This is a genomic window from Ralstonia sp. UNC404CL21Col, from assembly GCF_000620465.1.
In the GTDB taxonomy this organism is placed as follows: domain Bacteria; phylum Pseudomonadota; class Gammaproteobacteria; order Burkholderiales; family Burkholderiaceae; genus Ralstonia; species Ralstonia flatus.
In genome coordinates, this window is the sequence record NZ_KK211140.1 from 772,745 (window position 1) to 829,533 (window position 56,789).

52 protein-coding genes and 1 tRNA gene (2 of these 53 running past the window's edge) are annotated in these 56,789 nt (G+C 62.6%); 33 read left to right on the forward strand and 20 right to left on the reverse strand.

Going from position 1 to position 56,789, the window contains the following annotated elements:
• Positions 1-149: the 3' end of a transcription elongation factor GreA gene (gene greA, locus N511_RS0121540; RefSeq protein WP_027681156.1), read on the forward strand. It extends 328 nt beyond the left edge of the window; the window shows 149 of its 477 coding nt (coding positions 329-477); its start codon lies off the left edge, out of view; the stop codon is at positions 147-149.
• A 20-nt stretch (positions 150-169) separates the two neighbouring features.
• Positions 170-637, forward strand: a complete 468-nt coding sequence (locus N511_RS0121545; RefSeq protein WP_027681157.1) for a DUF4149 domain-containing protein — start codon at positions 170-172, stop codon at positions 635-637.
• A 58-nt stretch (positions 638-695) separates the two neighbouring features.
• Here the strand turns inward: N511_RS0121545 and N511_RS0121550 are convergent, their stop codons facing one another.
• Entirely contained in the window at positions 696-1,196 is a 501-nt protein-coding gene (locus N511_RS0121550) for a YhbY family RNA-binding protein (protein ID WP_027681158.1), read from the reverse strand.
• Between the two features lie 108 nt (positions 1,197-1,304).
• On the opposite strand from N511_RS0121550, the gene N511_RS0121555 reads away from it, so the two are divergent.
• From N511_RS0121555 to phoR, 11 genes are all read left to right on the forward strand, one after another.
• Positions 1,305-1,970 carry an RlmE family RNA methyltransferase gene (locus tag N511_RS0121555; protein WP_027681159.1) on the forward strand — a complete coding sequence of 222 codons (666 nt, stop codon included), beginning with the start codon at positions 1,305-1,307 and terminating at the stop codon, positions 1,968-1,970.
• 128 nt (positions 1,971-2,098) lie between these two features.
• Positions 2,099-3,985 carry an ATP-dependent zinc metalloprotease FtsH gene (ftsH, locus tag N511_RS0121560; RefSeq protein ID WP_027681160.1) on the forward strand — a complete coding sequence of 629 codons (1,887 nt, stop codon included), beginning with the start codon at positions 2,099-2,101 and terminating at the stop codon, positions 3,983-3,985.
• A 145-nt stretch (positions 3,986-4,130) separates the two neighbouring features.
• Positions 4,131-4,994: a dihydropteroate synthase gene (folP, locus tag N511_RS0121565; RefSeq protein WP_155954094.1), complete on the forward strand. Its 864-nt coding sequence runs from the start codon at positions 4,131-4,133 to the stop codon at positions 4,992-4,994.
• Between the two features lie 108 nt (positions 4,995-5,102).
• Complete coding sequence (glmM, locus tag N511_RS0121570; RefSeq protein ID WP_027681162.1) at positions 5,103-6,446, forward strand: phosphoglucosamine mutase; 1,344 nt, start codon at positions 5,103-5,105, stop codon at positions 6,444-6,446.
• A 191-nt stretch (positions 6,447-6,637) separates the two neighbouring features.
• Positions 6,638-7,672 (forward strand): phosphate ABC transporter substrate-binding protein PstS, encoded by a 1,035-nt coding sequence (gene pstS / locus N511_RS0121575; protein ID WP_027681163.1) that lies wholly within the window; start codon positions 6,638-6,640, stop codon positions 7,670-7,672.
• 116 nt (positions 7,673-7,788) lie between these two features.
• Positions 7,789-8,763 (forward strand): phosphate ABC transporter permease PstC, encoded by a 975-nt coding sequence (gene pstC, locus N511_RS0121580; protein ID WP_027681164.1) that lies wholly within the window; start codon positions 7,789-7,791, stop codon positions 8,761-8,763.
• A gap of 38 nt (positions 8,764-8,801) precedes the next feature.
• The gene (pstA, locus tag N511_RS0121585; protein WP_027681165.1) at positions 8,802-9,686 is read left to right on the forward strand and encodes a phosphate ABC transporter permease PstA; all 885 of its coding nucleotides are present in this window, start codon (positions 8,802-8,804) and stop codon (positions 9,684-9,686) included.
• Positions 9,683-10,474, forward strand: a complete 792-nt coding sequence (pstB, locus tag N511_RS0121590; protein WP_004634243.1) for a phosphate ABC transporter ATP-binding protein PstB — start codon at positions 9,683-9,685, stop codon at positions 10,472-10,474. The genes pstA and pstB overlap by 4 nt, the downstream gene beginning before the upstream one ends.
• 40 nt (positions 10,475-10,514) lie before the next feature.
• The gene (gene phoU, locus N511_RS0121595; RefSeq protein ID WP_027681166.1) at positions 10,515-11,222 is read left to right on the forward strand and encodes a phosphate signaling complex protein PhoU; all 708 of its coding nucleotides are present in this window, start codon (positions 10,515-10,517) and stop codon (positions 11,220-11,222) included.
• A 24-nt stretch (positions 11,223-11,246) separates the two neighbouring features.
• A complete protein-coding gene (gene phoB / locus N511_RS0121600) occupies positions 11,247-11,960 on the forward strand; it encodes a phosphate regulon transcriptional regulator PhoB (RefSeq protein ID WP_004634238.1) in 714 nt (237 codons plus the stop codon).
• Positions 11,961-12,046: 86 nt separating this feature from the next.
• A complete protein-coding gene (phoR, locus tag N511_RS0121605) occupies positions 12,047-13,375 on the forward strand; it encodes a phosphate regulon sensor histidine kinase PhoR (protein ID WP_027681167.1) in 1,329 nt (442 codons plus the stop codon).
• An 80-nt stretch (positions 13,376-13,455) separates the two neighbouring features.
• On the opposite strand, the gene ppk1 is transcribed toward phoR, so the two are convergent.
• On the reverse strand, positions 13,456-15,627 hold the full coding sequence (gene ppk1, locus N511_RS0121610) for a polyphosphate kinase 1 (protein WP_027681168.1): 2,172 nt from the start codon (positions 15,625-15,627) through the stop codon (positions 13,456-13,458).
• A 169-nt stretch (positions 15,628-15,796) separates the two neighbouring features.
• On the opposite strand from ppk1, the gene ppx reads away from it, so the two are divergent.
• On the forward strand, positions 15,797-17,335 hold the full coding sequence (ppx, locus tag N511_RS0121615; RefSeq protein WP_027681169.1) for an exopolyphosphatase: 1,539 nt from the start codon (positions 15,797-15,799) through the stop codon (positions 17,333-17,335).
• Positions 17,336-17,414: 79 nt separating this feature from the next.
• On the opposite strand, the gene N511_RS0121620 is transcribed toward ppx, so the two are convergent.
• From N511_RS0121620 to N511_RS0121645, 5 genes are all read right to left on the reverse strand, one after another.
• A complete protein-coding gene (locus N511_RS0121620; protein ID WP_027681170.1) occupies positions 17,415-18,248 on the reverse strand; it encodes a GNAT family N-acetyltransferase in 834 nt (277 codons plus the stop codon).
• A gap of 128 nt (positions 18,249-18,376) precedes the next feature.
• Positions 18,377-18,850, reverse strand: coding sequence for a phosphohistidine phosphatase SixA (sixA, locus tag N511_RS0121625; RefSeq protein WP_027681171.1), 474 nt, complete (start codon positions 18,848-18,850; stop codon positions 18,377-18,379).
• Between the two features lie 533 nt (positions 18,851-19,383).
• Positions 19,384-19,460 (reverse strand) — tRNA-Pro (locus N511_RS0121635).
• A gap of 35 nt (positions 19,461-19,495) precedes the next feature.
• The gene (locus tag N511_RS0121640) at positions 19,496-20,317 is read right to left on the reverse strand and encodes a sulfite exporter TauE/SafE family protein (RefSeq protein WP_027681173.1); all 822 of its coding nucleotides are present in this window, start codon (positions 20,315-20,317) and stop codon (positions 19,496-19,498) included.
• 2 nt (positions 20,318-20,319) lie between these two features.
• Positions 20,320-20,685: an ArsR/SmtB family transcription factor gene (locus N511_RS0121645; protein WP_037027192.1), complete on the reverse strand. Its 366-nt coding sequence runs from the start codon at positions 20,683-20,685 to the stop codon at positions 20,320-20,322.
• A gap of 100 nt (positions 20,686-20,785) precedes the next feature.
• On the opposite strand from N511_RS0121645, the gene N511_RS0121650 reads away from it, so the two are divergent.
• Entirely contained in the window at positions 20,786-21,646 is an 861-nt protein-coding gene (locus tag N511_RS0121650) for an MBL fold metallo-hydrolase (protein ID WP_027681175.1), read from the forward strand.
• A gap of 3 nt (positions 21,647-21,649) precedes the next feature.
• On the opposite strand, the gene N511_RS0121655 is transcribed toward N511_RS0121650, so the two are convergent.
• Positions 21,650-22,546, reverse strand: coding sequence for a LysR family transcriptional regulator ArgP (locus N511_RS0121655; RefSeq protein ID WP_027681176.1), 897 nt, complete (start codon positions 22,544-22,546; stop codon positions 21,650-21,652).
• Positions 22,547-22,620: 74 nt separating this feature from the next.
• Between N511_RS0121655 and N511_RS0121660 the strand changes: the two genes are divergently transcribed.
• Positions 22,621-23,262 carry a LysE/ArgO family amino acid transporter gene (locus N511_RS0121660; protein WP_027681177.1) on the forward strand — a complete coding sequence of 214 codons (642 nt, stop codon included), beginning with the start codon at positions 22,621-22,623 and terminating at the stop codon, positions 23,260-23,262.
• 27 nt (positions 23,263-23,289) lie between these two features.
• Here the strand turns inward: N511_RS0121660 and N511_RS0121665 are convergent, their stop codons facing one another.
• Positions 23,290-23,517 (reverse strand): hypothetical protein, encoded by a 228-nt coding sequence (locus N511_RS0121665; RefSeq protein WP_027681178.1) that lies wholly within the window; start codon positions 23,515-23,517, stop codon positions 23,290-23,292.
• Between the two features lie 300 nt (positions 23,518-23,817).
• On the opposite strand from N511_RS0121665, the gene N511_RS0121670 reads away from it, so the two are divergent.
• Positions 23,818-24,168: an avidin/streptavidin family protein gene (locus N511_RS0121670; RefSeq protein WP_027681179.1), complete on the forward strand. Its 351-nt coding sequence runs from the start codon at positions 23,818-23,820 to the stop codon at positions 24,166-24,168.
• A 9-nt stretch (positions 24,169-24,177) separates the two neighbouring features.
• Here N511_RS0121670 and N511_RS0121675 read toward each other — a convergent pair whose 3' ends face one another.
• A complete protein-coding gene (locus N511_RS0121675; RefSeq protein WP_027681180.1) occupies positions 24,178-24,636 on the reverse strand; it encodes a MerR family transcriptional regulator in 459 nt (152 codons plus the stop codon).
• A gap of 88 nt (positions 24,637-24,724) precedes the next feature.
• On the opposite strand from N511_RS0121675, the gene N511_RS0121680 reads away from it, so the two are divergent.
• Positions 24,725-25,960, forward strand: coding sequence for an NADH:flavin oxidoreductase/NADH oxidase family protein (locus N511_RS0121680; protein ID WP_027681181.1), 1,236 nt, complete (start codon positions 24,725-24,727; stop codon positions 25,958-25,960).
• Between the two features lie 90 nt (positions 25,961-26,050).
• Positions 26,051-26,884, forward strand: coding sequence for an aldo/keto reductase (locus tag N511_RS0121685; protein ID WP_027681182.1), 834 nt, complete (start codon positions 26,051-26,053; stop codon positions 26,882-26,884).
• Between the two features lie 21 nt (positions 26,885-26,905).
• On the opposite strand, the gene N511_RS0121690 is transcribed toward N511_RS0121685, so the two are convergent.
• The 3 genes from N511_RS0121690 to N511_RS0121700 form a co-directional block, all read right to left on the reverse strand.
• Positions 26,906-27,325: a hypothetical protein gene (locus N511_RS0121690; RefSeq protein WP_027681183.1), complete on the reverse strand. Its 420-nt coding sequence runs from the start codon at positions 27,323-27,325 to the stop codon at positions 26,906-26,908.
• Between the two features lie 450 nt (positions 27,326-27,775).
• Positions 27,776-30,475 carry an alpha-ketoglutarate dehydrogenase gene (gene mdeB / locus N511_RS0121695; RefSeq protein ID WP_027681184.1) on the reverse strand — a complete coding sequence of 900 codons (2,700 nt, stop codon included), beginning with the start codon at positions 30,473-30,475 and terminating at the stop codon, positions 27,776-27,778.
• Positions 30,476-30,566: 91 nt separating this feature from the next.
• A complete protein-coding gene (locus N511_RS0121700) occupies positions 30,567-31,583 on the reverse strand; it encodes a 1-aminocyclopropane-1-carboxylate deaminase (protein WP_027681185.1) in 1,017 nt (338 codons plus the stop codon).
• 145 nt (positions 31,584-31,728) lie between these two features.
• Here N511_RS0121700 and N511_RS0121705 point away from each other — a divergent pair, with 145 nt between their 5' ends.
• Complete coding sequence (locus tag N511_RS0121705; RefSeq protein ID WP_027681186.1) at positions 31,729-32,250, forward strand: Lrp/AsnC family transcriptional regulator; 522 nt, start codon at positions 31,729-31,731, stop codon at positions 32,248-32,250.
• 17 nt (positions 32,251-32,267) lie between these two features.
• Here N511_RS0121705 and N511_RS0121710 read toward each other — a convergent pair whose 3' ends face one another.
• The gene (locus N511_RS0121710; RefSeq protein WP_027681187.1) at positions 32,268-33,746 is read right to left on the reverse strand and encodes an aminotransferase class V-fold PLP-dependent enzyme; all 1,479 of its coding nucleotides are present in this window, start codon (positions 33,744-33,746) and stop codon (positions 32,268-32,270) included.
• Positions 33,747-33,891: 145 nt separating this feature from the next.
• On the opposite strand from N511_RS0121710, the gene N511_RS0121715 reads away from it, so the two are divergent.
• Positions 33,892-34,362 (forward strand): Lrp/AsnC family transcriptional regulator, encoded by a 471-nt coding sequence (locus N511_RS0121715; RefSeq protein ID WP_027681188.1) that lies wholly within the window; start codon positions 33,892-33,894, stop codon positions 34,360-34,362.
• 55 nt (positions 34,363-34,417) lie between these two features.
• Here the strand turns inward: N511_RS0121715 and N511_RS0121720 are convergent, their stop codons facing one another.
• The 6 genes from N511_RS0121720 to N511_RS24630 form a co-directional block, all read right to left on the reverse strand.
• Positions 34,418-35,476 (reverse strand): type VI secretion system protein TssA, encoded by a 1,059-nt coding sequence (locus N511_RS0121720; RefSeq protein ID WP_037027195.1) that lies wholly within the window; start codon positions 35,474-35,476, stop codon positions 34,418-34,420.
• A gap of 76 nt (positions 35,477-35,552) precedes the next feature.
• The gene (tssG, locus tag N511_RS0121725; RefSeq protein WP_027681190.1) at positions 35,553-36,596 is read right to left on the reverse strand and encodes a type VI secretion system baseplate subunit TssG; all 1,044 of its coding nucleotides are present in this window, start codon (positions 36,594-36,596) and stop codon (positions 35,553-35,555) included.
• A gap of 2 nt (positions 36,597-36,598) precedes the next feature.
• On the reverse strand, positions 36,599-38,479 hold the full coding sequence (tssF, locus tag N511_RS0121730) for a type VI secretion system baseplate subunit TssF (RefSeq protein WP_027681191.1): 1,881 nt from the start codon (positions 38,477-38,479) through the stop codon (positions 36,599-36,601).
• A 4-nt stretch (positions 38,480-38,483) separates the two neighbouring features.
• On the reverse strand, positions 38,484-39,005 hold the full coding sequence (gene tssE / locus N511_RS0121735) for a type VI secretion system baseplate subunit TssE (RefSeq protein ID WP_027681192.1): 522 nt from the start codon (positions 39,003-39,005) through the stop codon (positions 38,484-38,486).
• The gene (locus N511_RS0121740; protein WP_027681193.1) at positions 38,998-39,834 is read right to left on the reverse strand and encodes a type VI secretion system accessory protein TagJ; all 837 of its coding nucleotides are present in this window, start codon (positions 39,832-39,834) and stop codon (positions 38,998-39,000) included. The genes tssE and N511_RS0121740 overlap by 8 nt, the downstream gene beginning before the upstream one ends.
• Positions 39,824-40,405 (reverse strand): TagK domain-containing protein, encoded by a 582-nt coding sequence (locus tag N511_RS24630; protein WP_155954078.1) that lies wholly within the window; start codon positions 40,403-40,405, stop codon positions 39,824-39,826. Before N511_RS24630 ends, N511_RS0121740 begins: the two co-directional genes overlap by 11 nt.
• 446 nt (positions 40,406-40,851) lie before the next feature.
• Between N511_RS24630 and tssH the strand changes: the two genes are divergently transcribed.
• The 12 genes from tssH to tssK form a co-directional block, all read left to right on the forward strand.
• Positions 40,852-43,557: a type VI secretion system ATPase TssH gene (gene tssH, locus N511_RS0121750; protein ID WP_027681194.1), complete on the forward strand. Its 2,706-nt coding sequence runs from the start codon at positions 40,852-40,854 to the stop codon at positions 43,555-43,557.
• A 47-nt stretch (positions 43,558-43,604) separates the two neighbouring features.
• The gene (gene tssB / locus N511_RS0121755; protein ID WP_027681195.1) at positions 43,605-44,144 is read left to right on the forward strand and encodes a type VI secretion system contractile sheath small subunit; all 540 of its coding nucleotides are present in this window, start codon (positions 43,605-43,607) and stop codon (positions 44,142-44,144) included.
• Positions 44,145-44,193: 49 nt separating this feature from the next.
• The gene (gene tssC / locus N511_RS0121760) at positions 44,194-45,687 is read left to right on the forward strand and encodes a type VI secretion system contractile sheath large subunit (protein ID WP_027681196.1); all 1,494 of its coding nucleotides are present in this window, start codon (positions 44,194-44,196) and stop codon (positions 45,685-45,687) included.
• 113 nt (positions 45,688-45,800) lie between these two features.
• Positions 45,801-46,286 carry an Hcp family type VI secretion system effector gene (locus tag N511_RS0121765; protein WP_027681197.1) on the forward strand — a complete coding sequence of 162 codons (486 nt, stop codon included), beginning with the start codon at positions 45,801-45,803 and terminating at the stop codon, positions 46,284-46,286.
• A gap of 107 nt (positions 46,287-46,393) precedes the next feature.
• Positions 46,394-48,994, forward strand: coding sequence for a type VI secretion system Vgr family protein (locus N511_RS0121770; RefSeq protein ID WP_027681198.1), 2,601 nt, complete (start codon positions 46,394-46,396; stop codon positions 48,992-48,994).
• 11 nt (positions 48,995-49,005) lie between these two features.
• Positions 49,006-51,453 carry a T6SS effector phospholipase Tle3 domain-containing protein gene (locus N511_RS24430; RefSeq protein WP_051530975.1) on the forward strand — a complete coding sequence of 816 codons (2,448 nt, stop codon included), beginning with the start codon at positions 49,006-49,008 and terminating at the stop codon, positions 51,451-51,453.
• 88 nt (positions 51,454-51,541) lie between these two features.
• A complete protein-coding gene (locus tag N511_RS0121780; protein ID WP_231479658.1) occupies positions 51,542-53,011 on the forward strand; it encodes a hypothetical protein in 1,470 nt (489 codons plus the stop codon).
• 74 nt (positions 53,012-53,085) lie between these two features.
• Positions 53,086-54,600: a hypothetical protein gene (locus tag N511_RS0121785; protein ID WP_231479659.1), complete on the forward strand. Its 1,515-nt coding sequence runs from the start codon at positions 53,086-53,088 to the stop codon at positions 54,598-54,600.
• 179 nt (positions 54,601-54,779) lie between these two features.
• Complete coding sequence (locus N511_RS25305) at positions 54,780-54,929, forward strand: hypothetical protein (RefSeq protein WP_155954079.1); 150 nt, start codon at positions 54,780-54,782, stop codon at positions 54,927-54,929.
• Between the two features lie 49 nt (positions 54,930-54,978).
• Positions 54,979-55,233: a PAAR domain-containing protein gene (locus N511_RS0121795; protein ID WP_027681202.1), complete on the forward strand. Its 255-nt coding sequence runs from the start codon at positions 54,979-54,981 to the stop codon at positions 55,231-55,233.
• Complete coding sequence (gene tssJ, locus N511_RS0121800) at positions 55,230-55,730, forward strand: type VI secretion system lipoprotein TssJ (protein ID WP_037027197.1); 501 nt, start codon at positions 55,230-55,232, stop codon at positions 55,728-55,730. Before N511_RS0121795 ends, tssJ begins: the two co-directional genes overlap by 4 nt.
• 4 nt (positions 55,731-55,734) lie before the next feature.
• On the forward strand, positions 55,735-56,789 hold the 5' portion of the coding sequence (gene tssK / locus N511_RS0121805; protein ID WP_027681204.1) for a type VI secretion system baseplate subunit TssK. Its footprint extends 292 nt past the window's final position; the window shows 1,055 of its 1,347 coding nt (coding positions 1-1,055); the start codon lies at positions 55,735-55,737; its stop codon lies off the right edge, out of view.

Here is a 56,789-nt window from a genome sequence, read left to right on the forward strand (position 1 = left end):
ATGACGAAGCTGATCTGGAAACCGGCAAGATTTCGATCAGCTCGCCGATCGCACGTGCCTTGATCGGCAAGTTCGAAGGCGATGTCGCTACCGTGGTCGCCCCGGGCGGCGAGCGCGAGTACGAAGTCCTGGCCGTCAAGTACCTCTAACCAGATCGGGGGCAACCACCATGCCGCAGCGCTTCTTCCAGTTGCTTGCCACGGTATGGTGCGGTTCGCTCTGGACCATCGGCTACATCGTCGCGCCGACGCTGTTCGCGATGCTGGAAGATCGCCAGTTGGCCGGCTCGATTGCCGGCCGGCTGTTTCATGCGGAAGCGTGGATCGGCCTGGCGACAGGGTGTTTGCTGCTGCTGGCTGCCACGGCGCTGGTACGCCGCGGTGAGGTCGGCTACCGGCGGCTGCGCTGGCTTGTGCTGGCGATGCTGCTATGTGTGCTGGTGGGCTACTTCGGCCTGCAGCCGTTCATGGCTTCGCTGCGCGCACAGGCCGATGCGCTTGGCGTGGCGGTGGGGGATTCGCCTTACCGCGCACAGTTCGGCATGCTGCACGGCGTATCGAGCGTGTTCTATCTGGTGCAGAGCCTCTTGGGCTTGGCGCTGATCTGGAAGGCAGCCGGTGCTCGGCAAGCCGTCTGAGGCCCAGAAAAAGACCGGCTGAAAAGCCGGTCGTTTTCTGTGCAGCCCCCGAATTGGATCAGGACAGCGCTTTCTTTTTCTGGCTGGTTTGGCGCGGCTTTGCACGTTTGACGTTGCCGCCGGCCGTGACGCGTTCGTTGCCGAGGACGCTCAGTCGCACCGGCTTCGGGCGGCGCGCGCTATTCGGGTTCGGCTTGCGCACGGTAACCGAGCGTGGACCAGCGCCCACCGCGGTCTTGCGCGGCGGCTTGAGGTCTCGCGGCTGGTTTTCCTTCAGGTACGCCGGGCCTTCGCGCCAGATCACCAGCAGCTTGCCGATGTGCTGTACGGGGGCCGCCTGCAGGCGGGCGCAGATGGTGTCATAGAGTTCGATGCGCGCTTCGCGGTCATCGCCGAAGACGCGGATCTTGATCAGCCCGTGGGCCGCCAGCGAGCGGTCGATTTCGGCCAGAACGGCCTTCGTCAGACCCTCCGCACCGATGATGACGACCGGGTTCAACGCGTGCGCTTCGGAGCGCAGTTCCGATCGTTGGGCAGGGGTGAGGGTAAGGGCGGGCATAAATAAGGGCGAGATCGCGCAAAAAGACAAACGGCGCGTATTATCCGCCAAAACCAGTCCTGGCCGCCATGTTTGGCGCTACATCCGGGCGAAATTGCAACCAATTCGATGGCAAAGAACAAGTTCAACCAGTCGTGGCTGCACGACCACATCAACGATCCGTACGTCAAGCTGGCGCAGCGCGAAGGCTATCGCGCGCGTGCCGCTTACAAGTTGAAAGAGATCGACGAGCAGGACAAGCTCATCAAGCCGGGCCAGGTCATCGTCGATCTTGGTGCCGCGCCCGGCAGCTGGAGCCAGTACGTACGCAACAAGCTGGCCGCCTCGCCGCGCGCCAAGGACGGCCGGATTGACGGGGCGATCGTCGCCATCGATATCCTGCCGATGGAAGCCATCGCCGACGTCACCTTTATTCAGGGTGACTTCCGGGAGGACGACGTTTTCCGGCAACTGGAAGAAATCGTTCTGGAAGCCACCGGCGGGGGGAAAGTGGACCTTGTTTTGTCCGATATGGCCCCCAATCTCTCTGGCGTGGCGTCGGCAGACGCCGCACGCATGGAGCACATCGCCGAGCTGGCTGTGGAATTTGCCATGGCGCACCTGAAACCTGAGGGCGCGCTGCTAATCAAATGTTTCCACGGCAGCGGCTATAGTCAGATCGTCGAGATGTTCAAGCGTCATTTCAAGATCGTGGCGCCACGCAAGCCCAAAGCCTCGCGCGACAAATCGTCCGAGACATTCCTGTTGGGCCGTCAGCTCAAGCATCCGGGCTGACGGACGATACTCAGGAAAGGGCCCCGCTGGCGTGTGGTCCGTTGGTCTTGCGGGCAATCAACCCGCGGCGGTGTCCGTGCATTACAATGCCAAGCATCCCGTCAAGGCATTTCTAAAGGAGTCTCGCCTTGAATAACAACTGGTTTCAGAAGGCGGCCATCTGGCTGGTGATTGCCTTGGTGCTGTTCACCGTCTTCAAGCAGTTCGACAAGCCGCGCACCCAAGAAGGTGTGACGTACTCGCAATTCATGGACGACGCAAAGGCCGGCAAGGTCAAGCGCGTTGAAGTCCAGGGCCGTACGTTGTTGGTCACGCCCAACGAGGGCAACAAGTATTCGATCATCTCGCCGGGCGACATCTGGATGGTCGGCGACCTGATGAAGTACGGCGTGCAGGTGACCGGCAAGGCGGAAGAAGAGCAAGGTGTGCTCCTTACCGCGCTTTACTACCTCGGCCCCACGCTGCTGATCATCGTGTTCTGGTTCTACATGATGCGGCAGATGCAGGGCGGCGGGAAAGGCGGCGCCTTCTCGTTCGGCAAGTCCCGAGCGCGGTTGATTGATGAGAACAACAACAGCGTCACGTTTGCTGACGTGGCAGGCTGTGATGAATCGAAAGAAGAAGTCGTCGAACTGGTCGACTTCCTGAAAGATCCGCAGAAATTCCAGAAGCTTGGCGGGCGCATCCCGCGCGGCGTGTTGCTGGTGGGCCCCCCGGGTACCGGTAAGACGTTGCTGGCGCGCGCCATTGCTGGTGAAGCCAAGGTGCCGTTCTTCAGCATCTCCGGTTCGGACTTCGTTGAAATGTTCGTCGGCGTGGGTGCAGCCCGCGTGCGCGACATGTTCGAAAACGCCAAGAAGCAGGCGCCCTGCATCGTGTTCATCGATGAAATCGATGCGGTTGGCCGTCATCGTGGCGCCGGCATGGGCGGCGGCAACGACGAGCGCGAGCAAACCTTGAACCAGATGCTGGTCGAGATGGACGGCTTTGAGGCCAACTCGGGCGTCATTGTGATCGCGGCAACCAACCGTGCGGACGTGCTCGACAAGGCGCTGCTGCGTCCGGGCCGCTTCGACCGTCAGGTCTATGTTGGGTTGCCCGACATCCGTGGCCGCGAGCAGATTCTCAAGGTGCACATGCGCAAGGTGCCGATCGGCAACGACGTCGATGCGTCGGTGCTGGCGCGTGGCACGCCGGGCTTCTCGGGCGCCGACCTGGCCAACTTGGTCAACGAAGCTGCACTGTTTGCTGCACGCCGTAACAAGCGCGTGGTCGACATGCAGGACTTCGAAGACGCGAAGGACAAGATCTACATGGGTCCGGAGCGCAAGTCGGCCGTGATCCGCGAAGAGGAACGCCGCGCTACGGCGTACCACGAGTCCGGCCACGCGGTTGTCGCCAAGCTGCTGCCCAAGGCTGATCCGGTGCACAAGGTCACGATCATGCCGCGCGGCTGGGCGGGCGGTCTGACCTGGCAGCTGCCGGAGCACGACAAGCACTACGCCTACAAGGACACGATGCTCGAAGAGGTCGCGATCCTGTTCGGTGGCCGTGCCGCAGAAGAGGTGTTCCTGGGTGCAATGAGCACCGGTGCCTCCAACGACTTCGAGCGTGCGACCAAGATGGCTCGCGATATGGTGACGCGCTATGGCATGAGCGACGCGCTCGGCACCATGGTCTACGTCGATACGGAACAGGACGGCTTCTTCGGTCGCATGGCATCGAAGACGGTGTCCGAGGCGACTCAGCAGAAGGTGGATTCGGAAATTCGCCGTATCGTTGATGAGCAATACGCCCTGGCGAAGGGCCTGCTCGAAGCGAATCGCGACAAGGTCGAAGCCATGACTGCGGCGCTGCTTGAGTGGGAGACCATCGACGCCGACCAAGTGAACGACATCATGGACGGCAAGCCGCCGCGCCCCCCGCGCTACGGCTCGACCGGTGGCGGTAGCACGCCGCCGGGTGGCGGTACGCCGGCTGGCGTGAGCCCGGGCAACGTGCCTGCCACGGCGTGATGACGCTCCATTAAGTTTGTCGCCTCGAGGCGACGCAGAAGAGCCGGTGCAAGCGCACCGGCTTTTTTGTTGGCGCTTTCTGGCGCGCCTGGCGTAGCATTCCGGTCCTGCGCAGCACTTCCGTCGATCTATCTTGTCTGCCTCCATTCCGACCACCACACACTTCCAGTGCGGACGTTTTCTTTACGCGCGTGACCGGCGCCCGCTGGTCATGGGCATTCTTAACGTTACGCCCGACTCCTTTTCCGATGGCGGGCAGCACGCCACGCGCGATGCAGCCTTGCGCCACGCGGAGCAATTGATTGCCGAAGGCGTCGACATGATCGACATCGGCGGCGAATCGAGCCGCCCGGGCGCCGAGCCGCTGAGCCTGCAAGCGGAATTGGACCGCGTGATGCCCGTCGTCGAGGCGCTGCGCGATTGCGGCAAACCGCTGTCGATTGATACCTACAAGCCCGAGGTGATGCGTGCCACGCTGCAGGCAGGCGCCGATCTGATCAACGATATCTGGGGCTTTCGCCGGCCGGGCGCGATCGAGGCTGTGGCCCAGGGCAATGCGGGCCTGTGTGTCATGCACATGCAGCGCGATCCCGAAACGATGCAGGAAGCGCCCAGCTATACGGATTTGATGGGCGAGGTGGAGGCTTTCCTCCGCACGCAAACGGAGGCCCTGCTGGCTGCCGGCGTGGCACCTGAGCGTATTTCGCTTGATCCGGGATTTGGCTTTGGCAAGACGCCGGATCACAATCTCACCATGCTCAATCGCCTGGCCGAGTTCGAGCGGATCGGTTTGCCGCTGCTGGCGGGCTTGTCGCGCAAATCGACGCTGGGCGCCGTGCTGGGCGGCAAACCGCCTGCCGAACGGATCACGGTCAGTGTGGCGGCCGCGCTTCTGGCGGTGGAGCGGGGGGCGTTCATCGTGCGCGTGCACGACGTGCGGCCGACCGTGGAGGCGATTCAACTCTGGTGGGCCATGCGCCATGAGCGCGTAAATCCGCCACTGGCCTGACAGCCGTCCCGGCCTCACGCGGCCGGGGGTCGAGCGAACAGAGGATTGCCCGGCGATGGCCGGCGCCTTACAAACAAAGAAAGAAACATTCTCCAGGAGAGACTCCCAATGTCCAGGAAGTATTTCGGCACCGACGGTATCCGCGGGCGTGTCGGTGAAAGCCCGATCACGCCGGATTTCGTGTTGCGTCTGGGTTATGCCGCCGGTCGCGTGCTGGCCCACGGCGGCGAGGCGCATGGTCACGGCCGTCCCACCGTGCTGATCGGCAAGGACACGCGCCTGTCGGGCTATATGCTTGAAGCCGCGCTGGAAGCGGGCTTTACCGCAGCCGGCGTGGACGTGCTGATGAGCGGGCCGCTGCCGACGCCCGGCGTGGCGTATCTGACGCGTGCATTGCGGTTGTCGGCTGGTGTGGTGATTTCTGCATCACACAACCCGTATTACGACAACGGCATCAAGTTCTTCTCGGCCACGGGCGACAAGCTTCCCGACGAAACCGAGCTGCAGATTGAGGCAGAGCTGGAAAAACCGATGGCGTACGCCGCCTCCGATGCGTTGGGCCGCGCCCGCCGTATCGAGGATGCCGCAGGCCGCTACATCGAGTTCTGCAAGAGCACGTTCCCGAGCGACCTGAACCTGTTCGGCATGAAGGTCGTGCTGGACAGCGCGCATGGCGCGGCCTACCACATCGCACCGCACGTGTTCCATGAGCTGGGCGCGGACGTGGTGTCGATCGGTAACCAGCCGAACGGTCGCAACATCAATGACGGCTATGGCGCGACGGCGCCGGGCAAGCTCGTCGAGGCCACGCGCGAGCATGGCGCCGACATCGGCCTGGCCTTCGACGGGGATGCTGACCGTCTTCAGGTGGTGGACCGCAATGGCCGCCTCTATAACGGCGACGAGCTGCTCTACGTGATGGTCCAGGCGCGCCGCGCGGCAGGTCAGGCGGTGCCGGGCGCCGTCGGTACGCTCATGACGAATCTTGCAGTGGAGCTGGCGCTCAAGGCGCAGGGCGTGGAGTTCGTCCGCGCCAAGGTGGGTGACCGCTACGTGCTGGAAGAGCTGAAGAAGAACGGTTGGCTGCTGGGGGGCGAAGGGTCGGGCCACTTGCTCTGCCTGGACAAGCACAGCACTGGGGACGGCATCATCTCTGCGCTGCAGGTGCTCGCGGCATTGCGTCGCAGCGGGCAGACGCTGGACGAGATGCTGGACGGCGTGCGTCTGTTCCCGCAAAAGCTCATCAACGTGCGGGTCGAAAAGGGTTTCGACTGGAAATCGCACGCAGGCTTGCAGGCCGCGCTGAAGACCAGCGAAGCCGAATTGGACGGCAAGGGGCGCGTGCTGATTCGCCCCTCCGGGACGGAGCCGGTCGTGCGCGTGATGGTGGAAGCGCAGGACGCCGAACTGGCCAACCGACATGCGGAGCGTCTTGCCGCCACGTTGCGGTAAGTTCCTGCCAGATCAAGCAAAGACGTCCAAAAGCGGCCTTCGGGCCGCTTTTTTTATGCGTGCGAGTCGACTTTCGTGCCTTGCAGGTCAGTTATGAGAAGTTTTCGTGTTGTCACAGAACTGTCATTTGGGCGGCCTAAAGTTCGGGTGTCAAAAATCTGTCATCGCTCAACCGCTCCTCTGGAGAACTCATGAAACTGGTCAAAACCGCACTCGCTGGCGTGGCTGCACTGGCTTTTGCTGGTGCCGCATTTGCTGTCGACATCACCGGCGCTGGCGCAACGTTCCCGGCACCCGTCTACAACAAGTGGGCGGCCGACTACAACAAGGCAACCAACACCAAGGTGAACTACCAAGGGATCGGTTCGTCGGGTGGCATCAAGCAGATCACGGCCAAGACCGTCGACTTCGGCGCATCGGACATGCCGCTGAAGGACGAAGAGCTGAATAAGGATGGTCTGATCCAGTTCCCCACCGTGATCGGCGGCGTGGTGCCTGTGATCAACCTGCCGGGCGTGAAGCCGGGCGAGCTGACGCTGAACGGTCAATTGCTGGGCGACATCTACCTGGGCAAGATCAAGAAGTGGAATGATCCGGCCATCGCCAAGCTGAACCCGAAGGCCAAGCTGCCGGACCAGGACATCCTGGTGGTGCGCCGTGCTGACGGTTCGGGCACGTCGTTCATCTTCACGAACTACCTGTCGAAGGTGAACGCCGAATGGAAGAGCAAGGTCGGCGAAGGCACGACCGTGAACTGGCCGACCGGCACGGGCGGCAAGGGCAACGAAGGCGTAGCCGCGTTCGTGCAGCGTCTGGGCGGTGCAGTTGGCTACGTTGAGTACGCCTACGCCAAGCAGAACAAGATGACGTACGTGAATCTGCAGAACAAGGCGGGTGCCACCGTGCAACCGACCGCTGAAGCCTTCAAGGCCGCAGCTGCCGGCGCCGAGTGGAGCAAGTCGTACTACCAGATCCTGACGGACGAGCCGGGCAAGGACGCGTGGCCGATCGCCGGCGCAACGTTCATCCTGCTGCACAAGACGCAAGCCAAGCCGGAGCAGGGCGCTGAAGTCATGAAGTTCTTCGACTGGGCCTACAAGGGCGGCGACGACGCTGCCAAGAGCCTGGACTACGTGCCGCTGCCGGACGCTGTGAAGAACCAGATCCGCGCAACCTGGAAGTCGAACGTGAAGGATGCATCGGGCAAGGTCGTCTACAACCAATGATCGTTGCCAGCTGCATAGCGATGCGTAAGTAGGTGCAGCACAAGGTGCGGAGGGGCAGTAAGAACGACCCTCCGCATCATTCCAAAAGCTTCTTTCACGGCTGACCGGTTTCCCTCATGGCCACGCTCTCTGATTCCTCCGGCGCTTCCCGTATGCGCGCACCCAGCCGCCTTGGCGATCTGGTGTTTGGCGGCCTGACCCGCCTTGCCGCAATCGTGACGCTGTTGCTCCTGGGCGGCATCATCATCTCGCTCATCATCAGCTCCTGGCCCACGATCCAGAAGTTCGGCCTGTCGTTCCTGTGGAATTCGGAGTGGGATCCGCCCTCCGACATTTATGGCGCGCTGGTGCCCGTCTACGGCACCCTGGTCACATCGCTGATCGCGCTCATCATTGCCGTGCCTGTGAGCTTCGGCATTGCCCTGTTTTTGACCGAGCTGTCGCCGGCCTGGCTGCGCCGACCGCTCGGTACCGCCATCGAGCTGCTCGCTGCAGTGCCGTCCATCGTCTACGGCATGTGGGGCCTGCTCGTGTTTGCGCCGATCTTCGGCGAGTACTTTCAAAAGCCGCTGGCTGCGACCGTCGGCAAGATTCCCGTCATCGGGGCGCTGTTCCAGGGCGCGCCGATCGGCATCGGTCTGCTGTGCGCGGGCGTGATCCTGGCGATCATGATCATTCCGTACATCTCGGCGGTGATGCGCGACGTGTTCGAGATCACGCCGACGCTGCTCAAGGAATCCGCCTACGGCGTGGGCTGCACGACGTGGGAAGTCATGTGGAACGTGGTGCTGCCGTACACCAAGGCTGGTGTGATCGGCGGTGTGATGCTGGGTCTCGGTCGTGCGCTTGGCGAGACCATGGCCGTGACGTTCGTGATCGGCAACACCAACCTGCTGTCCGATGCGTCGCTGTTCTCGCCGGGCAACAGCATCACGTCTGCGCTGGCCAATGAATTTGCGGAAGCGGGCCAAGGCCTGCACACCGCGGCGCTCATGGAGCTGGGCTTGATCCTGTTCGTCATCACGTTCATCGTGCTGGCGGCGTCCAAGTTGCTGCTTCTGCGCCTGCAGAAGAGCGAGGGTCAAAAGTGAACCAACGCGATCTGCCTGACGCTATGAGACCCAACACCATGCGTACGTCTTCCATCCCTGCCGTCCGCGCCGACTCTGAAAAGATCAAGGCACGCCTGCAGGCCCGCCGCCGCAACGTCAATGGGATTGCGCTGGCACTGTCGCTCGCCGCCATGGCTTTCGGCCTGGTGTGGCTGGCGTGGATCCTGTGGACCACGCTTTCGCTGGGCGTGGGTGGCCTGTCGATGTCGCTCTTCACGGAGATGACGCCGCCGCCCAACACGCCCGGAGGCGGTCTCGCCAACGCCATCGCAGGTTCGTTCCTGCTGGTCGGCATGGCCACGCTGATCGGCACGCCGCTGGGCATCCTGGCCGGCATCTATCTGGCCGAGTACGGCAAGACGTCGATGCTGGCGAGCGCCACCCGCTTCATCAACGACATCCTGCTGTCGGCGCCGTCGATCGTGATCGGCCTGTTTGTGTATGCCGTCGTGGTGGCACGCGTGCAGCACTTCTCGGGTATTGCCGGCGTGCTTGCACTTGCGCTGCTGCAGATTCCGATCGTGGTCCGCACGACGGAGAACATGCTGAACCTGGTGCCCAACGCCATGCGCGAAGCTGCCATGGCGCTTGGCACGCCCAAGTGGAAGATGATCCTCTCGATTACGCTCAAGGCATCGTATGCCGGCGTGATTACCGGTGTGCTGCTGGCCGTGGCCCGCATTGCCGGCGAGACTGCGCCGCTGCTCTTCACCGCGCTGAACAACCAGTTCTGGAGCCTGGATCTGAATCAGCCGGTGGCCACGCTGCCGACCGTCATCTTCAAGTTTGCGATGAGCCCGTTCCCCGAGTGGCAGCAATTGGCCTGGGCCGGGGTGTTCCTGATTACGCTGGGTGTGCTGGGGCTGAACGTCCTCGCGCGTGCCTTGTTCACCAAGAAATGACCATGACTGCTACGTCCCTCGAAGTGCGCACGCAAAGCCCGAAGATCGATGTTCGCGACCTGAACTTCTACTACGGCAAGTTCCACGCGCTGAAGAACATCTCGCTGCAGATTCCCGAGAAGCAGGTGACGGCGTTCATCGGTCCGTCGGGCTGCGGCAAGTCCACGCTGCTGCGTACGTTCAACAAGATGTACGCGCTGTATCCGGAGCAGCGTGCCGAAGGCCAGATCAACATGGACGGCGAGAACCTGCTGACCTCGCGCATGGACATCGCCCTGCTGCGTGCCAAGGTCGGCATGGTGTTCCAGAAGCCGACGCCGTTCCCGATGTCGATCTACGACAACATTGCCTTTGGCGTGAAGCTGTTCGAGCGCCTGTCGCGCTCCGAGATGGACGACCGCGTGGAATGGGCGCTGACCAAGGCCGCGCTGTGGAACGAAGTGAAGGACAAGCTCAACCAGTCCGGCTACGGCCTATCGGGCGGCCAGCAGCAGCGTCTGTGCATCGCGCGCGGCATTGCCATCCGCCCCGAAGTGCTGCTGCTGGACGAGCCGTGCTCAGCGCTGGACCCGATCTCCACGGGCAAGATCGAAGAGTTGATCGCCGAACTGAAGGATGACTACACGGTTGTCATCGTCACGCATAACATGCAGCAGGCGGCGCGTTGCTCCGACTACACGGCGTACATGTACCTGGGCGAGCTGATCGAGTTCGGCGATACCGAAAAGATCTTCATCAAGCCGCAGCGCAAAGAAACCGAAGACTACATCACCGGCCGCTTCGGCTGACCTGCCACAACGCTGAAGCTGAAGCGACAAGGAGAAACCGATGTCTGAAAAGCATCTGTCATCGCAGTTTGATACCGACCTGACCTCCATCAGCACCAAGGTGCTGCAGATGGGCGGCCTGGTGGAAGCGCAGATCGCACGCGCCATGCGCGCACTGGCCAACTTCGATACCGCCATGTGCGATCAGGTCCTGGCCGTGGAACTGGAAATCAATGCGCTGGAGATCGAGATCGACGGCGACTGCAACAACATCATCGCGCGCCGCCAGCCGACCGCACGCGACCTGCGTTTGGTGATGGCGATTTCCAAAACCATCACAAACCTCGAGCGCGCCGGCGACGAAGCCGAAAAGATCGCCAAGCGCACCAAGCGCATCATGCAGGACCCGTCGGCACATGCGCTGAACTACGCCGGTGTGGAGCGCTCGGGCGAGATGGCCGCAACCATCCTGCGCCATGCGCTGGACGCCTTTGCACGCCTGGACACCGCAGCCGCCGTGTCGATCCTGCAAGAAGACAAGGCCATCGATGAGGAATTCCGCGGCTTCATGCGCGAACTCATCACGTACATGATGGAGAACCCGCGCACGATTTCGGTGGCGTTGGATCTGCTGTTCATTGCCAAGGCCATCGAGCGTATCGGCGACCATGCCAAGAACATCGCCGAGTTTATTATCTACATCGTCAAGGGAACGGACGTCCGGCACGCTTCGCGTGAAGCGCTGGAACGCGAGATCCTGGGTGAGTAAAAAGGCAGGACTGGAGACGTGAGCATGCCGAGCAGCATTCTCGTCGTAGAAGACGAACCGGCGATCGCTGAGCTGATCGCCGTCAACCTGCAGCACGCGGGGCATTACCCGATCCGTGCGTACAACGCCGAGCAGGCGCTGTCGCTGATGAGCGACGTATTGCCCGATCTCGTCCTGCTCGATTGGATGCTGCCGGGCAAGTCGGGCGTGATGTTCGCCAAGGAGCTGCGCGCCAACGAGCGCACGCGCCAGATCCCGATCATCATGCTGACGGCCCGCAGCGAAGAGCAGGACAAGATCATGGGGCTGGACAGCGGCGCGGACGACTACGTCACCAAGCCGTTCTCGCCCAAGGAATTGCTGGCCCGTATCAAGGCGGTGCTGCGCCGTCGCGCACCGCAGCTGACCGACGACGTGGTGGCCATCAACGGCCTGAAGCTCGACCCGGCCACGCACCGCGTGACGGCCACGAACGTCGAGGCCGAAAACCCGATCAAGCTGGACCTTGGCCCGACGGAGTTCCGCCTGCTGCATTTCCTGATGACGCATCCGGAGCGCGTGCACAGCCGCTCGCAGCTGCTCGATCAGGTGTGGGGCGACCACGTGTTTGTGGAAGAGCGTACGGTGGACGTGCACATCAAACGCCTGCGTGCGGCGCTCGCTCCCGGCGGCTACAGCAACATGATCGAAACCGTGCGCGGCAGCGGCTATCGCCTGGCCCGCAATCCGGGGCAATAACGCACCTGTCAGACGAACGCGCGAGCGGGGCTTTTTTCAATCGCGCGTTCACACGCCCGTCGCGGTCCAGCGCTTAGAATGCCTTCATGAACGTCTTCTGGACCCGCTTTGCCGTCTTTGCCGCCCTCATGGGCATCGTCACGGCATGCCTGTACTTCTTCGTCAACCATGTCGTTGCGCTGGCCGTGCTCAGCGCAATGCTGCTGGCGATGCTCCTGTATTACATCTACCAGATCCAGCGCCTATGGCGTGTGCTGGACTCGCCGGCCTATGGCGAGATCCCGAGCGCGCTTGGCCTGTGGGGCGAGGTCTACTACCGCCTGCACCGGTTGATGAAGGGTTGGCGCACCCAGGTGCTGCAGGTCGAGCAGCAGCACAGCCGCTTCATTCAGGCCATTCAGGCATCGCCCAACGGCGTGCTGATGCTCGATGGCGAAGACCAGATCGAATGGTGCAACGCGGTAGCCGAAGAGCACTTCGGGCTCTCGGCCAAGCGTGATCTGCGCCAACGCATTACCCACCTGATCCGCCGACCGGAGTTCGTGCGCTACCTGGCGCGCGGCGAGTTCGAGGAGCCGCTCACCATGCACGACGTGGGCCCGCACAAGCAAAGCATCGTCTCCGCCCAGATCTTGCCGTATGGCGAGGATCGCAAGCTGCTGGTGTCGCAGGACATCACCAAGCTGGAGAACACCGAAGCGATGCGCCGCGATTTCGTGGCCAACGTCTCGCACGAGCTGAAGACGCCGCTGACCGTGCTGTCGGGCTTTCTGGAGACGGTGCGCGACATTCCGCTGCCGGAAGAAGACAAGAGACGCTACCTGGACATGATGCATACGCAAGCCATGCGCATGCAGCATCTGGTGGAAGACTTGTTGGCGCTTGCCACGCTGGAAGGCAATTCCGAGCCGCCGTCGGTGGCCCCGGTGCCGATGCAGCGCATGATGCTGCAGCTCCAGCACGATATCGAAGCGCTCTCTGCGGGCCGGCACACGGTCAGCATGACATGCGACCCCGCCGTGAGCGTGTGCGGCGCCGAGCTTGAGTTGCTTTCGGCGTTCAGCAACCTGGCGTCCAACGCGGTGCGCTACACGCCGGATGGCGGCAGTATCCGACTCGATTGGGGCGTGCGCGACGGGCATGCGGTGTACTCCGTCACCGATACGGGAATCGGGATCGCGCCCGAGCATATTCCGCGTCTGACCGAGCGTTTCTATCGCGTTGACCGCAGCCGTTCACGCGATACCGGCGGCACCGGGCTGGGCTTGGCCATTGTGAAGCACGTGCTGTCGCGCCACGGTGGAGAACTGCAGGTGACCAGCGAGCACGGCAAGGGCAGCACCTTCCGCGCCGTGTTCCCGCCCGAGCGCACGGTCGTGCGTAGCGCTACCGTGACCGACGAGCGCGTCGCCTGAGCGCGGCGCCTCTCTGTTTATTGAGCCAATGAAAAACGCACGCTGTTGAGCGTGCGTTTTCGTTTGAGGCAAGCCGAGCATCAGCCTGCGGAGATCTCCACCGGAGCGCGCACCGTCGGTTCAGCGGCCGTCGCCGCCGCCACCGCGGCCGCCGTTTCCGCAGCTGCAGCCGCCTGCGGCGAGAAGTGGTTCAGCAGTTCCAACTGGCTGACGCGCACATGCTTGCCGCGCGTCTGGCGCTGCACGTAGCGACCATCCTGTTGCATGATCCACGCCGATGCGTTGTCGCGCAGATGCACCTGCAGGCTCTCCTTGATGACGCGCGCCTTGAGCTTGCGATCGAGCACGGGGAAGGCCACCTCCACGCGGCGGAACAGGTTGCGGTCCATCCAGTCGGCGCTCGAGAGATAGACGACTTCCTCGCCGCCGGCATGGAAGTAGTAGACGCGGTGATGCTCCAGGAAGCGCCCGACGATGGAGCGCACGGTGATGTTCTCCGACAACCCAGGTACGCCCGGCTTGAGCGCGCACACACCGCGCACGATCAGGTCGACTTTCACGCCCGCGCGCGACGCCTTGTACAACTCGTCGATGATGGTCGGTTCCAGCAGCGCATTCATCTTGCCGATGATGCGCGCACGTTTGCCCGCACGCGCGGCGCGCGCCTCGGCGCGGATATGCTCGATCAGGTTGTCGTGCATCGTGAACGGCGAGTGCCACAGATGATGCAGCTTGACCTGCGCGCCCGTGCCCGTCAGCAGCTGGAACACGTGGTGCACGTCTTCGCAGATCTGGTCGTTGGCCGTCATGAGGCCGAAGTCGGTGTAGAGCCGGGCAGTCTTGGGGTGGTAGTTGCCGGTGCCCAGATGCGCATAGCGGCGCAGCTTGACCGTCTTGCCCTTGCCGGACACCTCCCGGCGCACCACCAGCAGCATCTTCGCGTGGCACTTGTGGCCGACGACGCCGTACACAACATGTGCGCCGGCCGATTCCAGCTGGTCGGCCCAGTTGATGTTCGTCTCTTCGTCAAAACGCGCCAGCAGTTCGACGACAACGGTCACCTCCTTGCCGTTGCGCGCCGCCTTGATGAGCGCTTCCATGACCGTCGATTCGTTGCCGGTGCGGTAGACAGTCTGCTTGATGGCAACCACGTCGGGGTCGCGCGCGGCTTGCTGCAGCAGCTCCAGCACGGGCGTGAAGCTTTCGTAGGGATGGTGCAGCAGGATGTCGCCCTGGCGGATGGCGTCGAACACGTTCGAGCTGTTGGCGACCTGCCTGACCGTTGCCGGCACGTGCGGCGGGTATTTCAGCACCGGCTTGTCGACCATGTCCGGCACCTGCAGCAACCGCACGAGGTTCACCGGGCCCTTGACGCGGTAGCAGTCCGCTTCCGTCAGGCCGAACTCCTGCAACAGACGCACGACCAGCGCCGGCGACGTGTCGTGCGCGATTTCGAGACGCACCGCATCGCCAAAGTGGCGCGTGGACAGTTCGCCCTGCAGTGCTTCGCGCAAGTCCGTGATTTCATCTTCCGACACGAACAGGTCGGAGTTGCGCGTCACGCGGAATTGGTAGCAGCCATGTACGTCGATCTGCGGGAACAGCTCATGCACAAAGCCCTGCATGAACGACGACAGCAGCACGAAACCATACTGATAACCCGACAGCTCCGGCGGCATCTGCACAAGCCGGGGCAGGGCGCGCGGCGCCTGCACGATCGCCAGTTCAGCCTCACGGCCGAAGGCATCCTTGCCAGACAGCTCGATGATGAAGTTCAGGCTCTTGTTGAGCACGCGCGGGAAGGGGTGCGCCGGGTCCAGCGCCATCGGCGTCAGGATCGGCACCAGTTCGCGCTGGAAGAAGCTGCGGCACCAGGCGCGCTGGGCTTCGTTCCAGTTGGTGGTCATGTGGAAGAAGACGCCTTCCTTCTCCAGCAGGGGCAGGATCTCATCCTGCAACATGGCATACTGTTGCGCGACCAGTTGCCGCACCCGCTCAGAGACCACGCCAAATGCCTGCTGCACCGACAGCCCGTCGGGCGTGACCGACGAAGGGTTGTCGCGCATCTGCTCCTTCAATCCGGCAATGCGGATCTCAAAGAACTCATCGAGATTGCTCGACACGATGCAGATGAATTTCAGCCGCTCCATCAGCGGCACACCCGGGTCAGCGGCCTGGGCGAGCACACGGGCATTGAATTCCAGGATGCCCAGTTCGCGATTGAGCAGATCGCCCGCGGGCAATGTCGACATGTTGTGTTCAGACGGATGACGATCCGGCCACTTTTTCATAGTTCAGTGTCAAATTTGTGACACATTGGATTTGTCACGTTCGGGACACAATAAAGACATATTTTGTTGCGCATTGTTTCGAACGACAATACTCCGCGCCCCTGATCCTGCTTCTCACCCGTTTTCATTCATGAGTCCCACCCCCCGCCTGCTGGCTGCTGTCGACATGGGCTCCAACAGCTTCCGGCTGATGATCGGCCGCGTCGACGAAACCCCTGGTGCCAACGGCGCCAGCAGCGCCCAGATCTTCCAGGTCGACGCGCTGCGCGAGCCGGTGCGTTTGGCCGCCGGGCTAACGCAAGATAAATACCTGGATCAGCCCGCACGCCGACGCGGCGTGGATGCCTTGCGCCGCTTTGGCGACCGCCTGCGTGATTTCCCGCCCGAGCATGTGCGCGCCGTGGCCACCAACACCTTGCGCGTGGCCAAGAATGCGCAGGAGTTCCTGATCGAGGCGGAAGCCGCGCTGGGGTTTCCCATCGAAGTGATTGCGGGCCGCGAAGAGGCACGGCTGATCTATCTCGGTGCATCGCATGACGCGCCGGCGTGCCAGGGCAACCGGCTCGTCGTCGACATCGGCGGCGGCTCTACGGAGTTCATCATCGGCAACGGCTACAAGCCCAAGCTGATGGAGTCGCTGTACATCGGCTGCGTGTCGCACAGCCGGCATTTCTTCCCGAACGGCAACGTTGATGAATATGCGATGAAGCAGGCCGAGTTGGCCGCGCGTCGCGAGATCCAGGTGCTCGTGCAGCAGTACCGCACGGCAGGCTGGAACCAGGCCGTCGGGTCATCGGGTACGGCACGTGCGCTGGCCGAGCTGATCGAGCTGAACGGCTTCAATGACAAGAGCAACGAACACGGCATCACCCGCGAAGGGCTGGAGCGCCTGAAGCGCGCCCTCGTCAAGTCGGAGAACACCAACCGCCTGAAGCTCAACGGCCTGAAGGCGGACCGGATTCCGGTGCTGCCGGGCGGGCTGTCGATCATGCTGGGCGTGTTTGCGGAACTCGATGTCGACCGCATGGACGTGACCGATGGCGCCTTGCGCCTGGGCGTGCTGTACGACCTGCTCGGCCGCACGCATCACGAAGACATGCGCACGGTGACGATCGAACAGTTCATGCGCCGTTACAACGTCGACCGCGCGCAGGCGAGCCGTGTCCGGGATGCGGCGACGGCCCTGCTGTCGCAGTTTCCCGATCCGCCCGACGAGCGCCGCGAAGACAATCTCGCGCTGCTGGGTTGGGCGGCCAACCTGCACGAGATCGGCATGAGCATCTCGCACAGCGGATACCACAAGCACTCGGCGTACATCGCCAGCCATGCCGATATGCCGGGCTTTTCCAAGACCGACCAGGCGCGCTTGGCGACGCTGCTGCTGGGCCATGCTGGCAAGCTCGGCAAGCTCTCGGGCGGAGGCAAGTTCCTGGATTGGCGGATGCTGTTCAGCCTGCGTCTCGCGTTTGTGCTGTGCCGCCGGCGCGGGGCAATCCAGTTGCCGGGCTTGCGCGTGCGTCATAGCGAAGGCGAACTCAACGAAGGCGGTTTCGAAGTCGAGCTGCCGAAGAGCTGGATCGAGCAGAACCCGCTCGTGGAATACAGCCTGATGAAGGAAGCCGATGAATGGCAGCGCATCGGCCGCCGCTACAAGGTGGTGTACGTGTAAAGCGTTGCGCCGCATCCAAAGCAAAACGGCCCGGAGTGACCCGGGCCGTTTTCTTTGCGGCGAGCTGTTCGGCTTGATATCAGCCGCGCAGGAAGTGGCGTGCGTAGCGCGGGTTGATGTCCGACAGACGCAGCAGCGTGAGGAAGTCGGCGACGTTGAAGTCGGGGTCCCACGCCGGTGCGCCGCAGATGCGTGCGCCCAGGCGCAGATAACCCTTCACGAGCGCAGGCGGCTCGACTTCGAGGTCCTGGTTCAGTTCATCGACCGGCAGTGCTACGCGCGGGAAGGCGTGGTACTCGATCGGTGCCAGCGAACCATCGTCGACAAAGCTGCGATACAGGCTTGCAGCAAAGTGACCGCCGTCGCCCATCGACACGCTTGCGCAGCCCAGCATCGATTCGAAGCCGTGGCGCTGCATGTATTCGCCCAGACCGGCCCACAGCGCCATGATGACGCTGCCCGATCGGTAATCGCGGTGCACGCACGAGCGGCCGAGTTCGACCATCTTCGGGCGGAGGTGGGCCAGGCGCACGAGGTCGAATTCCGACTCGGAGTACAGGCAACCGATCTGCTTGGCGGCGTCCGGGCGCAGCACGCGATAGGTGCCGACCACGCGCAGGGTCTTCTGGTCGCGCACGATCAGGTGGTCGCATACGGCGTCGAACATGTCGACGTCGAGTTCGGTGTGGGCCGAGGGCAGGCGGGCGCCCATTTCTTCGGCAAACACCTTGTAGCGCAGGCGCTGTGCTTCCGTTACTTCATCCTGATGGCGCGCCCACGAAACGGCCAGAACAGGCTTGTCACGCGCCGGAACAGCTTCGGGTGAGCGAGGAAGGCCCCTCCGAGCGTTGCCCAGATTCAGGCTCGGCAGTGCGTCGATCAACGGCTGGGTGGGCGTGGGCAGGTCTCGCATTCGTGCATCCCCAAGGGTGGATTTCGGGGCGATTCTAGAGACGCTGCATGACAGATCCGCGACAAAAGCGTGTCAATCGTGACCATTGCGTGAATTTTGCGTGGCGATCCTGTGACCAGGGTGATGTGTCACACGAGATCGGGATTCACCACCGCACGCAGCACGGTCTGCGCTTCATCTTCGCGCATGCGACGGCAGAGCCACCACACACCGGCTTTCTTCACGCTCCAGTCCATTTCCGTGCCCGCGATGAGCAGGCTGGCGAGGCGGCCGAGCCACGGCTGATGGCCGACCAGCAGCAGGTTCGTATTCGACGGCCAGTCCAATGCATCGAGGATCTCGCTGACATCGGCGCCGGGCGCGAGTGCGGTCAGCGTCTGGAAATGCTGCGTAAGGGCGCGGGCGGTCTGCTGCGTGCGCACGGCCGGGCTGGCGAGTACGAGCGTGTCGTCCGGCAGGCGAGGCCGCAGCCAATCCGCCATCTTCTCGGCCTGCTTGTGGCCGCGCTTGGTGAGTTCCCGCTGGAGATCGGTGTTGCGCTGAATGCGCAGCGATGCGGCCACGTCTTCGGCTTCAGCGTGGCGCCACAGGATAAGGTTCATGGAGGAAGTGAGCGGCATTGCACGATACGGATGCTGTCGTTATAGCATCGGCAGATGACACCCTGCGACGTTCGGTTTGCTGCACAAATTGGAATCGCGGCCGCAGGATTTGGACCTGCGGCGCCCAGCGCTGGCACGTCGCTATTGAAGGCGCCCCGAGTGGCTCGAGCATTCCATGCATTTGCAGGTTTGAGGTCGCCGTTGTCGTTGTCTATGTTGATTGACGGGGCAACGTTGACGGGTGAAATGATGCTGGCCACTATCCTAGATCGCATTCCGACGTGGGCCTTGATGGCAGGGTTGCTGGCTCTATTCGGATATGGCTATGTAAGCGACCAGTTGGCAAACGAGCCTAACTGTGAGGCCTATAACAAGGCTTATGGCTTAAAGGGAGACTGCGAGAGCGCTGTTTTCAGATGGTTCAAGCAGTAGGTGACCAGAACCTTCGCGGCATGTAAATGCCGGCGCGCAGAAGCAATAAACAAAAACGGCTTACGTAGTGAACGTAAGCCGTTTTGTTTGCTGCTCAATTCTGGTCGGGGCGGCAGGATTTGAACCCGCGGTCTTCCGGTCCCAAACCGGACGCGTTACCAGACTACGCTACGCCCCGAAGACCGCGATTGTACCGCTTTCGCAACACGCCGGTCAAATCAGTGTTCGGGCGATCATCCCAAGCGCCACGACGCCTGCGAACGCGGCAAAGCCTTGCTGCAGCGCCGGTCCTGCCAAATGCTGCGCAAAGCGTCGTCCCACCAGCATGCCGGTCAGGGCGCCGGCTGCAAACGGCAGTGCGATATGCCAATCGACATGTCCGCCGATGGCCGAAGCGACCACGCCGCCCGTGGACACCAGCGCAATCACTGCCAACGAGGTGGCGACGATGGTCTGCATCGGCAGATCGGTCGCGCGGCGCAGCGCGGGCACGATGACAAAGCCGCCCCCCACGCCCAGCAGCCCGGACAGAAAGCCTGCCCCCGCGCCGGCTGCAGCCAATGCGCGCGCGCACGGCAGCGTCCAGACGAGCCTGGCCGTGGTGGTATCAAGGTGGCAGGGCGGTCCTGTCCGCGTCGGCTGCGACTCGGTTGCCGGCGCTGCGCGCGCTTGGCGGAACATGCGCACCGCCACATAGGCGAGCACCAAGGCAAACAGCAGCGTGAGCGGCGTGTTCGGCACGCGATGTGCAACCCAGATGCCGAACGGCGAGATCGCCACGCCGCACAGCGCCATCAACCCGGCGGCCTTGTAGCGGACCTTGCCTTCCCGCAAGCCGAGCATCGCACCGAGCCCCGCGGACAGCCCCACCGCCAGCAGCGCGATGGGCGCAGCCTCCGGCACCGACAGATGCAACCCAAAAATCAGCAGCGGCACCGCGACAATGGCGCCGCCTGCGCCTGTCAACGCCAGGATGAGCCCGACCACAGAGCCCAGCCCCGCGCTGACGATCCAACCCGCTTCCACAGGCGACATGGTCAACGTCCCGCCATCTTCTTCAAGACCTTGCCGCAGTAAAGCTCGGACAGCGTCTGCATGATCTGGATGACCTCGAAGCTGGCGAGCCGGTAGTAGATGTATTTGCCTTCGCGCCGCGTGGTGACCAGCCCTTCGTCGCGCAATACGCCCAATTGCTGCGACAGGCTGGGCTGATGCAGGCCGACCAGCGCCTCAAGCTCGCCGACATTGCGCTCGCCCTGCGTGAGCTGGCAGAGCAGCAGCAGGCGGTCTTCGTGCGCCATGGCCTTGAGCACGGCACACGCTTGCGACGCAGAAGCGCGCAGCATGGAAATGGCGGCATCGGGCAGTGGCACGACGTCGGGATTGGAAGTGGAGTGACTCATCGCGGTGTGATGCAGGGGCTATTCGCGCGTTTCGCGCTATTGGCAGACAGAATGTCAGACGATATTCTATAAAAATATAGATTGTTAGCAAAAGCCCGCCATGCACGCCCAGATCGAATCCTTCTTCGACCCCGATACCTGCACCGTGACCTACGTGGTGCACGCGGGGCCCGGCACGCCGTGCGCCGTGATCGATTCCGTACTCGATTACGACCCGAAATCGGGCCGCACGACGACGCGGTCCGCGGACCGGGTTGCGGCATTCATCGAAGCGCAGGCCTTGCGTGTCGAATGGCTGCTGGAGACGCACGCGCATGCCGATCACCTCTCGGCCGCGCCGTATCTGCGTGGGCGTTTCGGCGGGCGCATCGCCATTGGCGAGCGTATTCGCGTCGTGCAGGGCGTGTTCAAGCCCATCTTCAATCTCGAGCCGGCATTCATGCTCGATGGCTCACAGTTCGATCATCTGTTCGCGCCGGACGAGGTGTTCCATATCGGCGATCTGCAAGCCAAGGCGCTTGCCGTGCCGGGCCACACGCCGGCGGACATGGCGTATCAGGTGGGCGATGCAGTGTTTGTGGGCGACACGCTGTTCATGCCCGACGTGGGCACCGCGCGCTGCGATTTTCCGGGCGGGAATGCGGCCACGCTGTATCAGTCGATCCGCCGCCTGTTGGATCTGCCGCCGGAGACGCGGCTCTACATGTGCCACGACTATCCGCCCGCCGGCCGCGAAGCCGTGTGCCACACCACCGTGGCCGAGCAGCGCCGCGCCAACATCCATGTACGTGATGGCGTGACCGAGGCCGAGTTCGTCGAGATGCGCACGAAGCGCGATGCCACGCTCGGCATGCCCACGCTGATGCTGCCCGCCATTCAGGTGAACATTCGCGCGGGCTTGTTGCCGCCGGCGGAGCCGAACGGCGTGCAGTACCTCAAGATTCCGCTGAACGCGCTGTAACGCTCAAGGTGCAAGTAGCGCGGCCCGCGCTGCCGTCAGCACTTGGCGGCTGAGTTCGTCGAGCAGCACGGAGGCGGCCCGCGCGTGCTGCCAATACAGCGGAACGTCCAACGGCGTATCCGGCACCAGCTCGACCAGCGAACCGTCTTCAAGATGCTGCGCAATCAGCGCATGCGGATGCAGCCCCCAGCCCATGCCCGCCACGGCCGCGGTCACAAACGCCTGTGACGACGGCAGCAGATGGCGCGGCAATTCCACGTGTCGATGGCACAGGCGCCGCGCCCAGGTGGCTTGCAATGCATCCTTGGTGTTGAACACGAGGCAGGGCGCTTTCGCCAGTTCACCTGCGCCGACACCGTCCGCGAAATATTGCTGCACGAAAGCGGGGCTGGCCGCCGCCAGATAACGCATGGCCCCGAGAGGACGGCTGTTGCAGCCCGCCGCCGGCCGAGCCGCGGCGGTAACAGCCGCCAGCACGGCACCGCTGCGCAGCCATTCGCTGGTGTGATCCTGGTCATCCACGGCCACCTCCATCAACACCGGGTGGGCCGCAGCGAATGTGGCGATGGCCGGCGTGAGCCACGTCGCCAGGCTGTCCGCATTCACGGCAATGGGCAGCGCAACGCGCGCGACGCCTTCCGGCGCCAGCGTTGGCAGCGCGCCTTGCAGTTCCTGTTCGAGCAGACGCACGCGATCGACGTGCTGGCAAAGCCGCCGGCCGGTTTCGGTCGGGCGGCACGGCTGGTCGCGCACGACCAGCGCGCAGCCGACGCGCTCTTCCAGCAACCGGATCCGCTGCGAAATGGCCGATGGCGTGACATGCAGTGCGCGGGCTGCCCGTTCGAAACTGCCTTCTCGGATGACGGCAGCCAACGCCGCCAGGGCGGAATAATCCAGCACGTAAATTAGAGAAACTGAATTGAATGAAGAAAAGATAGTTTGTCTTCATTCAATCGGGCCGGCAAGCTGCGCGCATGACGACCTCGATTGCAACTTCCTCTTCCGTCTTCCTGCAGGGCTTGGCCTTGAGCTTTGGCCTGATCGTGGCCATCGGCGCGCAGAACGCGTTCGTGCTGCGTCAGGGCCTGCGCCGTGAGCATGTGGGCAGCGTCGTGCTGTTCTGTGCGATGGCCGATGCGGTGCTGATCCTGGCGGGCGTGCTGGGCATGGCGCAGGCGTTGGGCGAACGACCCAGCCTCGCGCGATTTCTTGCGTTGGCGGGCGCCGCGTTCCTGTTGCTGTATGGCGTGCAGGCGCTGCGGCGCGCGCGGCATTCCAACCAGTTACGGGCGTCCGCAGGCGGAGACGGCCTCAGCCGGCGCGCGGCGCTGGCGCAGGCGGCGGCCTTTACGTTGCTCAATCCGCACGTCTATCTGGATACGGTGCTGCTCGTGGGCAGCATTGGCGCGCAGCAAGCCTCGGCATTGCGTGGCTGGTTTGTGGCGGGCGCAGGGTCGGCCAGCCTCTTCTGGTTTGTGTCGCTGGGGTTTGGCGCGCGCTGGCTCGCACCATGGTTTGCCCGGCCGAAGGCGTGGCAGGTGCTGGACGGGTTGATTGGCGTGACGATGCTGGTGCTGTCCGCCTTGCTGCTGCGCCACGCCCTGGGCGGTTTTTGATTCGGTTCCGTGCCCGTTCGGTGCCTGTTATGCCGCCGCCGCCAGCATGCCCTTGCGCGCGCGGAGCACGCCCAACGACTTCAACAACGCATGCCCCTGCAGCGTGACGCGCGGCTCGCTCACGCCGGGGCTTGGGCGTTCCAGCGTGATGAGCTGGAGCGCCAGCAGCGTTTCCATATCGAGCGTATCCAGGTCCCGTGGGTGCGAGTCGCCGCAGAGCAGAACCAGCGTCGCAATTTCGTGTGGGCTCAGCATCGTTGTCTCCAGCTTGTTTTGTAAGGGACGGTGCTTGTTTTGTCGCGCGGATGGCCTTTGTACAAAACCGTGCGTAAGCGTTACTGCATGGCCTGCATCGGAGGCGCGAACGGTCGCTCTGCGATGTGCTGTCAGGCGATCTGAAGTGCGTTTCCTTTGGCCCAGACGCCGGCGTTTGTCGCATCGGGCGCGGGGGAGGACGCAATTGCCATTCCCGACTCAGCACTGCGTTGTTGGCAGGGCGGTATGTGTCCTGCTGACCGACATACGTTCAGCACGAGAAGGACGCGAGGAGGCGAAATGGCAACCTGGACGGGCAGTTGGCGGAACCAGTACGGCTCCGTCGTGACATTGAAAGAAGAGGGCGAGCGGCTGTCCGGCACATTCCGCACGGCGCTGCACGACAGCGGCTTCTTTGGGCGGGATTACGACGTGGTCGGAACCTGCCACGGGGACTGCATCGCATTCGCCTTTGCTGGAGCCACCCCCAAGGGCGACATGGTGTGCGCGTTCACCGGCGTGCTGCGAGCGGGGAGGTTGGAGACGGTCTGGCACGTTGTGTCTGATCAGGCGACAGAGGGCGACGGCAAGCGCCCGTGGCCGCACGCGGTCATGACCAACGCCGACACGTTCGAGCGTGTCTCGGAATAGGCGGCGGCGTCAGCCGCGCTTTCTTGCGGCGCGCACCTGCGGTTCAGCGGCCGGTTGTTCCAGCGGCCGGAGGTTCATCTTGTCGAACACGCGGCGGGCGCGGTCGGCGCAGTCTTCGCCGTCGGGCTCGTGGTCCACTTCGCGGATGAGCGCAAGCAGGTCGCGCTTGTTTTGCGCCAGGCGCTGCTCGAGCACGCCGATTTCCGCGACCTTGCTGTGCAGCGCTTGCAGCAGGTCTTCGCGTGGCCACGCGCCTTGGTGTCCGGGCAAGAGCGCGCGAATCTCTTCCAGCGAGAATCCCGCGCTTTGCGCGCGCAGGATGATCTGCAGCCGCGTCACCGATTCCGGCGCGTACTCCCGATAGCCGTTGGATTGGCGCTCCGCCGGCTGCAACAGGCCGCTGGCTTCATAAAACCGGATGCGGGAGGCGGCCACGCCGCTCAGGCGGGCCAGTTCACCAATCTTCATGTGCGTGCTCCGCAGACTTGACATTCAAGTTGACTTTAAGCTTAGGGTTCAGGTGTCGTCAAATGTCAAATCCTTCGCGGATGCCACCATGAAACTCTTCACGCCCCTCGTTCTGCCCAACGGCGCGGTGATTCCAAACCGCCTGGCCAAAGCCGCCATGGAAGAAAACATGGCCGATGCCGATCACGCGCCTTCCGACGCGTTGCTGCGTCTGTATCAGGCCTGGGCCGCAGGCGGTGCCGGCCTGATCCTGACCGGCAATGTGATGGTCGACCACCGGGCCATGACCGGCCCCAACGGCGTCGTGCTGGAAGACGGCGCGCATCTCGAACGCTTTCGCCGCTGGGCCGAGGCGGCGCGCGCACATGGTGCGCATGCGTGGGTGCAGATCAACCATCCGGGGCGCCAGATGCCGGCATCGCTCGGGCAGCCGACGGTGGCGCCTTCGGCAGTCCCGCTGGCGCTGGGCGCGCTGTCCAAGCAGTTTCCGATGCCGCGCGAGATGACCGAGGCGGATATCCGCGACGTCCAGCAGCGCTTCACGCGCAGCGCGCAACTGGCCGAGCAGAGCGGCTTTACCGGCGTGCAGATCCACGCCGCGCATGGCTATCTGCTGAGCCAGTTTCTGTCGCCCATTTCCAACCGTCGGCAGGACCAGTGGGGCGGCCCGATCGAGAATCGCGCGCGCCTGCTGCTCGATATCGTGCGCAGCGTGCGCGCCGCCGTGTCGCCGGAGTTTGTGGTGGCGGTCAAGCTGAACTCCGCCGATTTCCAGCGCGGCGGCTTCAGCCCCGACGACGCGAAGCAAGTGGTCGAGCTGCTCAACCCGCTGGGCGTCGACCTCGTTGAATTGTCCGGCGGCAGCTACGAAGTGCCGGCCATGCAAGGGCAGGCGCGCGATGGCCGCACACTGGCCCGCGAAGCGTATTTCCTGGAATTCGCCCGCGACATTGCCGGCATTGCCCGCATGCCGCTGATGGTCACGGGCGGCATCCGGCGCCGCGCGGTGGCGGAGCAGGTGGTCGACAGCGGCGTCGATATGGTGGGCATTGCGACGGCGCTGTCCATCGATCCGAACCTGCCGCGGGACTGGGCGCGCGGCAAGAACAGCGCGCCGGTGCTGCAGCCCATCACGTGGAAGAACAAGGCGCTGGGCGCACTCGCCAACATGGCTGTCGTCAAGTTTCAGCTCGGCCGGTTGAGCAAGGGGCGCACGACGGCCCCTGGCGTGTCGCCCCTGCGTGCGCTGATCGAGCAGCAATTGGCCGCGGCCTGCCAGTCGCGGCGCTATCGCCGGTGGGCGGCGCAACGTCAGGCGCGCTAGCCGTATTTTCTGACCGGACGGGCGCGAGCTTAACGGTGCGCCGCGTCTCTTGTAGATTCATGTTTTGCCTGACCGATCGGAAAGCACGACATGAAACACGTCACTCTGCCCAACGGCGAACGCGTCCCTGCACTCGGCATGGGCACCTGGAACATGGGCGACGACCGCGCCACGCGCGCCGAAGAAATCGCCACGCTGCGCTTGGGCCTCGACCTGGGCTTGCGGCTGATCGACACGGCCGAGATGTACGGCGAAGGCCGCTCTGAATCGCTGATTGGCGAGGCCATTGCCGGACGGCGCGATGAGGTCTTTCTTGTCAGCAAGGTCTATCCGCACAACGCCAGCCGGCGCGGTATCGCCGCGGCGTGCGAGCGCAGCCTGCGCCGGCTCGGCACCGACCGGCTCGATCTGTACCTGCTGCACTGGCGTGGCGATGTGCCGTTCGAAGACACGTTGGAAGGCCTGCAGGCCCTGCAGCGCGAAGGCAAGATCCGCCAGTACGGCGTGAGCAATCTCGACCTGTCCGACATGGAGGAGTGGTGGGACGCGCCCGGCGGCGATCAGACCGCCGTCAACCAGCTGCTCTACAACCTGAGCCGGCGCGGCATCGAGTGGGATCTGTTGCCCTGGCTGCGCGAGCGCCGCGTGCCGGTGATGGCCTATTCGCCCATCGAGCAGGCGCGGCTCGTTCGGCATCCGAAGCTGGTGCGCTTCGCCCAGGCGTGCGGCATGACGCCGGCACAGGTGGCACTCGCGTGGCTGCTGGCGAATGACGACATCATCGCGATTCCCAAGACCGGCCACCGTGACCGCTTGCGCGAGAACATCGGGGCGCTGTCGCACACGCTCACGGCTGAGCAGCTTGCGACGCTGGACAGCATTTTCCCGCCGCCCAAGGGGCCGCGCGCGCTGGAGATGCTCTGAGCGGCTAAGCGCGCTAAGCGCTCAGCGCGACTTCGCCAGGTAGCGCGCGTGGTCGACGTAGCCCATCAGGTAGACGCGGGCCTTCTCGCGCGTGTCTTGGGTGACGCGGTCGGCGGCCTTGCGCGCGCCGGATGAAGACATCGACGTGCTGAGGTGGTCGCGGAAACCGTCGTGCATGGTGCGCAGGTCGCTTTCGCACGCGTCGAGCGCGGAGGCGACCACAGCCTTCGTCTGCGTGGTGCCCGGCACGCCGCTATCGGCCTGGCGCTGCACGCACGCCATGTAGTTGGCGCGCAGCACCTGCCAGCCGTTGTCTACGCTGGCGTCAGTGGCGGCCGCAGCGGCGGTGGTCGAATCAACGGGCTGCTGTTGCGGGTGCGATGCGCAGGCACCGAGCAAGGCCAGCAGGACAAGAGACGAGCAAGTCAGGGCTTTTTCCATGGCATGGAATGTACTGCAGGGCCTCGCTGCTTGCGCTACGCGAAGTCGACCGGGATGCACGCCGTAACATTTGGAAACGAAAAAGGGCGCTGACGAAACGCCCTTGGCTGAACCCGCCGCACGACCGATTTCAGAAGACCCTGCCTGGGCGTATTTCGCTGCGCCGATGCATCGACCGCAGCGAGCGCCGCGATTCAGCCTGCCACGCACCGACACTAAAGCGAGACGCGCGAGCCAAAAAGCTCGGGCCGTCGAGCAAAAAGCCTCGCGGGCCGAGTTCTGAGCCTCAACCGCCGAGCAAAAAGCTCGACACGCGGAGCAAAAAGCTCGGCACGTGGAGCAAAAAGCTCGGCACGTCGAGCAATTAGCGCCACACGCCGAGCAAAAAGCCTCAAACGTCGAGCTTCGATCTCCGCGAGCCGAGCTGAGTGCCTCGCGAGTGCAGCTTGTTCAGCGCATCCACGGCGCGTCGGCCATGGTCGCGTGTTTGCCGTAGCGTGCAGCCGCCTCACGCACCACGGCGTGATCCAGTTCACCGTCGTCGGCGAGCGCCTTCAGTGCGGCGATGACGATGGACGCGCGGTCCACTTCGAAGAACGCGCGCAGCGCCCGGCGGGAATCGCTGCGGCCGAAGCCGTCGGTGCCGAGCGTGACGTAGCGGCGCGGCACGTGCGCACGGATCAGCTCGGGCACGGCGCGCACATAGTCGGTGGCCGCGACGACGGGGCCGCGCGATGCGCGCAAGACGGTTTCCACATACGACGGCGCGGCTTTTTCGCCCAGGCGGGCAACGCGCTCCACAGCGATGGCTTCGCGGTGCAGCTCGGAAAAGCTCGTGACGCTCCAGGTGGCCGCGTCGATGTTCCAGTCGTCCTTGAGCATCTGCGCAGCGGCCATGACTTCGCCCAGGATGGCGCCCGATCCGAGCAACTGCACGCGCGCGGTCGGCAGGCTTTGCGGGGCCAGCGGATACATCCCTTTGAGAATGCCCTCGCGCAGATCGCGATCCGGCATCGACGGCTGCGCGTAGTTCTCGTTCGTCACCGTGAGGTAGTAGAACGTGTCTTCCTGGCGCTCCAGCATCGCGCGCATGCCTTCGTCGAGGATGACGGCCACCTCGTAGGCAAATGCCGGGTCCCACGCACGGCAGTTGGGCACCGTGGATGCGGCAAGGTGGCTCGCGCCGTCCTGATGCTGGAGGCCCTCTCCGCCGAGCGTTGTCTTGCCCGCCGTGGCACCGATCAGGAAGCCGCGCGCGCGTTGGTCTGCCGCTGCCCAGATGAGATCGCCAATGCGCTGGAAGCCGAACATCGAGTAGTAGATGTAGAACGGCAGCATCGGCAGATCGTGCGTGCTGTAGGCGGTGGCGGCAGCAATCCACGACGAGATGGCGCCGGCTTCCGAGATGCCTTCCTCCAGTATCTGCCCGCCCGTGTCTTCGCGGTAATACAGCATCGAACCCAGATCTTCCGGTTCGTATTGCTGGCCCAGCGGCGAATAGATGCCGACCTGGCGGAACATGCTCGCCATGCCGAACGTGCGCGCCTCGTCCGCCACCACCGGCACCATGCGCGGGCCCAGCGTGTCGTCTTTCAGCAGGTTGCCGAACATCCGCACGATGGCCATCGTGGTCGACATCTCGCGGCCTTCGGCTTGCAGCGCGAATTGTCCCCAGGATGGCAACGCAGGCACGGTCAGCGCCTGTGTTGCCGCCTTCCGCCGTCTGGGCAGATAGCCTCCGAGGGCAGCCCGGCGTGCATGCAGGTATTGCATCTCCGGGCTGTTTGGCGCTGGCTTGTAGAACTTCAATTGCTCGACATCGGTGTCCGACAGCGGCAGGCGGAAGCGGTCGCGAAACGCCTTGAGCTGATCGACATCGAGCTTCTTCTGCTGGTGCGTCGTCATCCGGCCTTGCCCAACGCTGCCCATGCCGAAGCCCTTCATCGTCTTGGCGAGGATCACCGTGGGCTGGCCGGTGTGCTGCAGTGCGCGGGCGTAGGCGGCGTGGAGCTTGCGCACGTCGTGGCCGCCGCGGCGCAGGCGGTCGATGTCTTCGTTGCTGAAATGCGAGACGAGCGCGGCAAGCTCGGGGTTCTGGCCAAAGAAGCGCTCCCGGTTGTAGGCGCCGTCGTTGGCGGAGAAGGTCTGGAACTGGCCGTCGACGGTCTGCGCGAATGCACGCAGCAAGGCCCCCGAATGGTCGCGGGCGAAGAGGGCATCCCAGTCCGAACCCCACAGCACCTTGATGACGTTCCAGCCCGCGCCGGTGAACTGCGCTTCCAGTTCGTCGACGATGCGGCCGTTGCCGCGCACAGGGCCGTCGAGCCGCTGCAGGTTGCAGTTGATGACGAACACGATGTTGTCGAGCCGCTCGCGCGCCGCCAGCGACAGCGCGCCGATCGATTCCGGCTCGTCCATTTCACCGTCGCCAAAGAAGCCCCACACCTTGCGTTCGGTGGTGTGCAGCAGGCCGCGGTTGTGCAGGTAGCGCATGAAGCGCGCCTGGTAGATCGCATTGATCGGCCCGATGCCCATCGACCCGGTCGGGAACTGCCAGAACTCGGGCATCAACCACGGATGCGGATAGGAGCACAGCCCGGGTCCCGTGATTTCGCGCCGATAGTGTTCGAGATGTGCCTCGTCGAGAAACCCTTCGAGATACGCCCGCGCATAGACGCCGGGCGACGCGTGCGGCTGGAAGTAGACGAGATCGCCGCCGTGCGCCGCGTTGTCTGCTCGGAAGAAATGATTGAAGCCGACTTCGAACAGATCGGCGGCCGATGCGTAGCTGGCGATGTGCCCGCCCAGCTCGCCGTAGGCCTGGTTGGCGCGCACGACCATGGCGAGCGCGTTCCAGCGCAGCGCGGCGGCCAGCCGCTCTTCGGTATCGATATCACCGGGATACGGCGGCTGCGCTTCAACGGGGATCGTGTTGGCGTAGGGCGTAACGCGGGCGAGGGCGGTGCCGACGCCCAGCGTTGCGGCGCGTTCCGCCAGGCGGTCGAACAGGAACTGCGCGCGCGCGGTGCCGGCATGCTGGACGACGGCCTCCAGCGCGTCGAGCCATTCGGCGGTTTCCCCTGGGTCGCTGTCTTCGATGCGGTGCGCGAGGGAGCGCATCGACGCGGCGCCGGTCGATAAATCCGTCATGACGGGTCCTGCCTGAAGGAAGGATGGGAAGGCGGGCCGTGATCATGCGATGCACGCCCGCGCCCGGATGCGCCGCCGCGGCGGCGCTGCATCAACCGTTGCGGAAGATGAAGCTGTATGCGTTGAGCGCCGGCACGCCGCCCAGGTGGGCGTAGAGCACGCGCGAGCCTTCAGGAAATTCACCGTTGCGCACCATGTCGATCATGCCGTGCATGGATTTCCCTTCGTACACGGGGTCGGTCAACATGGCTTCCTGGCGTGCGCACAGGCGAATGGCTTCCAGCGTGCCTTCATTGGGCAAGCCGTATTCCGGGCCGCCGTAGCGCGTGTCGAGCACCACGTCCTTCTCCGTGATGTTTCGGCCGAGGTCGACCAGTTCGGCGGTGTGCTGTGCGATGCGGAGGATCTGCGCGCGCGTCTGTTCCGGCTTGGCCGAGGCGTCGATACCGATCACCTTGTCGGCCCGGCCATCCGCCGCAAAGCCGACGACCATGCCGGCTTGCGTGCTGCCCGTGACCGAGCAGACGACGATGTAGTCGAACTTGAAGCCCAGCTGCGCTTCCTGCTGGCGCACTTCTTCGGCAAAGCCGACAAAGCCCAGGCCGCCGAGCGGGTGTTCGGAGCAGCCGGCCGGAATCGGGAACGGCTTGCCGCCGCGCTTGCGCACGTCTTCCATGGCCTGTTCCCAGCTGGGCCGGATGCCGATGTCGAAGCCTGCGGCATCGAGGCGCACGTCGGCGCCCATGATGCGCGACATCTCGATATTGCCGACGCGGTCGTACACGGCGTCGGAGTAGTTCACCCAGTTTTCCTGCACCAGCACGCACTTGAGGCCAAGGTGCGCGGCCACGGCGGCCACCTGGCGCGTCTGGTTCGACTGAATCCCGCCAATGGACACCAGCGTGTCATACCCGCCTTCCAGCGCTTCCGGGATCAGGTATTCCAGCTTGCGCGTCTTGTTGCCGCCGAAGGCCAGGCCGCTGTTGCAGTCTTCGCGCTTGGCAAACAGCTCCACCTTGCCGCCCAGATGCGCGCTCAATCGTTTCAGCGGCTGGATGGGCGTCGGGCCGAACGTCAGGGGATAACGGGGAAATCGCTGCAGGTTCATGAGGTGGCTCCTTCAGTGCCGCAAATGGCGGGATGTCGGAAACCAATGGTACGCAGAACGCCGCGAAATGAGGTTGCAAAGATCGTCTACTATCCAGAACGTAGCTGGCTGTAGATCAGTTAGCGAATCTCTTTATTTCTTGAAAATGAAAAAGAGCGAAACAAAATTGCAGGAAGATTCTGACGCGTCGGCAGCTTCGGCGCGCCACGCCTTGGATCGCACCGATCGCGCGATTCTCCGGGCGCTCCAGCGCGATGCGTCCATCTCCAACGTGGCCCTGGCGGCCAAGGTGAACCTCAGCCCGCCGGCCTGCCTGCGCCGCGTGGAACGGCTCAAGGAGCTGGGGCTGATCAAGGGGATTGTTGCGCTGCTCGATCCGCGGGCGCTGGATCTGGGGTCGCTGGTGATGATTGGCGTCGTGCTGGATCGCTCGACGCCGGAATCGTTCACCGCATTCGAGAAAGCGGTGCAGAAGGTGCCCGGTTGCCTGGAGTGTCACGTCGTGACGGGCGAATTCGATTACTTCATGCTCGTGCGCACGAAAGACAACGAAGGCTACAACCGGCTCCATGCCGAACAGCTGCTGTATCTGCCGGGCGTGCGGCAGATCCGGACGTTCATGGTGCTCAAGCAGGTGCTGTCGACGACGGAGCTGCCGGTGGCGTAGCCGGGCGGGGCTGAGGCTCAGCCCTTGCGCTGCTCCATCAGGCGGTTCCACAGCATGCCCGCCCGGTTGCCGCTCCTGCAATACGCGAGGATGGGCTTGGGCAGCGTGTCGACCAAGGCGCCGAACGCGGCAACGTCTGCATCGCCAATGCCATTCGGCTCGACGGGCAGGTAGCGCGCTTCCAGGCCCAGTTCGCGCGCGGCGGCGGCAATGTCCTCGAAGGCGGGCTGGTCGCTGCTTTCGCCATCTGGGCGGTTGCAGATGACCGAGCGGAAACCTGCATTGCGGATGGTCTTCAGATCGGCCGGCATGATTTGCCGCGATGCGGTCAACCCGCTCGATGCCGTGGCGCGGCATTGCTCGATCGCTCGCTGGAAGCATGCAGCGGCAAAGTCGACGTCCTGTTCGGTCGCAAAGCGGCCCAGGCTGATGCGGACGGTGCGGCCTGCGGCATCGGCATCCAGGCCGATGGCCGTCAGCACGTGCGAGGGCGTGCCTGCTGCAGAGTTGCACGCCGACGTGGACGACACGGCAAGGTCGTCGCCCAGCATCATCGGCATGAAGCCCGGCGCGTTGACCGTCAGGCTGAGGGTGTGCGGAATGCGTCGTGCCACATCGGCGTTCTGCACCACGTCGCCGAGAGCGAGCACCGCTGCCTTCAGCCGCTGGCTCAGCGCAGCAATGCGGGCGGTTTCGTGCTCCAGTTCTGCCGCAGCCAACTCGCACGCCACGCCCATCCCGACAATCTGATGCGTCGCCAGCGTGCCCGAGCGCAGGCCGCGCTCATGGCCGCCGCCGTGGATTTGCGGTGCAATGCGCGAGGCGATGTCGCGGCGGACATACAGCGCGCCGATCCCCTTGGGGCCATACACCTTGTGGGCGGACATCGACAGCATGTCGATGCCGAGCGCGCGCACATCGATCGGCGTCTTGCCGAGTGCCTGTGCAGCGTCGACGTGGAACAGCGCGCCAGCGGCATGCACGATCTGCGCGATCGCGCCAACGTCGGTCAGCGTGCCCAGCTCGTTGTTCACCAGCATGAGCGAGACGAGCCCGGTGGCGGGCGTCATTGCAGCGGCGACCGCTTCGGGCGTTATTTCGCCGTCGCGTGTCGGCGAGAGATACGTGACCGAACAGCCGCGCGTCGACAGGTTCGCCATCGTGTCGAGAATGGCCTTGTGTTCGATGCGGCTGGTGATGAGGTGGCGCTTGCCGGTGGCGGCGTCTGCGTAGCCCTTCAGCGCGAGGTTGTTGGATTCGGTGGCGCCCGACGTCCAGATGATTTCGTCGGCATCGGCGCCGATAAGCGCGGCAACTTGCTCGCGCGCTTGCTCGACCTTGTTCCGCGCGACGCGGCCGGTCGCATGCGAACTCGATGCAGGGTTGCCGAAGGCGCCTTCCATGCCAAGGCAGGCGGTCATGGCTGCAATCACGCGCGGGTCTGCCGGCGTGGTGGCCGCGTAGTCCAGGTAGTGGAGGGTATTGCTGTCGCTCATTTCGTTTCTGTGCTGCGGTGGATGCTGGGAAAATGATACGGCGGACAGCCCAGAAAAATAATTCAAAGTTTCCTGTGAATTCCTCGATATGGTGGGGAATATTCCCTAAAATTCAGCTTCCATAGAAGAAAATTTCTCTACCGAAATGGATGCCATTGACCGCGAACTACTGAGGCTGTTGCAGGCCGATGCGACGCTGCCCGTCGCAGAGCTAGCGCAGCGCGTGAATCTCTCGCAAACACCGTGCTGGAAGCGGGTGCAGCGGCTCAAGGACACGGGCGTCATCCGGGCCCAGGTGGCGCTGTGCGACGCGCGCAAGCTGGGCGTCGGCACCACGGTGTTCGTGGCCGTGCGCACCGATCAACACACCGAGAAATGGGCGCAGCGTTTCACGCAGGTGGTGCGCGATATGCCCGAGGTGGTGGAGGTCTACCGGATGAGCGGCGAGATGGACTATCTGCTGCGCGTCGCGGTGGCCGGCATCGAAGACTATGACCGCGTGTACAAGCACCTCATCAAGTCCGTGCCGCTGTCGGATGTGAGTTCATCGTTCTCGATGGAGCAGATCAAGTATTCGACGGCGCTGCCCGTGCGGGATGGGGGGCAGGGGGATTGAGGGCTTGGGTGGCGCGCCAAGCAGTTGGTTGTATCGCGGCTGAACGTGGGGCTCGTCAGTGCTCCCGCGCCCAGCGTTCAACAAGTTCCGCCGGAATCGCCTGAAACACTTCATCAAAGCGCTTGCCGGTCAGCCGTTCGGCTTGCTTGAGCAGAAGCGCCACAGGGCTACTCGGCTCATGCGCCTCAAACCAGATCCGGGCGGCTTGAATGGAGGCAAGGGCGGTATTACGGTCCATGATGGGCTCAGGTGGGTTGCTATCAAGCGGCGTTACTACCGAGCCCTCGATGGCGGTGCCCCTCAACCCTTGTGCGGCGGCCGGCGAGCGTTCCGAGACCGGAAGTGCAATCACAGCAGATGCTGCCGGTGGTGACGCGCCAGTCACCGTATCCAGCAGGCGCAACAAGGTTCCCAAGTCAGGATAGTCGTCCGGAAGGTGATGTCGCGCCCAGGAGTCGATCGATGACGCAAAGGCTTGAGCCTCGTCCAGCGCGGACAGTACCGCGTCGTTTTGGTTGCGCAGTTCGTGGAGCTGGTGATGCACTGCCTCGGGTGCCAACGCGTCTGCTGCGCGTGCAGTGCTCAATGATCGCTCGACGTCGCGCACTCGCAGGCGTAACACGCCGTTGGTTGAGATCACTAGATCGCGCACGTCCTGCATCAGCCCTTGCGGGTCGGCCAACGCGGCCAGCGCGTTAGCGCGCACGGCCGGGTCGGGCTCACCGTCCACCACCACTTGCGGGTAGATGGTCTCCGGCCATGTCTCTAGCAATCGAGACAGAATGCACAGCCCGTCCCGCAACCCAATTGCCTGGTCCAACCGGACCCGGCAGCGCACCAGCAATATGAGGATACGAATATCCCTCGTGCGCAGCAGCAGGCGACGGCAGTCTCGCTCCACTTCCGTCCAGTTGATTGCCTCGGGAGGGCTGACAAAATCACCATACTGAGCATCTTGCTTAGGCGTGACCTTGCCTTGCAGAAGAACGAATTCGGGGTCGTATTCCAGATCGTTTCCGCACGGGTGCGCCTCGGAGATGGGCTCCAACAGTTCGGGGAAGATCAAGGCACGGAGCGCGGGCTGCGCATCTTTGGTTTTCTTGCTGAAGAACATGTGATGAGTAAGCGGCGGCTATTGCGCCACCGCCATGTGGTCATTTCGTTGGGCGGAGGGTTGTTGATGGAGCGTCTCAGTGCTTTGCGTACTGCTCCGGCTCGAACACCATGCCGGTAATGGCACGGCTGCGGTCAGGCTCGCCGAGCCAGGTCGACCATCCCAGGCGTTCCGATGAGCCGAGCACGGCTGGCGGAGCGGCGTCAGGAATCACCTGCAACTCAACCTCCCACACGAACTCGTAGCCAACGAACGAGCGCACCCATTCGATCAGCACGGGCAGGTCCCGTCCATTGGGCGTGAAATTCAGATACTGCTGCAGGTTCAACGGCCCGATGACGAGCCGAAATTTGTGCTGCCGATCTGGCACCATCTCGCCGAGCATGGCGCCTTGCCCCATCATGCTGGGCGGGCCCGGGTGCCCCAGCTGGGAAAGCTCATCGGGGTCAACCGCGATCCAATGCAGCACGAACTCATCAAGGCGCACCGGCACGCCAAAGAAATGGGCCAGCGTGGCGACAATGCCGTCCGGGCTGCGCGATTCGCGCACGTGGTGCGCGCTGGCGGCCAACCGCGCGTGCGGTGGTAGCGGGCTTCCTGCAATCTCGGCTGCATCGGACCCGGCCAGCCACCCGACATAGCGCGAGAACACCTCGTCATCCGGGCGATCCAGCCCCGCCGTTGACTGTGAATGCGCCCACGCTTGATAGAACTGCGTCAGCGCCCGGTGGTGGAACAGGTCCAGGAAATCCGCCGTGGTGGTGTCGCGATGTGCCTCCGTGCGCTCCCGCACGATTTCTGTGAAGTGAAGCGGCAAGGCACCATTCGGCCCCAGCATGCCCAGCCCGAATAGCTGGATCTTGAGCTTGCCCTGCACTTGCTGCAGCTGTGCGATTTCGCGCGGTGCAAACGTCAGGGAGGCCAGTTGCCCGATCCGGAAATGCTCGTCCTGTGGACGGCTTGCTTGGCCGATCGGTGGCAAATCGGGGCGATGTGCTGCCAGTTGACGTAACAGGCCCAAGAAACTAAACCGCCAGGGCTCGCTTTGCGCTGCGGATATCACTGGTATGGCCGGTGAGCCAGTTGTCGGCGGCGTGCTGTCGTCAAAGCCTCGATACATGGCTACACCGTACTCCGCGTGCCCATGCGCACTGGCCACCGATGCACGCGCCCACGCTGAATCGAATGCAGCTCTGTCTCTGTGAACGAGTTTACCGACACATGCCGGGTCAGGAACTGCTCAAGCACCATCCCAAAGAGATACGGGCTGATACCCGAGAACCCCGTCTCGTCCACTGTCAACTGGCACTGCACACCACGGCCGTAGATGATGGGGCCGCTGCCCGGTAGCCGTCGGGTGACCGGTTTGACCTTCGAGCCAATCAGGCTGTCGATCTGGCGTAACTGGGCTGCGTCATCACTGGCCACGAACAGGCGCAACATGTCGCGCAGGCCCTGTCCGCCTTCGCGGTGATCCAGGTCGGTCAGCGAGAGATAGTTGAATCCCAACTGGCGGATCAACCGCCAAGCCATTTCGCCTTCAGCAAACGGCGCACGCGGGGCGGACGGTGGCCGAATCAAGCCGACACCTGTCACCGGAATCGAATCCGGCGAGCGCAGATCATTGAAGCCATTGCGCGGCACCAGACTCGATAAGTCCCGATTGGTGGCCATCGCGTCGACCGAGAGGTATCGCAAATCGTTCGGGTAGGGCGCTTCCCTTTGATCCACGAGAGAAACAAAGACCTCTGTGCCGGTATACGCCGTCCGGGTTCCGTACTTGCGAGCATGGTTAGAGGCCAGCCGCCGCTCGCGGCGCACCGAAAAATATCGCCCGTGGTTGCCTTCATCCCGATTGAGGGTCGCGAAGAGCGGCCGGAATTCGACTGCAGTAGCATGTTCATGCGCCTGCCCCGACAGCGTCTGGACCGAAAAGATCTCGTAGTCGAGCGGGCGACGGCGGCTTGCCACCAAGTGAAATTCCGTGCGCCCGGGCTGAATCTCCATCCGATCGGTACGCATCGGAAAGAGGTTGACGACGGGGGTGCAGAAGAGCGCAAACTGCCCTGCATCCACTTGGTTGACCAGTGCTTGTGGAGATTTCGAGAGCAGCACAACCAGCTCGGCTTCTCGGCTGTTGATTCCGCGCAAGCCTGGCGCGAGGCCATTGAGCCCGAAGAAATAGAAGCGCTGCGGGCATGCAAAGTACTCGTGCACTAGGTTATGGCCGTGGAATTTGTTCCAGTCCAGCGGCAATGCACTTTCTTCGGGAGCCATGCCGACACGGCTCACCGCGTTGGTTGTTACAGCATGCAAGCGCTCGCCCATGGCTCCCGGCTTGCCAATCAGTACGGCACAGCCCGCGCTGTGCAGCAGCTCGAACAGGTGGGATGCAATTTGATCATTGCCGCACAGGTGGATTGGCAACGTATCCAACCCATCCAACTGAGAAAAGGTGCCTTCGCCATGAAGTCGCAGCCGAAGGCGTAGCGCACCTTGAATGGTCACATGGGACGGCACATAGCGCTCCAGCCCCTGGATGTCGGGCGGAATGCCAGTAAGGCGTGCCTCGGCAATCTCGATGGGCCACAGCGACAGTGGTTGTGTCGTGCGGAATTCGCATTCCGTGGCTTCCCCGGCGGGCGCCCGCGCATGCAGCATCGTACCGCGCGGTACCGCCATGCCGCGCATCAATCCCCCTTCCTGATAGCTGGGGTGGAACTGCGCCACAGCAATGGCGGGGGTCGGCGCCACGTAGTTGGGATAGATGACTTCCAGCAGTCGTTGAGTAAAGCGCGGAAACTCCGCATCCAGCTTGATCTGCGTGCGTGCGGTCTGAAAGCAGAACGCCTCGATCAGCCGCTCCACATAAGGGTCGGCCACCTCGATGCCATGCATGCCCAGGCGCTTGGCTACCTTGGGGTGCTGCTTGGCGAATCCTCCCGCCAGCTCGCGCATGTAGACGAGCTCGCGGTTGTAGTAATCCAGCAGTTGCGGGTCCATGGTGTCAGTTGGCGTGAATGGAGCGAACGTTCATTCGGCCGGTTTCCAGGTCCAGAGAACTCTGTGCGGTAAATGCCATCGGATACGGGTCCATGTGGATCAGCCCGCTGATCTCGAACACCAGCATGTTGTAGCGCATCGGGGCGTCTTCTTTGCGCAGCGGATTGACCTCCAGCGAGCCCGGAATAAGCCGCGGCTCAAAGTCCAGAATCGCCCGCCGCACAATCTTGACGATGTCGGCCCACTTGTGTCCCGACATGTAGGAGCCGGCAACCGGTGGGACCCCATAGTTGATGGCCGATGCGGCCGCCTCCGGGTATTGAACCCGTTCGATCTCATCTTCGCGATTGGTGGTGTTCAGCAGGTAGGTCAGATCGCGCTGAATGATCTCGCGCATCTGCGTGCGCTTCATGGTGTATTCCTCCGGGCCTTCGGTCTGGCGGGGCGGCGCATCATCACGCAATCGATCAAACAGCGTCGGCAGGAGTTGTGCATTGGGGCGCCGGGGCGCGCGGTACTCACTCATCGGCGTCGCCCAAGATCAGCGTCGACACGTCCAGCAGCCCAGCGTCACCCGCGCTCGTCATCCACGTCTTCTGGCCAAGCGCGATGATGCCGGTCTCGCCGACCTCCGACCAATGTGTCTCGCGCGCCAATCGCAGCGCATCGCTACCGCGCTGGGAACCCGGATAGCGCACCGGCGTGAAGCCACGGTGGATAGAACCATCCGGCAGAGTGACCGTTGCTGAGCGCCAGACCAGATCGAGTAGGCCTGTCACCGGCCCCATCTCCAGCTTGCGCATCTGCGCAAATGGCAGCCAGGCATAACGCCCGCCCAACACAATTTCGCAGGTCGGGCCATACCGGGTGTCGCTATCGGCAATCCAGTCAAACGAGGTGCCATTGAAAGCGCCGCCACAGTCTGACACTTCGGATAACGCTTGCTGCCGGCAATGATCCGCACCGTTCATGTCACCCGCCTCAGCGAGCGCAAGGGCATTGCGCAGCGGCGTCACCCAGTCAGGCGAGGGCAACAACCCCCCCGGCTCACGCCTGCCCTTGACGACATCGACTCGAAGCACCTCGACCCGAATCAAGTCTCGGTAAACATGCGCAGTCTGTGCAAGGTCCGGCATCAACTGCGTTGCCACCTGCAATTGCTTGAGCGCACGCAGCCAATCTTCCATCACGCACAGCCATTGGAATAGCTGCCAACGCTCCGCAAACGCGCCAGGCTGCTGGCGCACGCGTACCTCCGCATTCTGCAGCGCCTGGGCAACCGAACCACTGTGCTGCAAAGCCGTTGCCAGACTGGATTTCAAGGCAGGCTCCAAGAGCGAGGTATCAGTCGTCATGGGAATTCGGCTCCTGTGGTTGTGCCGGGGCAGGGTGATAGGCGCTGTCCATCGACACGAGGTGATGCTCGCGCTTTGTCAACGCCGCCTTGATGCCACGCCGGTCGGGTACAGGGATGTCACCCGCAAAGAGGTGCAGCACGTCCGGCATGGCGGGCGCCGCAAACAAGGGAGCACCGAGCGAATCGGGTCCGCCGATCAGGCTTTCGATACGTGTTGGACCTGCTAGTAGATCCAACAGGCTCGCGTCCTTGGCGGAGGCGTCTGCTGGCATCGGGTCGTCCGTGTGGCCAGCAGGCTGCACAAGCTCTCCCTTGGGCGAGGCCAGATACCAGTTGACCTTTGCCAGCTCGGGGTTGCGCAGTACGGCCGCGGCTTCACGGCTGAGTACCGCCAGAACATCAGTGGATTCAGCCGCTGCATCCGGCACAGCGGGGAGGGGCGTCGCGCTATTGGTGCGCAAGATCGAGAACGGGTCATCCACACAGCCCTTCCAAGGGGAAGCCTCACTTGTTGGCACCAAGTCGTCGAGGTTTCCACCCGTTGAAGAATGGCGTTGCTGGTTGCTCATGATATCCGCGCCCACTTTTTCTCAGAAAAACGGCGCCGATCATAGACGCAAACCACCGAATAGAGGAATGCATCACAAAAAATATGATTTTCTGATTTAGAAAATCAGAATTAAATGTAATTGGTGGTTTGGTGTTCTTTTTTATTGTATTGGATTGGTTGTTGTGAGCATTCCTGATTTAGTCAATGACCTCGGTATTTGTATCTGTAAAAGCTTGTGCTATTGGTGTCGGTGCGGTGGGTATTAGTCAAATTTTTACGAGTGTTATGGGCTGACGCGACTACCGGTTCCACTGGGTATGTGGAGAATCATTGATTGTAAATAGTTGTGCCTATTTTTAGAGAATTAATTCGGTTGCTTTATTTTGTTTTCATCCAATAACATAAATAAAGGGAGTGATTTATCGGCTGCATTGCGATGCGGGCTGGACCTATAAATAAGAAAACATGGACATTTCACGTCAGGCCCTGTTTGGTCGGTTAAATCCGACGCTTTTCAAGGCGATTGAAAGCGCCACCGCTTTCTGCAAGCTGCGCGGCAACCCGTATGTCGAACTCGTACACTGGCTGCATCAGCTGGTGCACGCCCCGGACGGAGACATGCAGCGTTTGTTGCGGCACGCCGGAGCAGACCTCCAGGCATTGGAGTCCGATCTTGCGCGCGCACTGTCGGCGTTGCCCGCCGGCGCCACGTCTATCAGCGACTTCTCCTTCCAGATCGAATCCGCCGTCGAGCGCGCCTGGGTCTACGCCACTTTGGCGTTCGCAGACGACCGCGTGCGCGGTGCCTATCTGCTGACCGCACTCCTCAAGACCCCAGAACTTCGCCGCACGGTGCTGGGCATCTCGCCCCAGTTTGCGAAAGTGCGTGCGGACGATCTGGTAGAGACCATTTCCGCCCTGGTCGCGCAGTCCCCCGAAAGTACCGAAGCCGCCTACGACCGCAGCGGCCTGGCACTGGCGGTCCCAGGTGAGGCCAACAAAGCCATGTCTCCTGGCGCTTCGGGCAAAGGCGCCCTGGACCAGTACTGCCGAGACCTAACCGAAGACGCTCGCGCCGGCCGTCTCGATCCCGTCATTGGCCGCAAGCACGAAATCCGCACCATGACGGACATTCTGTTGCGCCGCCGTCAGAACAATCCACTGATCACAGGCGAAGCCGGTGTCGGCAAGACCGCCGTGGTCGAGGGCCTGGCGCAAGCCATCGCTTCCGGCGAGGTCCCACCGAGCCTCGCCGATGTGCGCCTGTTGAGTCTGGATGTCGGTGCATTGCTGGCCGGCGCCAGCATGAAGGGCGAATTCGAAGCGCGCCTCAAGGGTGTGCTGGAGGAGGCTGCCAAATCGGCCAATCCGATCATCCTGTTTGTCGACGAAGCCCACACGCTCATGGGTGCGGGCGGCCAAGCCGGCACGGGCGACGCCGCCAACCTGCTCAAGCCCGCGCTCGCGCGGGGCGCACTGCGCACGATCGGCGCCACCACGTGGAGCGAATACAAGCGCCATATCGAGAAAGATCCTGCGCTCACACGCCGCTTCCAGGTTCTGCAAGTCATGGAGCCACAGGAAGCCAACGCCGTCACCATGGTGCGCGGCCTGGTACCGACCTTTGAAACGCACCACAAGGTGCTGATCCGCGATGAAGCCGTGCGCGCCGCCGTCAAGCTCTCGAATCGCTACATCCCCTCGCGCCAGTTGCCGGACAAGGCCATCAGCCTGCTCGACACCGCCTGCGCGCGCGTGGCCCTCTCGTTACACGCACCGCCCGCCGCCGTTGAGCTGCCACGCCAGCGCCTGGCTGCCGTCGAGGCCGAGGCAGCGCTGCTGGCCAAGGAAGCGGCCTTCGGCAGACAGGACAACCGCCGCGTCGCTGACGTGGAGAACACGGTCCGCGAGATCAAGACGGAGCTTGCCCAGACCGAAGCACGCTGGCAGCAAGAGGCCGCATTGGCAACCGGCGTACTCGCGCAACGTCAGGCCATTGTCGAGTCCTTGGCTGCGGGCACGGAAGATGCGGCCCGCGCAGCGTTGATGGCGTTGGAATCCGAACTGGCATCCGCGCAAGGCGAGACGCCGCTTCTGTATACCGAGGTGGATGAAGCCGTCGTCGCGGCCATCGTGGCGGACTGGACGGGCATCCCCGTCACCCGCATGGTGGCCGACGAAGTCGTGACCGTGATGGCGCTACCGCAAACGCTCGCTGCCCGCGTCATCGGCCAGGACCACGCCTTGGTCCAACTGGGCGAACGCATCCAGACCGCCCGTGCCCAGCTGACCGACCCGAACAAGCCCGTGGGTGTGTTCCTGCTGGTCGGGCCCTCTGGTGTCGGCAAGACCGAGACTGCGCTGGCACTGGCCGATGCGCTCTACGGTGGCGAGCAGAACCTCATCACCATCAACCTCTCCGAATTCCAGGAGTCGCACACGGTCTCCACGCTCAAGGGCGCGCCGCCGGGCTACGTGGGCTACGGCGAGGGCGGTGTGCTGACGGAAGCAGTGCGCCGCCGCCCCTACAGCGTCGTGCTGCTCGATGAGGTCGAGAAAGCCCACCCCGACGTGCACGAAGTCTTCTACCAAGTCTTCGACAAGGGCTATATGGAAGACGGGGAAGGGCGCCACATCGACTTCAAGAACACCATCCTGCTGCTGACGAGCAATGCCGGTTCGGACCTGCTGAGCAGCCTCTGCGATGACCCAACGTTGATGCCCGAGCCCGCCGCGCTGCGCGATGCGTTGATGCCCGAGCTGCGCAAGGTGTTTCCGGCAGCGTTTTTGGGCCGCCTGGTGGTGGTGCCGTATCTGCCGCTTGCGGCAGAGAACCTCGGCCGGATCGTACGCCTGCACCTCGACCGCGTGGTCACCCGCACGCGTGAGCAGCACGATATTGCGCTCACTTATGGCGACGCCGTGGTGTCACACATCGTCGAGCGCTGCCCGTTAGGGGAGACCGGTGCCCGCAAGCTCATCAGCTTCATCGAGCAAGTCATTCAGCCGCAACTGGCCAAGCTCTGGCTGGGGGCGCTCGCCGAGAAGCGCCAACTGCTGGCCATCGACATCCACTTAGCCGAGGGTGACAGCGCTGAATTGCTCTACCACCCCGAATACCTTCCCGGCCGTACCACCACTCCGGCGATTCCCGCAGCCGAACCGGCCTGAGGCCGTGCGGCACCTCAACCCTTCCATGTAACCCACTGGGGAGATTCATGTCTGTTGTGAACAGCTCGCAGAAATTCATCGCACGTAACCGCGCGCCGCGTGTGCAGATCGAGTACGACGTCGAAGTGTATGGCTCGGAAAAGCGCATCGAGTTGCCCTTCGTCATGGGCGTGCTGGCCGACCTCTCGGGCAAGCCCGCCGAGCCGTTGCCGCCGGTGGCCGACCGCAAGTTCCTCGAAATCGACATTGACAACTTCGACGAGCGCATGAAGGCCATGAAGCCGCGCGTGGCGTTTGCCGTGAACAACACGCTCACGGGCGAAGGTCAACTGATGGTCGACATGACCTTCGAGAGCATCGAAGACTTCTCGCCCGCTGCCGTGGCCGGCAAGGTCGATGCGCTCAAGCAACTGCTCGAGGCCCGCACGCAACTGGCGAACCTGCAGACCTACATGGATGGCAAGTCCGGCGCCGAGTCGCTCATCAACCAACTTCTGCAAGACCCGGCCCTGCTGCAAGCGCTGGCCAAGGCGCCGAAGTCCGAACCTGCCCAAGTCCCAGCGGGCGCTGACTCGGCCGAGTCCTGAATTACGCGGTTTCGCGCCTTCCTGAATTCCACCTTTGAGCGAACAATCCATGGCTTCCGCACAACAACGTCAAGAACAGACCGTCGCAACGGTTGATCAGTCGGACTTCGCGTCGCTAATCAACCGCGAGTTCTCCCCCAAGACCGACCAGGCACGCGAGGCTGTCGACCTGGCCGTCCGCACGCTGGCCGAGCAGGCACTGGCCAGCACCTTTACGATGAGCGACGATGCCTACAAGAGCATCGAAGCCATCATCGGCGCGATCGATAAGAAGCTCTCCGAGCAGATCAACCTGATCCTGCACCATGAAGACTTCCAGAAGCTGGAATCCGCTTGGCGTGGCCTGCATCACCTGGTGTCGAACACCGAGACGGATGAGAAGCTGCGCATCCGCGTGATGGACGTGTCCAAGGAAGAACTGCGCCGCACGCTGCGCCGCTACAAGGGCATCGGTTGGGACCAAAGCCCGCTCTTCAAGCGCCTCTACGAAGAAGAATACGGTCAGCTGGGCGGCGAGCCCTACGGCTGCCTAGTCGCCGATTACTACTTCGACCACACCCCGCCCGATGTGGAACTGCTGAGCTCGATGGCCAAGATCTCGGCTGCGGCGCACGCGCCGTTCATCGCAGGCGCTTCGCCGTCGGTGCTGCAGATGAACTCGTGGCAAGAGCTGGCCAACCCGCGCGATCTGTCCAAGATCTTCCAGAACTTGGAATACGCACCGTGGAACGCGCTGCGCAACTCGGAAGACGCCCGCTACGTCGGCCTGGCCATGCCGCGCTTCCTGTCGCGCCTGCCGTATGGCATCAACACCAACCCGGTGGATGCCTTCGACTTTGAAGAAGACACGGATGGCGCTGACCACCGCAAGTACGTGTGGAGCAACGCGGCCTACGCCATGGCGGTCAACATCAACCGCTCGTTCAAGCAATATGGCTGGTGCACGCTGATCCGCGGCGTGGAGAGCGGCGGCGTGGTCGAGAACCTGCCGTGCCACACCTTCCCGACGGACGACGGCGGTATCGACATGAAGTGCCCGACCGAGATAGCCATCTCGGACCGCCGCGAAGCCGAGCTGTCGAAGAACGGTTTCATCTCGCTGGTGCATCGCAAGAACACCAACTACGCCGCCTTCATCGGTGCGCAGTCGCTGCAAAAGCCGGCGGAGTACTACGATGCCGATGCCACGGCCAACGCCAACCTGTCGGCACGCCTGCCGTACCTGTTCGCCTGCTCGCGCTTCGCGCACTACCTGAAGTGCATCGTGCGCGACAAGATCGGCGCGTTCAAGGAGCGCGAAGACATGCAGCGCTGGTTGAACGAATGGATCATGAACTACGTGGATGCCGACCCGGCAAACTCCTCGCAAGACACCAAGGCACGCCGCCCGCTGGCTGCCGCTGAAGTGGTGGTGGAAGAGCAGGAAGGCAACCCGGGCTTCTATAGCGCCAAGTTCTTCTTGCGCCCTCACTTCCAGCTCGAAGGCTTGACCGTGTCGCTGCGCCTGGTGGCACGCCTGCCATCGGTCAAGGAAGCTGCGTAAGCCAAGACCCCCTCAATTTCAACCAAAACCGTATCTCTCTGGCCTGTATCCGCAGGCCCGTGGGGGACTGTTTCGGCTTTTTGCTGTACCGCTAACAATCAAGGAGCTTTGCAATGGCACAGGACATCTTCCTGAAGATCAATGGCATCGATGGCGAATCGCAAGACGCGTCGCACAAGAACGAAGTGGAAGTGCTCAACTGGAGCTGGAAGATCGAGCAGCTCTCGACCATGCACTCGGGCAGTGGCGGCGGCGCTGGTAAGGCCACCGTGTCGGATCTCACCTTCGAGCATCACATCGACCGCGCCTCGCCCAACCTGATGAAGTACTGCCTGACCGGCAAGCACATCGACCAGGCCACGCTAGTGGTGCGCGAGGCTGGCGGCAACCCGCTGGAGTTCCTGAAGATCACGATGAGCGATGTGCTCGTAACACAAGTGGCGCCGGGTGGCTCCACTGACGACAAGGTGCGTTCACGCGAAATCGTGTCGCTGTCGTTTGCCAAGGTCAAGCAAGAGTACGTCGTGCAGAACGCCCAAGGTGGCAGCGGCGGCGCTGTGACGGCTGGGTACGACATCAAGGGTAATAAGGAAGCTTGATGAACCTCGCCCGTCTGTCGTCGTTGACGGACGGGCGATCCCAAGCGCAGCAGAAAACCACAGCACGTCAATGTGCTGTTGAGGTGTTCGAAAGAGGGTAGGGAACAATGGGTGCAGCAGAGCAAGTCGCCAACCTGATGGGCAGCCACCGCACAGTCAAAGCCACGAGCGCAGCAATCCCCAAGTTACTGGGGCAGCCGCAATTGGAGTTCGTGCGCGTGAGTGGCCGCGAAGCCCTGAGCGAACTGTTCACCTACACGGTCGACCTGCGCCCAGTCTCCCTGGCGGCCGAGCAAGCCATGCTCGAAGCCGACCTCGACGACGCCATTGGCCTGGAGATGACGCTGACGATTGAGTTGGACGGCATCGGCACTGGCTTGATGGGCGGCGTGGGCTCGGGCGAGCGCCAAATCACCGGCCTCATCACCGCCGTCGAACAAATCGGTGGTGTGGCCGACAACCGCCTCTACCGGTTCACCCTGCGCCCCTGGCTCTGGCTCGCCACCCAAACCGCCGACTACAAAGCCTTCCAGAACAAAAGCGTCATCGACATCCTCGACGAAGTCCTGGCCGACTACACCTTCAGCGTCGACAAACGCCTGGACGAGAGCGCCTTCCCCAAACTCGAATGGGAAGTCCAGCACGGCGAAACGGATTTCGCCTTCCTCCAACGCCTCACCGAAGAATGGGGCATCACCTACTTCTTCGAACATGACGGCGGTCACCACCGGCTCGTCCTCGTCTCCGAATCCGGCGCCTGGCGCAAATTCCCCAGCGCCGCATACCACACCCTGCCGATCTACCCGCAAGGCTTCAAGGTTGACGAAGAACACCTCACACGCTTCCAACCCATCAACCGCCTGCGCACTGGCAAGATCACCCTCAAAGACTACGACCCGCGCCAACCCAAGGCCGATCTCACCACCGGCGACAGCCTCCCGCGCGACACACGGTTCTCCGAGTTTGAACGCTACGAATACGAACCCGGCAGCTACACGAACCGAGACCTCGGCAACCAGCGCGCCCGCATCCGCATGGAAGAGCGCCGCGCCAAAGGCCGTCGCGTGCGTGGAGCAGGCGCCCTGCGCGGCATCGCAGCCGGCTGCACCTACCAGATCGCCAAACACGACAAGGACGACCTCAACCGGGAAATCCTCATCGTCAGCACCGAATTCCAACTCGAAGACGTCGCCATCCAATCTGGCAGCGCCCAGCGCTACGCCTGCCACGTCCGCTTTGAAGCCCACCCCACGGATGAAGTCTTCCGTCCACCGCTGACCACCGCCAAACCGCGCGTCAGGGGCATCCAGCGTGCCGTCGTCACCGGCCCCGAGAACCAAGAGGTCTGGACCAACGACTTCGGTTGCGTCAAAGTCCAGTTCGAGTGGGACCGCTACGGCCAGTACAACGAAAACTCTTCCCCCTGGATCCGAGTCGCCAACGGTTGGTCAGGCGACCAGTTCGGTGCAATGCACGTGCCGCGTATCGGGCAGGAAGTGCTTGTGGATTACCTCAACGGTGATCCGAACACGCCCATCATCATCGGGCGGGTGCCGAACCAGTTGAACCTGCCCCCATGGGCACTGCCCGGCCAGCACGCCCTCAGTGGCATCGCCAGCAAGGAACTGTTTGGCAAACGGCGCAATCATCTGGTGATGGATGACACCCAAGGCCAGATTCAGGCCCAACTGTCGTCTGACCACCAGACCAGCCAACTCAACCTCGGCTATCTGACGGGCGTACCCGGCAACCCGGGGCGCAAAGACCCACGTGGTGAAGGCTTTGACCTGCGCACCGATGGGCAGGGTGCTATCCGTGGTGCCAAGGGCTTGTTCCTCACCACGGAAGGGCAGGTTGCAGCGGTGGGCGGTCACCTCGACCGGCAAGAGTTCATCCGCTGCATGGAGGCCGCGCTTGAAGCCGCCAAATCCCTGGGCGACTACAGCAGCCAGCACGAGGCCCTGAAAACCGACGCAGACCCGCAATCCACTCTCACGAAAGCCATTGAGGAATGGGATGCGGGGGCAAACAACCATCAGGACAAGCCAGGCCAAGGTGGCCAGCCCGTGCTAGGCGCCTACGCGCCGGCCGGTATCGCCTTGGCTACACCCAAAAGCTTGACTAGCTATGCAGGCCAGCACATCGACACCGTATCCAAGCTGAACCAGCAACAGACTGCAGGGCAGCAATACCTCGTCAACGCCGGCACTGGCATTAGCTTGTTTGCGCATAGCGGTGAGTGGAAGGGGATTGCCCATCAAGGGCAACTCGTGCTGCAAGCCCAGCAGAAGAGCATCACCGCCAATGCCAGGCAGGACGTGGTGGTTACCGCCACGGACGGTTCCATTCTGCTCAACAGCAAGACCGGCATCACGCTCATGAGCGGCAACGCGGGGATTCGGATTGCGGATGGAAAGGTTGAGGCCTTTGGGCCCACGCTCATCCACCTGCATACGGGGAACTTTGATGTGCCAGGGCCGGAGGGCGTCAATGGGGCGCTGCCGCAGTTTGATTCGGCCAAGGCCGAACGTGGTTTCGAACTGGTTCGGGCACACGACAAACAGCCCATTCCTAACGCTCCCTACACCCTGGCCAAAGCGGACGGTGGCGTCGAACAGGGCATCGCTTCCAACGGGACGACAGAGCAATCTGTGACGCAGACCATTGAACAAATGACGGCGGCATTTAATGCGCCCAAACTGTACTAAGGCAAGACCCCATGAGCGAAACCAGCTTCCACAATCCTGAAGCCAGCGTCATTGCTCGAGCCACCGACATCACGCTGCCCAGCGGCGGCGTTCGCAAGGTGCCCTGCATACCGCTGCCCGGCATCATCATCTTCGTGCACGGCGTGAACTCGATGGGCGAATGGTTCAACGCGGCAGAGGAAGGCCTGTGCGATGGACTGAACGAGCGCCTGAACCGAAAAGAGTTTGGCAAACCAGTAGACGACACGATCGAGGGCTTGTTGCGCGCCGCGCAATACAGCCCCGAGTTGACGCCCTCGGGCTATCTCGTGCGTACCAAGTCTGAGGACGCTGTTGAGGGCCAGGACTTCGTACAGGGCGCCGAGGCCAGCCCCATCATCCGCTTCCGTTGGGGTTACGTCGCCAACAAGGAAGACTTGGCTGTCGTCGGCCCGAACATCTTGCTCGACGAAGACAATGCCTGGGGCGGTGGCCCGTTTGCCAACGGTTGCTCTGCGCTGCCTGATTTGTGGAGCAACGGCACTGTGACGGACTTGTTTCTGGGCCTGCAAGTCGAATACATGAACACCGAGACGAGCCGTCTCGTCTACAACTGCCCGGCTCGACACTACGGCGCGCATGCCGCATGGCGGCTTGCCGCGCTTGTTGCACAGGCACGCGAGCGGCATCAGAAGCACTATGGCAAGGAATGCCCGGTCACCATCGTCTGCCACAGCCAGGGCAACATGGTGGGCTTGGCCTCCGCGTTCATCGGTGACAAGAAGTTTGGAGGCAAAGGTGTGGCGGATACCTACATTCTTGCCAATCCGCCTTACTCGGTACTGCCCAACTTTGCTGACAACTTTGTGCAGTACGACAGCGTCAACGATCTCGGCCGAGTCACTACGCTTTCGCGGCGCAAAACGCTGGATGCCTTCTTCGGCATCGTTAAGAACCGCAATGATGATCTTGCTAGCGACGATTGCGTGAATGCGTGGATCGGCAATCAGCGCAAGCCATGGGAACGAGGGAGTGACCAGGAAACGTATCCCTCGCACAAGCGCGTTTTTCTGTATGCCAACCCACACGACCAAGTGATCGCGGTTTCCACCGTCATGGGCATGGGCTGGATGGGGCTGCCGCAGAATGTGCTAGCCGGCCGTGACGACGACATGAAGGGCGCCAAACAACCCTACGCCTTCAAGAACGCAGAAGGTGTGCTGTACCAACGTATCTGGGCACAAGGTAATCCCGCGAAGTACAGCAAGGACAACCCTTTCATGGTGGGTGTCGCGCCGGGTAAAGCCTTTGTGTATTACGACAAGAACAATCCCGCCAATGCAGATGGCATTCAAGGTGGTAAGGGCCAGTTCTGGCTGCGCAAGCCGCTGGAATTGCGTTTCCACTTCCGGCGCGTTTGGGAAGACGAGAGAAAGGGGCTTGGTGGAAAGGTCGGCGCCACCATGCTCGGTGGGCTCTACGAGATCGCCATTGGCCTTGTCCGGATTGTGACTTTGGACAAAGTGCAGCCCTACCCTCCAGTCAATGCCACGCCTCCAGATGGCTGGACCATTCATGTCAACGCTCACAAGGTGCCCAATCCGATTGAGCCGGTGTCGATCCACTTGTATCACCCGCAGACAGACAAGACGGGGCAGCAACCCAAGGATGACGGACAGCGCCGGCTCGATGGCAAGGGCGGTGCACCCCGGGGCAAGGTCAGTGGCGTCTTCAACCAAGGGCCGCAGTCGCACACCGATGAGTTGAGCCCCAATGGCGGAAAGACGGGCGACATCTACGACAAGTACCGCGCGAAAGGGCAGGGCAGTGCAGACGATGAGGCCGCGCTGCGCTACGAGCACAACGCCAGCGTGCGGCAATTGGCTCGACGTAAGGAAGGGGATCCCTATCAGAGCGCCGTTGATCTGATGAGCGAGAAGGGCAGCGGCGCGCTCTCTGGCGATGAATACAAGGACTTCTGCAAGTTCGATCAGGAGAAGCGCGAGTACTTCCTCAGGAAAGCGGTGGATCTCAACGCAACCAATCACTCGACGATTCTGACCAACCCGGCGCACAGCCGGCAGGTCATGGCGTACGACGTGAACGTGGGGCTGAATATTTTGCCGTTCGATCAGATGCAGTGGCTGCGCAAGTTTGCGGATTGGAGGTATCAGGATAGGGCCGATCCGGTCATGGCATTTTGGCGTGAGTACTACATGGAGGGCCGAATCAAAAAAGGTACTCCACTGGAGGACTACGACGACTACAAGCCAAGTGTTCCAATTGAACTCGGCATCGATACTGAACGCAGCAACAGCGGGGCTTTCTCGCAGGAGCACCGCGAGGCACCGCAGGAATCAACCCAGCGCCGTGAACTATCGGCCTGGGATCAGCAACGCGAAGACTGGCGCAATCAGCAGTCCCGCTATCGCCGCCCAACTGACACCGATGATGTTCTTGGAGGAGGCCCCAATGGTTGAGTTCTGCCCTCAACGCCGTAACCGATTGCACGCGCTTGCCGGCCTAGTTGCCGCTGCCATCTTGACTATTGCCTGTACCGGAACTGCCATGTCTCAGCCTCAATATTCTCGAAAGCCGACTCCGTATCCGTTGGCCTCCAAGACGCCGGCTGCCACCGGTCCGAACGCCCCTGCCGCCTATGTGATGGGTGTCGTCTGGCGCAGTCCGCTGATGTGGATCGATTACCCGACGCATTGGAACCTGCTGTGGACCCAAGGCATGGCGGATCGCAATCCGAGTGACACCGATAGTCCTGACCTCAAGCTGGGCGATGCGACAGGAAAGCTGGTGAGTCCAGTGCGAGTGGTTTGGCCGGATGACAACCCGAATCCGGTGTATTGGCATCCTCTTGAAACGCTGATTCGCGATCCGTTGTATTCAATGGGGTATCACTACGCAGTGGATAAGGACTATTTCTATTCGGTTAGCAACGGCACTAACCGTCCCGGTTTTGGGGACATCCGTGTGTTTGCTGGAATGCCGCAGGAGTGGATCAATACGCCAACTTACATTCAAGAAAAATGGCGCTATCTAAATGGGGGGGATGCATTGAGAGAGCACTTTAGGCAAGGCATGCCAGCGCCATCCATTCTTGCTGAGAACGAAGACCATGCGGAGGCTCGCATGTCGTGGCTGTATACGAGAATGTACACGGATGAGAATGGCAAGCCATACCGAGGCTTGGGACACTCGACTTGGATGGTCATCGGCCTGCCAACCTTCACTTTGAAGGCGGCTCGCCGCTTGTTCACCAGCGAAATCTACGGAGAGGCTGAGGGGCGGAGCCTGAAGTTCTACCCTCAAACCAAGGTGCCCGACGTCACTGTGATGGCCGGTACCGAAACGGTGGGCTTCTACGACCTGAAGGAAGCCATCGCGTACCTGAACGCCAATCCCCGCAAAACCGTGTGGGTCTACACGATGGACGCCCCCGGCTACCCCAAGGGTGGCCGCACGGACGAAAACTCAGTTTTGCTGATTCTCAGCCATCCCAGCGCAGATTGGGGCTACACCCCGCTATCAGCCATCTACCTGCCTCAACAGCACGAAGGCGGGATCGGCAACAAAGCCGCCAATCCGGGCGGTGCCTGGAGCGGGCTCCTGCAGACCATGCAAACACAGGCACCGCAGGAGCATCCGGTCGGCCGCGTCTATCACGACGTGTTTAAGCACGACCCCAACGTCGACAAGTTGATGCAGCCGCTGCGCGCCGCTGTACACCAACAGTGGCCCGACTTGGACCAGATCAAGGATGTGCAAAGCGTTGCGGAGCACGCCATCGGCGGGCTGCGTGCTGCAAGTGCTGGCCTGAACATCGCTCGCGCTACGGCCTACGCAGACCAGACCGGCAACAGCGCTGTAGTCACCAGCGCTGCCAATCCGAATGATGCGTGGAGCGTATTGATTGCGCCGCCACCCGGCTGGGTCAAGCAAGAGCCGCGCAAGGTCTGGCCGCGCGCAGCAGGTCGGACCAATGCGTATTTGCCATGGTTTGGCAAGCAGACCAGCGGAAAGTAACCGGGGTGGGTGATAGCGTGATGCGCGGATTGTCAATTTCGGAGTGTTGTGCGGCAGCGTGGCGGAAATTCGCCATGCTGGCGGTTGCCTGCACGCTGGTCTCTGCTGGCTCCGGAACTGCCATGTCTCAGCCTCAATACTCTCGCAAGCCGACACCGTATCCGTTAGCTTCCAAGACCCCGGTTGCCACCGGTCCGAATGCCCCCGCTGCCTACGTGATGGGTGTCGTCTGGCGCAGTCCGCTGATGTGGATTGATTACCCCACGCATTGGAACTTGCTGTGGACACAGGGCATGGCGGATCGTAATCCGAGCGATACAGATAGTCCTGACCTCAAGCTGGGCGATGCGACAGGAAAGCTGGTGAGTCCAGTACGAGTTGTTTGGCCGGATGACAACCCGAACCCAGTCTATTGGCACCCCTTACGCACGCTGATTCGCGATCCACTGTATTCGATGGGGTATCACTATGCCGTGGACAAGGACTACTTCTATTCCGTCAGCAACGGCACGAATCGTCCGGATTTCGGAGACATTCGTGTGTTTGCCGGTATGCCGCGCGAATGGATCAATACACCGACCTACATCGAAGAGAAATGGCGGTACATGAATGGTGTTGACGACTTGGCTGAACATATTCGCCTCGGTATGCCAGCTCCATCCTTCTTGGCCGAAAACGAAGATCACGCCGAAGCACGCATGCCTTGGCTGTTCACGAAGATGTACGACAACCGAGGCAGGCCACAGCGTGGTTTGGGCCGCATCACCGAAATGGTCATTGGACTGCCCACCTTGACCTTGAAGGCTGCCCGTCGCCTGTTCACCAGCGAGATTTACGGTGAAGCTGAGGCGATGAGCCTGAAGCTCTACCCGCAAACCAAGGTGCCTGAAGTCACAGTGATGGCGGGCACCGAAACCGTAGGCTTCTATGACCTAAAAGAAGCCATTGCCTACCTGAATGCAAATCCACGCAAGACTGTGTGGGTCTACACGATGGACGCCCCCGGCTACCCCAAGGGTGGCCGCACGGACGAAAACTCAGTTTTGCTGATCCTCGCTCACCCTAGCGCAGATTGGGGCTACGCCCCGCTGTCATCCATCTACTTGCCTCAACAGCACGAAGGCGGGATCGGCAACAAAGCCGCCAATCCGGGCGGTGCCTGGAGCGGGCTCCTGCAAACCATGCAAACACAGGCGCCGCAGGAGCATCCGGTCGGCCGCGTCTATCACGACATGTTCAAGCACGACCCCAACGTCAACAAGTTGATGCGGCCGCTACGCGCTGCTGTACATCAACAGTGGCCCGACCTGGACCAGATCAAGGATGTGCAAAGCGTTGCGGAACACACCATCGGCGGCCTGCGTGCCGCGAGTGCTGGCCTGAACATCGCTCGCGCTACGGCCTACGTAGACCAGACAGGCAACAGCGCTGTAGTCACCAGCGTTGCCAATCCGAATGATGCGTGGAGCGTATTGATTGCTCCGCCGCCGGGCTGGGTCAAGCAAGAGACGCGCAAGGTCTGGCCGCGCGCAGCAGGTCGGACCAATGCGTATTTGCCATGGTTTGGCAAGCAGACCAGCGGAAAGTAACGCCAGATGCGAGAGAGAAATTTATGCGAAGTGAATTACCTAGTCGAGGCTGGCAAGGGTGGCGAGCCATGGCGGCGTGCTCCCTGGTTGGATTGCTTGTCACCGGCTGCGCGAGCGACGGGCGCTCCTCCGGAGGACAACCGGGTTGCAAGTTCCAAATCGTCAGAGGATTCGACCAAGTGCCGATTCCGAACGTGCCCTACGACATCGTCGACAAGAACGGTGTTGTTGCGATGAGCGGCGTGTCTAACGCTCAAGGTGAAACGGTTTCGAAACAAGCTTTCTGCTCTGTCGACTTGCGGGCTATTCCCAAGCCCAAGCTTTATTGATCATGCCGATACCGCTCTGCGGCACTGAATTGCATAAAGAGGATTTGATATGTCCGCACCAATCATCACCGTAGGCGACGTAGGCGCCCACGGCTCCGTTGTTACCACGGGCTCGCCCACCAGCAAAATCCGCAGCCGTCCTATCGCCCGCCAGGGCGACCTCGTCACCTGCCCAATCCACGGCGTCAACCGCATCGTCAACGTGAGCGGCAGCGCCAAAGTCGGCGGCGAAGTCATGGCCCGTGCAGGTGACGGCACCGAGTGCGGCGACATCCTGATCGGCAGTCAGCCAGGCAAAGCATGATTTTCCGTTTGCTGATGCCGTGGGCGCTGTCGCTGGCGCTCGCAGCCTGCTCCACCGCCCCCGCCCAACCTGAGCAACTGAAGCTCGACCTGGCCATCCAGGCTGGCGACTCCCTCAACCCTGACGACAAGGGCAGGGCGTCCCCTGTACTGGTGCGCCTGTACGAGCTCAAGACCTCCAGCACCTTCGAGCAAGCCGATTACTACTCGCTCGAATCCACCGACCGCACTGTGCTGATGCAGGACTTGCTCGCCCGCGACGAGTTCATCCTGCGCCCTGGCGAGTTCCAGGACATCGAGCGCAAGCTCAACCCGGACGCGCAAGCGCTCGGCATCCTCGTCGGCTACCGCGATTTGGGCAAAGCCACCTGGCGCACCGTCTACAAGCTGCCACCTGCGCCCGCAGCCGCGTGGTACCGCGCCGCCATCCCAGCCCGCAAGGTAAAACTGCAGATCGTGCTCGATCAGCAAGCCATCACCCTATCCAAACCTGATTGAAGTCATGAGCTGGTACAACAAAGTCGTCTGGAGCGAAGGGCTCTTCTTGCGCCCCCAGCTTTTCCAGCAGCAGGAACGCTACTTGGAGCACTTTGCTCACAAGCGCGCCGCTGCCTTGAGCCCATTCTTTTGGGGCTTCCACCACTTCGTGATCGATACTGAATCGCTTGCCCTCGGCAAACTGGTCGTCTCCGGCGCCGCCGGTATTTTTCAGGACGGCACACCGTTCGAAGCGCCGGCCCACGCCAAGCTGCCGGCGCCGCTGGCATTGCGTCACGAGCACCTGAACCAGACCATCTACCTGGCCGTCCCCATTCGCACGCCGAACACCGAAGAAACCACCTTCGATCAGGATGCCCAGGATTCGCTGGCCCGCTATCGCAGCTTCGAGCAGGACTTGCTGGACGCTAACTCCATCGGCCAAGGTCCCAAGCTTGTCCAACTGGGCGATCTGCGCCTACGTCTGTTGCCCGAGAAGGAATTGACTGAGTCCTGGCTCGGCATGCCGCTGGCCAAGGTCACGGAAATCCGGGCCGACGGCAGCGCCCGCTTGGACCCGGCGCTCGTCCCGCCCGTCAACGTCTACACCGCGAGCGCCTTGCTGCACACGTGGCTTGCTGAGGTGCATGGCCTGCTGCGTCTGCGCGCTTGCGCGATGGCCGAACGCCTGACCGCCTCCAGCACGCGCGGCGGAGATGCCGCAGAAATCTCCGAATACCTCATCCTGCAACTGTTCAACCGCGTTGAGCCGGTGCTCACCCATATGCTCAACGCCAAGAGCGCCTCGCCCGAAGCGCTCTATGTGGAGCTGACCGCGTTCGCCGGAGAACTCTCCACCTTCGTGCGTGCCGCAACCCGCCGGCCGGTGGAATATGACGCCTACCGGCACGACGAGCCGCACACCTGCATCAAGCCCGTCGTGGATGACTTGCGTGTCCTGCTCAACGTCGTCCTGGAGCGCAGCGCGCAGCGGATCGAACTGCGCAACCAAGGCAACGGCATACAACTGGCCGTGTTGGAGCCGTCCGAGTTCGACCGCTTCAGCACCTTTGTGCTGGC

Bases quoted from the DNA above. Each gene is read 5' to 3' on its own strand.
- N511_RS0121545 (WP_027681157.1), top strand. From the start codon at position 170: ATGCCGCAGCGCTTCTTCCAGTTGCTTGCCACGGTATGGTGCGGTTCG.
- N511_RS0121550 (WP_027681158.1), bottom strand. From the start codon at position 1,196: ATGCCCGCCCTTACCCTCACCCCTGCCCAACGATCGGAACTGCGCTCC.
- N511_RS0121555 (WP_027681159.1), top strand. From the start codon at position 1,305: ATGGCAAAGAACAAGTTCAACCAGTCGTGGCTGCACGACCACATCAAC.
- glmM (WP_027681162.1), top strand. From the start codon at position 5,103: ATGTCCAGGAAGTATTTCGGCACCGACGGTATCCGCGGGCGTGTCGGT.
- pstS (WP_027681163.1), top strand. From the start codon at position 6,638: ATGAAACTGGTCAAAACCGCACTCGCTGGCGTGGCTGCACTGGCTTTT.
- pstC (WP_027681164.1), top strand. From the start codon at position 7,789: ATGGCCACGCTCTCTGATTCCTCCGGCGCTTCCCGTATGCGCGCACCC.
- pstA (WP_027681165.1), top strand. From the start codon at position 8,802: ATGCGTACGTCTTCCATCCCTGCCGTCCGCGCCGACTCTGAAAAGATC.
- pstB (WP_004634243.1), top strand. From the start codon at position 9,683: ATGACCATGACTGCTACGTCCCTCGAAGTGCGCACGCAAAGCCCGAAG.
- phoU (WP_027681166.1), top strand. From the start codon at position 10,515: ATGTCTGAAAAGCATCTGTCATCGCAGTTTGATACCGACCTGACCTCC.
- phoB (WP_004634238.1), top strand. From the start codon at position 11,247: ATGCCGAGCAGCATTCTCGTCGTAGAAGACGAACCGGCGATCGCTGAG.
- phoR (WP_027681167.1), top strand. From the start codon at position 12,047: ATGAACGTCTTCTGGACCCGCTTTGCCGTCTTTGCCGCCCTCATGGGC.
- ppk1 (WP_027681168.1), bottom strand. From the start codon at position 15,627: ATGTCGACATTGCCCGCGGGCGATCTGCTCAATCGCGAACTGGGCATC.
- ppx (WP_027681169.1), top strand. From the start codon at position 15,797: ATGAGTCCCACCCCCCGCCTGCTGGCTGCTGTCGACATGGGCTCCAAC.
- N511_RS0121620 (WP_027681170.1), bottom strand. From the start codon at position 18,248: ATGCGAGACCTGCCCACGCCCACCCAGCCGTTGATCGACGCACTGCCG.
- sixA (WP_027681171.1), bottom strand. From the start codon at position 18,850: ATGAACCTTATCCTGTGGCGCCACGCTGAAGCCGAAGACGTGGCCGCA.
- N511_RS0121640 (WP_027681173.1), bottom strand. From the start codon at position 20,317: ATGTCGCCTGTGGAAGCGGGTTGGATCGTCAGCGCGGGGCTGGGCTCT.
- N511_RS0121645 (WP_037027192.1), bottom strand. From the start codon at position 20,685: ATGAGTCACTCCACTTCCAATCCCGACGTCGTGCCACTGCCCGATGCC.
- N511_RS0121650 (WP_027681175.1), top strand. From the start codon at position 20,786: ATGCACGCCCAGATCGAATCCTTCTTCGACCCCGATACCTGCACCGTG.
- N511_RS0121660 (WP_027681177.1), top strand. From the start codon at position 22,621: ATGACGACCTCGATTGCAACTTCCTCTTCCGTCTTCCTGCAGGGCTTG.
- N511_RS0121665 (WP_027681178.1), bottom strand. From the start codon at position 23,517: ATGCTGAGCCCACACGAAATTGCGACGCTGGTTCTGCTCTGCGGCGAC.
- N511_RS0121670 (WP_027681179.1), top strand. From the start codon at position 23,818: ATGGCAACCTGGACGGGCAGTTGGCGGAACCAGTACGGCTCCGTCGTG.
- N511_RS0121675 (WP_027681180.1), bottom strand. From the start codon at position 24,636: ATGAAGATTGGTGAACTGGCCCGCCTGAGCGGCGTGGCCGCCTCCCGC.
- N511_RS0121680 (WP_027681181.1), top strand. From the start codon at position 24,725: ATGAAACTCTTCACGCCCCTCGTTCTGCCCAACGGCGCGGTGATTCCA.
- N511_RS0121685 (WP_027681182.1), top strand. From the start codon at position 26,051: ATGAAACACGTCACTCTGCCCAACGGCGAACGCGTCCCTGCACTCGGC.
- N511_RS0121690 (WP_027681183.1), bottom strand. From the start codon at position 27,325: ATGGAAAAAGCCCTGACTTGCTCGTCTCTTGTCCTGCTGGCCTTGCTC.
- mdeB (WP_027681184.1), bottom strand. From the start codon at position 30,475: ATGACGGATTTATCGACCGGCGCCGCGTCGATGCGCTCCCTCGCGCAC.
- N511_RS0121700 (WP_027681185.1), bottom strand. From the start codon at position 31,583: ATGAACCTGCAGCGATTTCCCCGTTATCCCCTGACGTTCGGCCCGACG.
- N511_RS0121705 (WP_027681186.1), top strand. From the start codon at position 31,729: ATGAAAAAGAGCGAAACAAAATTGCAGGAAGATTCTGACGCGTCGGCA.
- N511_RS0121710 (WP_027681187.1), bottom strand. From the start codon at position 33,746: ATGAGCGACAGCAATACCCTCCACTACCTGGACTACGCGGCCACCACG.
- N511_RS0121715 (WP_027681188.1), top strand. From the start codon at position 33,892: ATGGATGCCATTGACCGCGAACTACTGAGGCTGTTGCAGGCCGATGCG.
- N511_RS0121720 (WP_037027195.1), bottom strand. From the start codon at position 35,476: ATGTTCTTCAGCAAGAAAACCAAAGATGCGCAGCCCGCGCTCCGTGCC.
- tssG (WP_027681190.1), bottom strand. From the start codon at position 36,596: ATGTATCGAGGCTTTGACGACAGCACGCCGCCGACAACTGGCTCACCG.
- tssF (WP_027681191.1), bottom strand. From the start codon at position 38,479: ATGGACCCGCAACTGCTGGATTACTACAACCGCGAGCTCGTCTACATG.
- tssE (WP_027681192.1), bottom strand. From the start codon at position 39,005: ATGAGTGAGTACCGCGCGCCCCGGCGCCCCAATGCACAACTCCTGCCG.
- N511_RS0121740 (WP_027681193.1), bottom strand. From the start codon at position 39,834: ATGACGACTGATACCTCGCTCTTGGAGCCTGCCTTGAAATCCAGTCTG.
- N511_RS24630 (WP_155954078.1), bottom strand. From the start codon at position 40,405: ATGAGCAACCAGCAACGCCATTCTTCAACGGGTGGAAACCTCGACGAC.
- tssH (WP_027681194.1), top strand. From the start codon at position 40,852: ATGGACATTTCACGTCAGGCCCTGTTTGGTCGGTTAAATCCGACGCTT.
- tssB (WP_027681195.1), top strand. From the start codon at position 43,605: ATGTCTGTTGTGAACAGCTCGCAGAAATTCATCGCACGTAACCGCGCG.
- tssC (WP_027681196.1), top strand. From the start codon at position 44,194: ATGGCTTCCGCACAACAACGTCAAGAACAGACCGTCGCAACGGTTGAT.
- N511_RS0121765 (WP_027681197.1), top strand. From the start codon at position 45,801: ATGGCACAGGACATCTTCCTGAAGATCAATGGCATCGATGGCGAATCG.
- N511_RS0121770 (WP_027681198.1), top strand. From the start codon at position 46,394: ATGGGTGCAGCAGAGCAAGTCGCCAACCTGATGGGCAGCCACCGCACA.
- N511_RS24430 (WP_051530975.1), top strand. From the start codon at position 49,006: ATGAGCGAAACCAGCTTCCACAATCCTGAAGCCAGCGTCATTGCTCGA.
- N511_RS0121780 (WP_231479658.1), top strand. From the start codon at position 51,542: ATGTCTCAGCCTCAATATTCTCGAAAGCCGACTCCGTATCCGTTGGCC.
- N511_RS0121785 (WP_231479659.1), top strand. From the start codon at position 53,086: ATGCTGGCGGTTGCCTGCACGCTGGTCTCTGCTGGCTCCGGAACTGCC.
- N511_RS0121795 (WP_027681202.1), top strand. From the start codon at position 54,979: ATGTCCGCACCAATCATCACCGTAGGCGACGTAGGCGCCCACGGCTCC.
- tssJ (WP_037027197.1), top strand. From the start codon at position 55,230: ATGATTTTCCGTTTGCTGATGCCGTGGGCGCTGTCGCTGGCGCTCGCA.